Below are 57,671 nucleotides of genomic sequence, written 5' to 3' on the forward strand. Positions count from 1 at the left end.
CCAACTGAGCTATTCCCGCTTAATCTTCGTCTTTCAAACTGCTACTGCCTTGGCTGCCTTCACTCACCTTAGTCACTTACTTTTGCAAGCTTCCAAGAATTCGTTCAGTTGCCGCCTTGTCGCAATTCGAAATACTGCGATTGGGTGGTCTGTGCTTTGCAGCACTTTTCAAATTTTGGAGCGGGAAACGAGACTCGAACTCGCGACCCCGACCTTGGCAAGGTCGTGCTCTACCAACTGAGCTATTCCCGCGTACTACTTAATTTTTGCTTTCGTAATTTCGCATTTCTGCGTCGTTACGGGAGGCGCATTATACGAGAAATCTTTCCCTCTGCAACCCCCCTAAAAAAAATTTTTCGAATTTTTATCTCAAGTGCTGAAATTATCAGCAAGGCGTTCAATTTAGCGTCAAAATCACGCCGCCGCAAGTGGATTCCAGCGGTTACGTGACCAGGGAAAATTTTACAGCTTGATGAAGTGCTCCCGGTAGTAAGCCAGTTCCGCAACTGATTCGCGGATATCATCCATCGCCTGATGCGTCCCCTGCTTGGTAAAACCGTCGAGAATTTCCGGCTTCCAGCGGCGCGCCAGCTCTTTCAGCGTGCTGACATCGAGATAGCGGTAGTGGAAGTACGATTCCAGTTCCGGCATGTATTTGAAAAGGAAGCGGCGATCCTGACCGATGCTGTTACCGCAGATAGGCGATTTACCCGCAGGCACCCACTGTTTTAAAAATTCGAGCGTCGCCAGTTCTGCTTCACGATCGCCCATCGTGCTCGCTTTCACGCGCTCCACCAGCCCGCTGGCGGTATGAGTGCGCACGTTCCAGTCATCCATCAACGCCAGCTGTTCATCAGACTGATGTACTGCAATGGTCGGCCCTTCTGCCAGAATATTCAGGTTGGCATCGGTCACCAGCGTGGCAATCTCAATAATGCGATCACGCTCGGGATCCAGACCGGTCATCTCAAGATCGATCCAAATCAGGTTGTTTTCATTGGCACTCATGCTATTTTCCACCCATTCACAGTGACTATATTGATCCACAATTGCGTGTATCATAGATGTTTTGCCCATCAGGGGCGACCAGGAGTCTGTACGATTGAGTAAAAATAAACTCTCCAAAGGCCAGCAGCGCCGCGTGAACGCCAATCACCAGCGTCGTCTTAAAACGTCTAAGGAGAAGCCCGACTACGACGACAATCTGTTTGGCGAACCTGATGAAGGTATCGTCATCAGCCGCTTTGGTATGCACGCTGATGTGGAATCCGCCGATGGCGACGTTCACCGCTGCAATATTCGCCGCACCATCCGTTCACTGGTAACCGGCGACCGCGTAGTCTGGCGTCCGGGTAAACCGGCAGCGGAAGGCGTAAATGTCAAAGGGATCGTGGAAGCGGTGCATGAGCGCACCTCGGTGTTAACACGCCCGGATTTCTACGACGGCGTGAAACCCATCGCCGCCAACATCGACCAGATTGTCATTGTCTCCGCCATTTTGCCGGAGCTGTCGCTCAATATCATCGACCGTTACCTGGTGGCCTGCGAAACCTTGCAGATTGAGCCGATTATTGTGCTCAACAAGATAGACCTGTTGGACGACGAAGGCATGGCGTTCGTCAACGAACAGATGGATATCTACCGCAACATCGGTTATCGCGTATTGATGGTTTCCAGCCATACTCAGGATGGGCTGAAACCGCTGGAAGAGGCATTGACCGGACGCATCAGCATTTTTGCCGGGCAATCTGGCGTCGGCAAATCCAGCCTGCTGAACGCGTTGCTGGGGCTGCAAAAAGAGATCCTGACCAACGATGTCTCTGACAACTCAGGTCTGGGCCAGCACACCACTACTGCCGCTCGGTTGTATCACTTCCCGCACGGCGGCGATGTGATTGATTCTCCTGGGGTACGCGAATTCGGACTCTGGCATCTTGAGCCGGAACAAATCACTCACGGTTTTGTCGAATTCCATGACTACTTAGGTCTGTGCAAATACCGCGATTGTAAACACGATACCGATCCGGGCTGCGCTATCCGTGAAGCCGTTGACGAAGGGAAAATCGCGGAAACCCGTTTCGAAAACTATCACCGTATTCTGGAAAGCATGGCGCAGGTAAAAACGCGTAAAAACTTTTCTGATACGGATGACTGACAATTAAGCTAACCGTCGTTAGAATCGTCCCCTTTTTTTCAGGATCCGGCATGTACGCCGGATCAGGAACGACAAAACAATGGCCTGGAGGCTACTTTGTTAAATTCATTTAAACTTTCGCTACAGTACATTCTGCCGAAACTATGGCTTACTCGCCTGGCGGGTTGGGGCGCAAGCAAGCGAGCAGGATGGCTGACAAAACTGGTTATTGATCTGTTCGTTAAATACTACAAAGTCGACATGCAAGAGGCGCAGAAGCCGGATACTGCCAGCTACCGCACCTTTAACGAATTTTTTGTCCGTCCGCTGCGTGACGAAGTACGCCCAATCAATACCGATCCGAATGTACTGGTCATGCCTGCCGATGGCGTTATCAGCCAGTTAGGTAAAATCGAAGAAGATAAAATCCTGCAAGCCAAAGGCCACAATTACAGCCTCGAAGCCCTGCTGGCGGGCAACTATCTGATGGCGGATCTTTTCCGCAATGGTACGTTTGTGACCACTTACCTCTCCCCGCGTGACTATCACCGCGTACACATGCCGTGCAACGGTATTTTGCGTGAGATGATCTACGTACCGGGCGATCTCTTCTCCGTTAACCATCTCACTGCTCAGAACGTGCCGAATCTGTTTGCCCGTAACGAACGCGTGATCTGCCTGTTCGATACCGAATTTGGCCCGATGGCGCAGATTCTGGTCGGTGCGACGATTGTTGGCAGCATTGAGACGGTCTGGGCGGGTACCATTACGCCGCCGCGCGAAGGTATCATCAAGCGCTGGACCTGGCCTGCCGGGGAAAACGACGGTTCTGTGGCGCTGCTGAAAGGCCAGGAAATGGGTCGCTTTAAACTTGGCTCTACCGTTATCAACCTGTTTGCACCAGGTAAAGTGAATCTGATTGAGCAACTGGAAAGCCTGTCTGTCACGAAAATTGGCCAGCCGCTGGCAGTATCTACCGAAACCTTTGTTACGCCAGACGCTGAACCTGCCCCGCTTCCTGCTGAAGAGATCGAAGCAGAACACGACGCCAGCCCATTGGTTGACGATAAAAAAGACCAGGTCTAATCCATCAAAGGAAACGCTGACGTGCGCCTGATTATCACTTTTCTGATGGCCTGGTGCCTCAGTTGGGGGGCGTACGCCGCGACGGCCCCCGATAGCAAACAAATCACCCAGGAACTGGAGCAGGCAAAAGCGGCGAAACCCGTGCAGCCGGAAGTCGTAGAGGCGCTCCAGTCTGCCTTAAATGCGCTTGAGGAACGAAAAAGTTCCCTTGAGCGCATCAAGCAATACCAAGAAGTCATTGATAATTATCCGAAACTCTCTGCTACTCTGCGCGCACAATTAAACAACATGCGTGACGAGCCGCGCAGCGTGTCGCCGGGAATGTCTACCGACGCGCTGAATCAGGAAATTCTCCAGGTCAGCAGTCAGTTGCTGGATAAAAGCCGTCAGGCCCAGCAAGAGCAGGAACGCGCCCGCGAGATAGCGGATTCATTGAATCAACTGCCGCAACAGCAAACCGATGCCCGTCGTCAGTTAAATGAAATCGAGCGCCGCCTGGGAACGCTTACCGGCAATACCCCGCTTAATCAGGCACAAAATTTCGCGTTACAGTCTGACTCCGCACGCCTGAAAGCGCTCGTTGATGAACTGGAGCTGGCGCAGCTGTCTGCCAATAACCGCCAGGAATTAGCGCGCTTGCGCTCTGAGCTGGCGGAAAAAGAGAGCCAGCAGCTGGATGCGTATTTGCAGGCCTTACGTAATCAGTTGAACAGCCAACGCCAGCTTGAGGCGGAGCGGGCGCTGGAAAGCACCGAACTGCTGGCAGAAAGCAGTGCCGATTTACCGAAAGATATCGTCGCGCAATTCAAAATTAACCGCGAACTGTCGGCAGCGCTGAATCAGCAGGCGCAGCGAATGGATCTCGTCGCTTCGCAACAGCGTCAAGCTGCCAGCCAGACATTACAGGTCCGGCAGGCGCTGAATACCCTGCGCGAGCAGTCACAATGGCTGGGAGCGTCCAACCTGCTCGGCGAAGCGTTGCGAGCGCAGGTGGCACGACTGCCGGAAATGCCGAAACCGCAACAACTTGATACCGAAATGGCGCAGTTGCGCGTGCAACGGTTGCACTATGAGGATCTACTCAATAAACAACCGCAACTGCGACAAATCCTTCAGGCTGACGGTCAGCCGCTGACCGCCGAGCAAAACCGTATTCTCGAAGCACAACTGCGTACTCAGCGTGAGTTGCTGAACTCATTGTTGCAGGGTGGCGACACGCTACTGCTGGAACTGACCAAGCTGAAAGTCTCCAACGGGCAGCTAGAAGATGCGCTGAAAGAGGTGAACGAAGCGACGCACCGCTATCTGTTCTGGACCTCTGACGTGCGCCCGATGACCATCGCCTGGCCACTGGAGATCGCCCAGGATCTGCGTCGTCTCATTTCGCTGGACACCTTCAGTCAGTTAGGTAAAGCCAGCATCATGATGCTGACCAGCAAAGAGACGATTTTGCCGCTGTTTGGCGCGTTGATTCTGGTCGGTTGCAGTATCTACTCGCGCCGCTATTTCACCCGTTTTCTCGAACGTTCGGCGGCGAAAGTCGGCAAAGTGACTCAGGATCACTTCTGGCTGACGTTACGCACTCTTTTCTGGTCGATTCTCGTCGCGTCACCGCTGCCGGTGCTGTGGATGACTCTGGGTTACGGCTTGCGCGAGGCGTGGCCTTATCCGTTGGCGGTAGCGATTGGCGATGGCGTAACGGCCACCGTGCCGCTGCTGTGGGTAGTGATGATTTGCGCCACCTTTGCCCGCCCTAACGGCTTGTTTATTGCCCATTTTGGCTGGCCGCGCGAACGTGTTTCCCGCGGGATGCGCTACTACCTGATGAGCATCGGGCTTATTGTGCCGCTGATTATGGCGCTGATGATGTTCGATAATCTCGACGACCGCGAGTTTTCCGGTTCGCTGGGACGTCTTTGCTTCATCCTCATTTGCGGTGCACTGGCAGTGGTCACCCTCAGCCTGAAAAAGGCCGGGATTCCGCTGTATCTCAACAAAGAAGGCAGCGGCGACAACATTACCAACCATATGCTGTGGAACATGATGATTGGCGCGCCGTTGGTCGCTATTCTGGCAGCGGCAGTCGGTTACCTGGCAACGGCACAGGCACTGTTAGCAAGGCTTGAAACCTCGGTCGCCATCTGGTTCCTGCTGTTGGTGGTTTATCACGTTATCCGCCGCTGGATGCTAATCCAGCGACGCAGACTGGCGTTTGACCGGGCGAAGCATCGCCGGGCAGAGATGTTAGCGCAGCGAGCGCGTGGCGAAGAGGAAGCGCATCATCACAGTAGCCCGGAAGGGGCAATTGAAGTCGATGAAAGCGAAGTCGATCTCGATGCTATCAGTGCGCAATCCTTGCGGCTGGTGCGCTCAATTTTGATGTTGATCGCCTTGCTTTCGGTCATTGTGCTGTGGTCAGAAATCCATTCCGCTTTCGGCTTCCTCGAAAATATTTCGCTGTGGGATGTCACTTCCACGGTACAGGGCGTGGAAAGCCTGGAGCCGATCACCCTCGGCGCGGTGCTGATTGCCATTCTGGTGTTCATCATCACCACGCAACTGGTGCGCAATCTGCCCGCGCTGCTGGAACTGGCAATCTTGCAGCATCTCGATTTAACGCCGGGTACGGGCTACGCCATCACCACCATCACCAAATACCTGTTGATGCTGATTGGTGGGCTGGTCGGCTTCTCGATGATTGGTATTGAGTGGTCGAAATTGCAGTGGCTGGTCGCCGCGCTCGGTGTTGGTCTCGGTTTTGGTTTGCAGGAAATTTTCGCCAACTTTATCTCTGGCCTGATTATCCTGTTCGAAAAACCGATTCGCATTGGCGATACGGTAACGATCCGCGATCTTACCGGTAGCGTGACGAAAATTAACACCCGCGCCACCACCATCAGCGACTGGGACCGCAAAGAAATTATCGTGCCGAACAAGGCGTTTATTACTGAGCAGTTTATCAACTGGTCGCTCTCTGACTCGGTCACGCGCGTGGTGTTGACGATTCCGGCCCCTGCCGATGCTAACAGTGAAGAAGTGACGGAAATCTTGCTCACCGCTGCGCGCCGCTGCTCGCTGGTGATCGACAATCCGGCGCCGGAAGTCTTCCTGGTGGATCTACAGCAAGGGATCCAGATTTTCGAGCTGCGTATTTACGCCGCAGAAATGGGTCACCGCATGCCGCTGCGCCATGAAATCCATCAACTAATTCTGGCGGGCTTCCACGCCCACGGTATTGATATGCCATTCCCGCCCTTCCAGATGCGTCTGGAAAGCCTGAATGGTAAACAAACGGGGAGAACATTAACTTCTGCGGGTAAAGGTCGCCAGGCGGGAAGTTTGTAAGGTCTTTGTGGCCGGATGAACCCATCCGGCTCACAAACAAAACTGATAGCGCAGGAAAAACTGCCACAGCCAATAGCCGAAGATCGCAAGTGCGGTGACGTACATAAACCAGCCGCCTTTTTTTCGCCGCAGCGCGAACCAGAGAAAAGGGAAAAAGAGCGGCAACGTCAATATCACACCGACATCACGGGTATCGTCATTTTCCAGATACTCCAGCACATCGCAGATGTTTTTAACCCCGCCTTCATCAATCATCCACTCTTTGTCCAGCGTGGAAGTGATGAGTATCCAGAGGATCGCCACAACAAACCAGATGCAGCACAAGACAAACATGCGCGCACTCATGAGATAACCCGTAGTTTAATTTCGCTATAGCGCATACGAAATCCCACTCATTCCCTGTCATTACGCCCTATCGTCAGGCCGACGATAGGGCATCTGATTACTCAGCCACCCACTGCGGATTTTTTGCCACTCTGCTGCAATAATTCTGGTAAATCGCCATCGCTAACAGCGAGAAGAAGACAGGGCCGCCAACCATCCACAATGTGCTATCCCAGTCTCCGGCTTCAACCACTGGCTGGATAATGGTGAAAACGTTCGCAAACGTCACCACCAGTACCACCACCACTGTCGCGATCGTTGCCGACATGTGTGTTTTGAAAATCACAAATGGTCTGTCGAGATCCTGACGTGCTTTAAAGAATGGGAAAGCCAGCGCAAGGAACAGATAGGGAAGCGTCATGGAAACGTTCGCCATCAGCGTCAGCTTGTTAAAGAACGCTGATGCGGTACCACCGCCAAACGAAACCAGCAGGATGAAGACAGTAACCAGCCCGCACTGCATCCACATGGCGATAGACGGCATGCCCATGGCGTTCAGGCGCGTCATCGGTTCCGGCCATAACGCTTTCGGCGTACCCTGGATGATCGCTTTTAGTGGCGAGTAGCAAAGTGTAAAGAACGCGCCGGTGTAAGCCAGGAACATCGAAAGCCCGGTAATACGCGCAAACCATACGCCCAGCGACAATGACGCCTCAGGTGACAAATGCAGCACGTTACCCAGCGTCATCCCCAGGCTTTTCATCAGCACATAGGTAATATTGCCGAGGTTAACGGAACCATTACTTAATACCTGCTGCCAGTTAGTGCTGACGCCCCATAAAAATATCGCCAGTGAATAACCGATTGAAATAACAATAGCGGCAAAAACAATACCTTTGGCAAAGTTCTTTTCTGGGTTTTCTGTTTTATCTACCAGACCACCAACTGCTTCAATTCCGCCGTAAGCGAAAATGGCAAATACCACAAACGATAACATCGCCAGACCGGATTGATATCCTGGATTCGGCGATACCACGAAATTAATATCCTGTGCAAAATGGCCACCATTTAATAACAAAATGGCAATGCTCACTAACAGTAATACTAAATTAAGACACATTACTGCAATACCACCTACTGCAGTAATACGAGCAATTTTATTAATCCCTTTTGAAGCAACCACGGTAACCAGGATCATCCATGCCACCGCCAGCAGACCCACCACCTGCGTTGGCTCCAGGCCAGCAATGCGCCAGTGCTGAGTCATATCGGTACCGTAGAGGAACGTAGAAAATGGTACCCAGACTTTAGCTGAGGTACTCACCATCCAGATGATATAAGAGGAAAACCACATAAATGTGCCGATAAAGGCGAAACGTGGTCCGACACTATTATTCATCCAGGAATAGATGCCGCCTTCTTCTTTGCGATACGCCGCGCCCATCTCTGCCATCATTAAGGCAAATGGTATAAAAAATAATAATGCAGAAAATATATAAAAGGGAATCGCACTATACCCCATTAAATAATAAGCTGCCGGGCTATTGGCAAACCCAAATACTGAAGTAAAGATCATCAATATGAGCCCTATCAGACTCATCTTTTTTATCGTGTGAGGCATGAAATTATCCTTCGTGTTAGCACATGTATAAAACGCGCGCACTGAACTGCACTACCCATCGATTGACGGGCCGCAATAAAAAACCATACAGAATTGATACCTGGATGATAGCAAATATCCAGTCTTAAATTGTGGCCTTCAGCAGGAAAAATGAAAACATCTGCTACAGAATGGCGTTACAACGCCATTCTGTGCGGTTAATTAGATGATTTTTCAGAATTATGCCCGGTCAACGCTAAAGGCAATCACTTCCGCAAGCGTCTCCGCGCCCAGCGCCAACATCACCAGACGATCAACGCCCAGAGCCACGCCGGAGCAGTCAGGCATACCGACTTTCAGAGCTTCTATGAGGTTTTGGTCAATTGGATGCTGCGGTAAACCACGCGCCGCACGTTTGCGGTTATCCTGCTCAAAGCGTTGTTGCTGTTCACGGGCGTCCGTTAATTCGTGGAAACCATTCGCCAGCTCAATACCTTTGTAGTAAACCTCGAAGCGCTCTGCGACCCGATGATCTTCGGTACTGATTTGCGCCAGTGATGCCTGACTGGCAGGGAAATGATAAACAAAGGTCGGTTTTTCTTTACCAATGTTCGGTTCCACACCAAAGGTAAACAGCAACTGCAGCAGTGTATCGCGATCTTCTTCGGTATCGGCAACGTTGCTCAGATCCAGTTTCGCCGCCACTTCCCGCAGCTGCGTTTTATCAGCTGAGAGCGGATCAATTTCCAGATAACGTAAGAAGGCTTGCTGATAAGAAAGGCTTTCTGCAGCCGGACAATCCAGCACTTGCTGCAGAAGATCGTCAACTTCGTTCATCAACCGGTACATATCATAATGCGGCCGATACCACTCCAGCATCGTGAACTCAGGGTTGTGATAACGCCCCATCTCTTCATTACGGAAGCTGCGGCACAGCTGGAATACTGGGCCACAACCGGCAACCAGCAGGCGTTTCATGTGATATTCAGGGCTGGTCATTAACCAGAGATTCATCCCCTGAGAGTGTCCGGGGCCAACGAAACGTGTCTCAAACGGGACCAAATGAATATCGGTTACCGTCGCCTGGCTCATACAAGGCGTCTCCACCTCCAGCACTCCACGATCGGCAAAGAAACGACGGATCTCCGCCATAATCGCCGCGCGTTTTAATAAGTTAGGAATGGATGCGCTCGGCTGCCAGGATGCCGTTTCGCTCATAGTGAAATCTCCAGTTTTTAACAAGGGCACGAAGTCTACTCGCAACGCGACGGCGAGACAAATTTTACGCAGGAATCATTCAGCAAGGGGGGGTGACTAAAAAAACCACAATCTGATGGTTTAGTAATTAAATTAATCATCTTCAGTGATAATTTAGCCCCCTTGCGCACTAAAAAAATCGATCTCGTCAAATTTCAGACTTATCCATCAGACTATACTGTTGTACCTATAAAGGAGCAGTGGAATAGCGTTCGCAGACCGTAACTTTCAGGCACTTACCCTGAAGTACGTGGATGTGGGATAAAAACAATCTGGAGGAATGTCGTGCAAACCTTTCAAGCCGATCTTGCCATTGTAGGTGCCGGTGGCGCGGGATTACGTGCTGCAATTGCTGCCGCGCAGGCAAATCCGAATGCAAAAATCGCACTAATCTCAAAAGTATACCCAATGCGCAGCCATACCGTTGCTGCAGAAGGTGGCTCCGCCGCTGTCGCGCAGGATCATGACAGCTTCGATTATCACTTTAACGATACAGTAGCGGGTGGCGACTGGTTATGTGAGCAGGATGTTGTGGATTATTTCGTCCACCACTGCCCAACCGAAATGACCCAACTGGAACTGTGGGGATGCCCATGGAGCCGTCGCCCGGATGGTAGCGTGAACGTACGTCGCTTCGGCGGCATGAAAATCGAGCGTACCTGGTTCGCCGCAGATAAGACCGGCTTCCATATGCTTCACACTCTGTTCCAGACCTCTCTGCAATTCCCGCAGATCCAGCGTTTTGACGAACATTTCGTGCTGGATATTCTGGTTGATGATGGTCATGTTCGCGGCCTGGTGGCAATGAACATGATGGAAGGTACGCTGGTGCAGATCCGTGCTAACGCAGTGGTGATGGCAACCGGCGGCGCTGGCCGTGTTTATCGTTACAATACCAACGGCGGCATCGTTACTGGCGACGGTATGGGGATGGCGCTGAGCCACGGTGTTCCGCTGCGTGATATGGAGTTCGTTCAGTATCACCCAACCGGTCTGCCTGGCTCCGGTATCCTGATGACCGAAGGCTGCCGCGGTGAAGGCGGTATTCTGGTCAACAAAAATGGCTACCGTTATCTGCAAGATTACGGCATGGGCCCGGAAACTCCGCTGGGCGAGCCGAAAAACAAATATATGGAACTGGGTCCACGCGACAAAGTTTCTCAGGCCTTCTGGCACGAATGGCGTAAAGGCAACACCATCTCCACGCCGCGTGGCGATGTGGTTTACCTCGACCTGCGTCACCTGGGCGAGAAAAAACTGCACGAACGTCTGCCGTTCATCTGTGAACTGGCGAAAGCTTATGTTGGCGTCGATCCGGTTAAAGAACCGATTCCGGTACGTCCGACCGCGCACTACACCATGGGTGGTATCGAAACCGATCAGAACTGCGAAACCCGCATTAAGGGCCTGTTCGCCGTGGGCGAATGTTCCTCTGTAGGTCTGCACGGCGCAAACCGTCTGGGCTCCAACTCCCTGGCGGAACTGGTGGTCTTTGGTCGTCTGGCCGGTGAGCAAGCAATGGAGCGCGCATCTACTGCCGGTAATGGCAACGATGCCGCGATCAATGCCCAGGTTGCTGGCGTTGAACAGCGTCTGAAAGATCTGGTTAACCAGGACGGCGGCGAAAACTGGGCGAAGATCCGCGACGAAATGGGCCTGGCCATGGAAGAAGGCTGCGGTATCTACCGTACGCCGGAACTGATGCAGAAAACCATCGACAAGCTGGCGGAACTGCAGGAACGCTTCAAGCGCGTTCGCATCACCGACACTTCCAGCGTGTTCAACACCGACCTGCTTTACACCATTGAGTTGGGCCACGGTCTGAACGTTGCCGAATGTATGGCGCACTCCGCAATGGCACGTAAAGAGTCCCGCGGCGCGCACCAGCGTCTGGACGAAGGTTGCACTGAGCGTGACGACATCAACTTCCTCAAACACACCCTCGCCTTCCGCGATGCTGATGGCACTACTCGCCTGGAGTACAGCGACGTGAAAATTACTAAGCTGCCGCCGGCCAAACGCATGTACGGTGGCGAAGCGGATGCAGCCGATAAGGCGGAAGCAGCCAATAAGAAGGAGAAGGCGAATGGCTGAGATGAAAAACCTGAAAATTGAGGTGGTGCGTTATAACCCGGAAGTCGATACCGCACCGCATAGCGCATTCTATGAAGTGCCTTATGATGAAACCACCTCATTGCTGGATGCGCTGGGCTATATCAAAGACAACCTTGCGCCGGACCTGAGCTACCGCTGGTCCTGCCGTATGGCGATTTGTGGCTCCTGCGGCATGATGGTTAACAACGTGCCGAAACTGGCATGTAAAACCTTCCTGCGTGACTACACCAACGGCATGAAGGTTGAAGCGTTAGCTAACTTCCCGATTGAACGCGATCTGGTGGTCGATATGACCCACTTCATCGAAAGTCTGGAAGCGATCAAACCGTACATCATCGGCAACTCCCGCACCGCGGATCAGGGTACTAACATCCAGACCCCGGCGCAGATGGCGAAGTATCACCAGTTCTCCGGTTGCATCAACTGTGGTCTGTGCTATGCCGCATGCCCGCAGTTCGGCCTGAACCCAGAGTTCATCGGTCCGGCTGCCATTACGCTGGCACATCGTTATAACGAAGATAGCCGCGACCACGGTAAGAAGGAGCGTATGGCGCAGTTAAACAGCCAGAACGGCGTATGGAGCTGTACTTTCGTGGGCTACTGCTCCGAAGTCTGCCCGAAACACGTCGATCCGGCTGCGGCCATTCAGCAGGGCAAAGTAGAAAGTTCAAAAGACTTTCTTATCGCGACCCTGAAACCACGCTAAGGAGTGCAACATGACGACTAAACGTAAACCGTATGTACGGCCAATGACGTCCACCTGGTGGAAAAAATTGCCGTTTTATCGCTTTTACATGCTGCGCGAAGGCACAGCGGTTCCGGCTGTGTGGTTCAGCATTGAACTGATTTTCGGGCTGTTTGCCCTGAAAAATGGCCCGGAAACCTGGGCGGGATTCGTCGACTTTTTACAAAACCCGGTTATCGTGATCATTAACCTGATTACTCTGGCGGCAGCCCTGCTGCACACCAAAACCTGGTTTGAACTGGCACCGAAAGCGGCCAATATCATTGTAAAAGACGAAAAAATGGGACCAGAGCCAATTATCAAAAGTCTCTGGGCGGTAACCGTGGTTGCCACCATCGTAATCCTGTTTGTTGCCCTGTACTGGTAAGGAGCCTGAGATGATTAATCCAAATCCAAAGCGTTCTGACGAGCCGGTATTCTGGGGCCTCTTCGGGGCCGGTGGTATGTGGAGTGCGATCATTGCGCCGGTAATGATCCTGCTGGTTGGCATTCTGCTGCCGCTGGGTCTGTTCCCGGGTGACGCACTGAGCTACGAACGCGTTCTGGCGTTCGCGCAAAGCTTCATTGGTCGCGTATTCCTGTTCCTGATGATCGTCCTGCCGCTGTGGTGTGGTTTACACCGTATGCACCACGCGATGCACGATCTGAAAATTCACGTGCCTGCGGGCAAATGGGTTTTCTACGGTCTGGCTGCTATCCTGACAGTTGTCACGCTGATTGGTATCGTTACAATCTAACGTATCGCCAATGTAAATCCGGCCCGCCTATGGCGGGCCGTTTTGTATGGAAACCAGACCTTATGCTTAAAACGACGCTTTGCGCCTTACTGATTACCGTCTCTTGCTCCACTCTTGCCGCGCCCCACAGCGAACAACAAATCAACGATATTGTGCATCACACTATTACCCCACTTGTTGAGCAACAAAACATCCCCGGCATGGCCGTTGCAGTGATTTATCAGGGTAAGCCTTATTACTTTACCTGGGGCTACGCGGATGTGGCAAAAAAGCGGCCCGTCACGCAGCAAACGTTGTTTGAGTTAGGCTCGGTCAGTAAAACATTTACGGGCGTGCTTGGTGGCGACGCTATTGCTCGAGGGGAAATCAATCTAAACGATCCCGTCACAAAATACTGGCCTGAACTTACCGCTAAACAGTGGAATGGGATCACACTATTACATCTCGCAACCTACACCGCTGGCGGCCTGCCGTTACAGGTGCCGGATGAGGTGAAATCCTCAAGCGACTTGCTGCGCTTCTATCAAAACTGGCAGCCTGCATGGGCGCCAGGAACACAACGTCTGTATGCAAACTCCAGTATCGGTTTGTTCGGCGCACTGGCTGTGAAGCCGTCTGGTTTGAGCTTTGAACAGGCGATGCAAACTCGTGTTTTCCAGCCACTCAAACTCAACCATACGTGGATTAATGTGCCGCCCGCAGAAGAAAAGAACTACGCCTGGGGATATCGCGAAGGTAAGGCAGTGCATGTTTCGCCAGGGGCGCTGGATGCTGAAGCTTACGGTGTAAAATCGACGATTGAAGATATGGCCCGCTGGGTACGAAGCAATATGAATCCCCGTGATATCAACGACAAAACACTTCAGCAAGGGATACAACTGGCACAATCTCGCTACTGGCAAACCGGCGATATGTATCAGGGCCTGGGCTGGGAAATGCTGGACTGGCCGGTAAATCCTGACAGCATCATCAATGGCAGCGACAGTAAAATTGCGCTGGCGACAAGCCCAGTAAAAGCGATTACGCCCCCTGCTCCTGCTGTACGGTCATCATGGGTGCATAAAACAGGTGCGACCGGCGGATTTGGTAGCTATGTCGCGTTTATCCCAGAAAAAGAGCTGGGTATTGTGATGCTGGCTAACAAAAATTATCCTAATCCAGCGAGAGTTACAGCCGCCTGGCAGATTCTCAACGCTCTGCAGTAAAATTTCATCGGGTCCGAATTTTCGGACCTTTTCTTCGCATTTCCTTGCTGTCATCTACACTTAGAAAAAACCAGTAAGGAAACATCTATGCGCCTGCTCCCTCTCGTTGCCGCAGCGACAGCTGCATTTCTGGTGGTTGCCTGTAGTTCTCCCACACCACCGCGTGGCGTGACCGTGGTAAATAATTTCGATACCAAACGCTATCTGGGTACATGGTATGAGATTGCCCGTTTTGATCACCGTTTTGAACGCGGGCTGGAGAAAGTGACCGCGACGTATAGCCTGCGGGATGACGGCGGCCTGAATGTCATTAATAAAGGCTATAACCCAGACAGAGAGATGTGGCAGCAGAGTGAAGGAAAAGCCTACTTTACTGGAGATCCGCGTCGCGCAGCCCTGAAAGTGTCGTTCTTTGGGCCATTCTACGGCGGTTATAATGTCATCGCGCTCGACCGGGAGTACCGCCACGCGCTGGTTTGCGGCCCGGACCGCGACTACCTGTGGATACTCTCTCGCACGCCAACCATTTCTGACGAAGTTAAACAGGAGATGCTGGCAGTCGCAACCCGGGAAGGGTTTGATGTTAGTAAGTTTATTTGGGTACAGCAGCCCGGTAGTTAGTGAGTGCTGAGTTTCAGACCAATAATTCCCACCACAATTAACGCCAGACTCGCCAGGCGCATCGGGTTAGCGGACTCGCCGAGCAGCACAATGCCGGTGATAGCCGCGCCGACTGCGCCAATCCCCGTCCAGACAGCATAAGCCGTCCCTACAGGTAATGACTTCATCGCCCAGGCGAGCAGCGCCATACTGACAATCATCGCCGTCACGGTAATAACACTTGGCGTCAAACGACTAAAGCCGTGGGTATATTTCAGGCCAACAGCCCAGACGACTTCCAGCAACCCAGCAATAAATAAGATAATCCAGGACATATAAAACTCCGGAGAAATGGGGCCGTCCCCGGTGAAAAGAAGCGTTTGCAGGTCGTCCTGCAAAGCTGATGGTTGAACGGATATTTTGCCTGGTGGCAGGGGAATTTCAACTATTACCTTAGTGACTATCGCTGAAAAAATAAACGGCACGACAAACTTGTCGTACCGTTACAGATTGTTGACAAAGTGTCAGTTGTTTATACCGGATGCGGCGTTAACGCCTTATCCAACCTACAAAATCGTTCAAATTCAATATATTGCATGGACTATGTAGGTCTGATAAGCGTAGCGCATCAGGCAATTTTGCCTTTGTCATCAGTATCAACGGCACGACAAAACTGCCGTACCGTTATTGCTTATTGCTGCGCTTTCGTCGCTGCACCAGAAATCGCGTTACCGCCGTCGGAGATATCTTCACCAACGCCACGCGTGGTGTTGCAGGCAGTCAATACTGTTGAAAGCACCAGAACAGAAAAGATCGCTGCAATTGTCTTCTTCACCATAACGTCTTCCTTTTAGGTAATGTTATTTGTGTTTGCCTATAGCAAATTAATAATAGACAACATCACCAAAAATGACGGAAATCTGATGATTTTTCGGAAGTGAAGAATAAATTAGCTGGCAGCGCGGGAGATGGAATTACCGAGATGTTTGATGTCTTCGCCGAAACCGCGAGCGGTGTTACAGCCCGTGAGCAGCGTGCTGGCAAGCAAAACAAGAAGGATAAGGTGTTTCATCATCTCTGACCTGAAAAGTGATGGTGCAGCCAGCAGGCCGCACCACAACCGCATTACTTCACGCGAGATACGTATTCACCAGAGCGGGTATCCACTTTGATGACTTCGCCGATCTGTACGAACAGCGGAACTTTAACCACAGCGCCAGTAGACAGGGTAGCCGGTTTGCCGCCAGTACCTGCGGTATCACCTTTCAGACCCGGATCGGTATCAACGATTTCCAGTTCAACGAAGTTCGGCGGAGTAACGGAGATCGGCTGACCATTCCACAGAGTTACGATGCACTCTGCCTGATCCAGCAGCCATTTAGCGTTGTCGCCAATTGCTTTTGCATCAGCAGACAGCTGCTCGAAAGTTTCGTTGTTCATGAAGTGCCAGAACTCACCGTCGTTGTACAGGTAAGTCAGGTTCATATCGACAACATCAGCGCCTTCAGCGGAATCGGTAGATTTGAAAGTTTTTTCTACGCGAGTGCCAGTCAGCAGACGACGCAGTTTAACGCGAGCGAATGCCTGACCTTTACCTGGTTTCACGAATTCGCTGGCTTCAACCGCGTAAGGTTCGCCATCTAACATGATTTTAAGACCAGCACGAAAATCGTTGCTATAGTACGTTGCCATAAGGCCCTCTGAAATTTGTTAATTGGTAGCTAAGCCACAAAATGGCGCATATTGTAACCCTAAATACCCCATCCAGAGAAGATTGGTTAGCGCAACTTGCCGATGTTGTGACCGATCCTGATGAACTTCTGCGTCTTTTGAATATAGACGCGGACGAAAAACTGTTGGCCGGACGCAGCGCCAAAAAGCTGTTTGCCCTGCGCGTGCCCCGCTCATTTATCGATCGCATGGAGAAAGGCAATCCAGACGATCCACTTTTGCGTCAGGTACTTACCTCGCAAGATGAGTTTGTCGTCGCGCCCGGATTCTCCACCGACCCGCTGGAAGAACAACACAGCGTAGTGCCTGGTTTGTTGCATAAATACCACAACCGGGCGCTATTGCTGGTCAAAGGCGGCTGCGCGGTAAATTGCCGCTATTGCTTCCGTCGCCACTTCCCGTATGCCGAAAATCAGGGCAACAAGCGAAACTGGAAGACGGCACTTGAGTATGTTGCGGCGCATCCGGAACTGGACGAAATTATTTTCTCCGGCGGCGATCCGCTGATGGCGAAAGATCACGAACTGGACTGGTTATTAACGCAACTGGAAGCCATCCCACATATCAAACGTCTGCGTATCCACAGCCGTCTGCCGATTGTGATCCCGGCACGCATCACAGAGGCGCTGGTTGAACGCTTTGCCCGTTCTACGCTGCAAATCTTGCTGGTGAATCACATCAACCACGCCAATGAGGTAGATGAAACGTTCCGTCAGGCGATGGCTAAATTGCGCCGTGTGGGCGTTACTTTGTTGAACCAGAGCGTTCTGTTACGTGGCGTGAATGACAACGCGCAAACGCTGGCAAACCTGAGTAATGCGTTGTTCGATGCGGGCGTGATGCCCTATTACCTGCATGTGCTCGATAAAGTACAGGGCGCGGCGCATTTTATGGTGAGTGATGATGAAGCACGGCAGATCATGCGTGAGTTGCTGACACTGGTGTCGGGATATCTCGTGCCGAAACTGGCGCGTGAGATTGGTGGCGAACCGAGCAAAACGCCGCTGGATCTCCAGCTACGTCAGCAATAACTGATTAACAGGGAAGTTAAACAGAAAATTGCCTGATGCGCTTCGCTTATCAGGCCTACATCGTGCATTGAAACTCAATGAACTGTAGGCCGGATAAGGCGTTTACGCCGCATCCGGCAAGAGCAACGAACACGAGTACAGCGATCTCTCATTAAACAGGGAAGTTTAATCTTTGCCCGTTGCATAACCATTAATTATTCATATGTATTGCTATTTTTATTATTTATATAGCTGACATCAATAATTAACCTTTCTTTTCTGTTTATATAGAGTGAGCACTGCTATTTATGTTATTTTAACAACGATTATTACCAAGCCCATTTATCTGGCTTATAAATTGAAATTAATTATTTTATTGAGAAATGGTTAGGGAGAACCTACATGGCCATAAGCATCAAGGGTGTTAATACCGGTGTTATTCGCAAGAGTAATAATTTCATTGCACTGGCGCTGAAAATAAAAGAGCCTCGCAATAAAGAATCGTTGTTCTTCATGTCTGTAATGGAACTGCGTGACATGCTGATTGCGCTGGAAAGTCGTCTGCATCAAAAGCATAAACTGGATGCTGATGCACGCCTTCAGTATGAGCAAGCTCGCGATAAAGTCATTAAGAAAATGGCAGAAAACATCCCGGAAATTCTGGTTGATGAGCTTAAAAATGCCGATATTAATCGCCGGGTTAACACGCTGGAACTTACCGATAATCAGGGCGAAAATCTTAATTTCGCATTAACGCTACATGATGGCAGCAAATGCGAATTAGTGGTCAATGAGTTGCAGATTGAAATGCTGGCGCGAGCAATCATTCATGCAATTAATAATGCAGAAATGCGTGAACTGGCGTTACGTATTACATCGTTGTTAGATTTCCTGCCGTTATATGATGTCGACTGCCAGGATGATGGTAATCTGGAATATGACACCTATTCCCAACCAGAATGGAAACATAATCTGTTTAGTCATTATCTGGCCGTACTTTATCGCTTTAAAGATGAAGGTGGCAAAGAGCAATTTAGTGGTGCAGTAGTAAAAACGCGTGAAGCGACTGCGGGTAAAGAAGTTGAGGCTATTACACGCCGGATGCTTGATTTCAGTCCTCGACTGAAAAAGCTCGCTGGAGTGCCGTGTCAGGTCTACGTTCGTACTGTGGCAGCCAATAACGCCCAACCACTAACCCAGGATCAATGCCTACGCGCACTGCATCACCTACGCGTTCAATCCATCAGCAAAACTGCACCACAGGCGAAATAATCCCATCTTTGCTAATGCGAGGCTGGAGCCATCCAGCCTGAAATGACTGATAACGTGATCGTTGATCATGCCGGATGCGGCGTAAACGCCTTATCCGGCCTACAAATTCTCAAGCATTCAATCAGTTGCAATGCCTGATGTAGGCCTGATAAGCGAAGCGCATCAGGCAATTATACGTTTGTCACCCAGCCTCTGGATCCCATCAGTTCGGGCACTTATATACCTGACCGATAATCTGGCTGTCAGTCGGGACAAAGCTGGACAACATGCCCTGCGACGGGCTGCTGATACCATAAATCACGTTACCGCCCATTGCTGCCGCCTGGTTGCGCAGATCGTTTGCCGCACCACGCATAGAACCGCCCTCTTCACCGTGTTGTCCGGAAAGCCAGTTACTTTGCTTACCAGTAGCAGTACCTATCAGCTGGCACTCTGCACCTGGTTGCTCGTCCACGATGCGAACGCTCTGTCCGGCAGCGCTCAATTCGTTGCTGGAGCTACAACCCGCCATCAGTAGCGCGGCACCGACAATCCCTGCTAAGTATTTTACGTGCATGTTATTCCCCATAATCAATGAGCTGGACGCAACTCGCGTCGTCCGTGTCTGAATCTTATACTAGAAAGATGACCAAAAGAAAAACCCCCAGACATTTCTGCCCGGGGGTTTCTTTATTTCTGCGAGGTGCAGGGCAATTACATCATGCCGCCCATGCCACCCATGCCGCCCATACCGCCAGCAGCACCTAAGTCAGCTGCATCGTTTTTCGGCAGGTCGGTAACCATGCACTCGGTGGTGATCATCAGGCCAGCCACAGAAGCTGCGTACTGCAGAGCAGAACGAGTTACTTTGGTTGGATCCAGGATACCCATGTCGATCATGTTGCCGTATTCTTCGGTTGCTGCGTTGTAGCCGTAGTTGCCGTCGCCAGCTTTAACGGTGTTAGCAACAACAGACGGTTCTTCACCGCAGTTCAGTACGATCTGACGCAGCGGAGCTTCCATTGCACGCAGTGCAACTTTGATACCCACGTTCTGCTCTTCGTTCTGACCACGCAGGTCAGCCAGTTTAGACGCTACGCGGATCAGCGCAACACCACCACCAGCAACCACGCCTTCTTCTACCGCAGCACGGGTCGCGTGCAGGGCGTCTTCAACGCGTGCTTTTTTCTCTTTCATTTCAACTTCGGTAGCAGCACCAACTTTGATAACTGCAACGCCGCCTGCCAGTTTCGCTACGCGCTCCTGCAGTTTTTCACGGTCGTAGTCAGAAGTTGCTTCTTCAATCTGCTGACGGATCTGAGCAACACGGCCCTGAATTGCAGCTTCTTCACCCACGCCATCGATGATGGTGGTGGTGTCTTTGTTGATCACAACACGTTTAGCCTGACCCAGGTCTTCCAGGGTTGCTTTTTCCAGCTCCATACCAATCTCTTCAGAGATTACGGTACCGCCAGTCAGGGTTGCGATATCCTGCAGCATAGCTTTACGGCGATCGCCGAAGCCCGGAGCTTTAACCGCAGCGACTTTCACAATGCCACGCATGGTGTTAACAACCAGAGTTGCCAGCGCTTCGCCTTCAACATCTTCAGCGATGATCAGCAGCGGTTTGCCTGCTTTTGCAACGGCTTCCAGAACCGGCAGCATTTCGCGGATGTTGGAGATTTTCTTGTCAGCCAGCAGGATGAACGGGCTTTCCAGTTCTACTGCACCAGTTTCCGGCTTGTTGATGAAGTAAGGAGACAGGTAGCCACGGTCGAACTGCATACCTTCAACCACGTCCAGTTCGTCCTGCAGACCAGTACCGTCTTCAACGGTGATAACGCCTTCTTTACCGACTTTGTCCATCGCTTCAGCGATCAGTTTACCTACGGTTTCGTCGGAGTTAGCGGAGATAGTACCAACCTGAGCAATCGCTTTAGAGTCGGAGCACGGTACGGACAGCGCTTTCAGTTCTTCAACTGCAGCAGTAACGGCTTTGTCGATACCACGTTTCAGGTCCATCGGGTTCATGCCCGCGGCAACAGCTTTCAGGCCTTCAGTAATGATAGCCTGAGCCAGTACGGTTGCGGTGGTGGTACCGTCGCCTGCAGTGTCGTTCGCTTTAGAGGCAACTTCTTTCACCATCTGCGCACCCATGTTTTCGAACTTGTCTTCCAGTTCGATTTCACGAGCCACGGAAACACCATCTTTGGTGATGGTCGGTGCACCGAAAGATTTATCCAGAACTACGTTACGGCCTTTCGGACCGAGGGTAACTTTCACTGCATCTGCCAGTACGTTTACGCCGCGCAGCATTTTCACACGAGCGTCGTTACCGAATTTTACGTCTTTAGCTGCCATTATCTTTATTCCTTAAATTCGTATGTTCAGTGTCGTGCGCGGATTACGCTTCAACAATTGCCAGAATGTCGCTTTCGGACATGATCAACACTTCTTCATTGTCGATCTTCTCAGACTTCACACCGTAGCCATCATTGAAAATTACGATGTCGCCAACTTTCACGTCCAGCGGCTTCACTTCACCATTTTCAAGGATGCGGCCATTGCCAACAGCCAGCACTTCGCCACGGGTAGATTTAGCCGCTGCAGAGCCGGTCAGAACGATGCCGCCAGCAGATTTAGTTTCAACTTCTTTACGCTTGACGATCACGCGATCATGCAATGGACGAATATTCATTGATAACTCTCCTTTGAGAAAGTCCGTATCTGTTATGGGTGACGCCGGACCTTACGTGGTTTCCCGGCTGGTGACCAGTGAAATGGGGATGGGCTTCTCCCCCTTCAAGGGGGCAAATGAAAAAAAATTCTGATCAGTACAAAATCGGGTAAAAATCCTGATTCACATCACATTTCATCGCAATTTATCCATCGCCGCCATACGCGAATCTGATTGTGCTACCATCGAGATCCTGCGCAGTTGCCCAAATTTTGGGCACAATTGGACATTAACCCATGAGTGGACTCAAACAAGAACTGGGACTGGCCCAGGGGATCGGCCTGTTATCAACCTCATTATTAGGCACGGGCGTGTTTGCCGTTCCCGCATTAGCAGCCCTGCTAGCGGGCAATACCAGCCTGTGGGCGTGGCCCGTTTTGATTATCTTAGTGTTCCCGATTGCAATCGTCTTTGCGCTGCTGGGTCGCCACTATCCCAGTGCGGGCGGCGTCGCGCACTTCGTTGGCATAGCGTTTGGCTCGCGGCTTGAGCGAGTCACTGGCTGGCTATTTTTATCGGTCATTCCCGTGGGCCTGCCCGCTGCACTACAAATTGCCGCCGGCTTTGGCCAGGCAATGTTTGGCTGGCATAGTTGGCAACTGTTGTTGGCAGAACTTGGTACGCTGGCGCTGGTGTGGTACATCGGCACTCGCGGAGCCAGTTCCAGTGCCAATCTACAAACGGTGATTGCCGGGCTTATCGTCGCGCTGATTGTCGCTATCTGGTGGGCGGGCGATATCAAACCTGCGAATATCCCCTTCCCGGCACCTGGTAATATAGAACTTTCCGGGTTGTTTGCTGCGTTATCGGTGATGTTCTGGTGTTTTGTCGGTCTGGAGGCATTTGCCCATCTCGCCTCGGAATTTAAAAATCCAGAGCGTGATTTTCCCCGCGCTCTGATGATTGGTCTGTTGCTGGCAGGATTAGTCTATTGGGGCTGTACGGTTGTCGTCTTACACTTCGACGCCTACGGTGAAAAAATGGCGGCGGCAGCATCGCTTCCAAAAATTGTGGTGCAGCTGTTCGGTGTAGGAGCGTTGTGGATTGCCTGCGTGATTGGCTATCTGGCCTGCTTTGCCAGTCTCAACATTTATATACAGAGCTTCGCCCGATTAGTCTGGTCGCAGGCGCAACACAATCCTGACCACTGCCTGGCACGCCTCTCTTCTCGTCATATCCCGACTAATGCCCTTAATGCCGTACTCGGCTGTTGCGTGGTGAGCACGTTGGCGATCCATATGTTAGAGATCAATCTGGACGCACTTATCATCTATGCCAATGGCATCTTTATTATGATTTACCTGTTATGCATGATGGCAGGCTGTAAATTATTGCAAGGACGTTATCGACTACTGGCGGTAATTGGCGGGCTGTTATGCCTTCTGTTACTGGCGATGGTCGGCTGGAAAAGTTTATATGCCCTGATCATGCTGGCGGGGTTATGGCTATTTCTGCCAAAACGAAAAACGCCGGAAAATGGCATAACCACATAATCCGGCGTTTCGTCATTAATCCTGGCGATCGTCTTTATGATCAAGGCGGTCGCGGTCATCATCCTTTCGCTGGTACTCACCATCAAAAGTATTACCGCCACCAGTCCCGGCGCTAAATCCGCCGCCCGGCATACGGGAAAAGCGCAAATGCGGCATCAACTTCACTGTCAGATGCTTTTGCACTGGCGGTAATAAAAGAAGAAGACCGAGGAAATCGGTGAAAAAGCCCGGTAATAAAAGCAGCAAACCGGCAATGATCAACGAAACACTTTTAATCATTTCCGCCGCTGGGTTTTCTCCCGCCGCCATTTTTTGTTGCATCAGCACAAAATTCTTAAAGCCCTGATTACGTACCAGTGACATACCAATAACTGAGGTGAATATAACCAGCACGAGGGTCAGCAATACCCCCAGGACATGAGCAACCTGAATAAAGATTGAAATCTCAATATAGACATAAAGGAAAACGGCAATTAAAGGTAACCAGCGCAAAGGTTTCTCCTGTAATAGCAACCAGTTAAATCTGGTCGCCTGAATGGGTTGCGAATCGCGTTTAGCTTATATTGTGGTCATTAGCAAAATTTCAAGATGTTTGCGCAACTATTTTTGGTAGTAATCCCAAAGCGGTGATCTATTTCACAAATTAATAATTAAGGGGTAAAAACCGACACTTAAAGTGATCCAGATTACGGTAGAAATCCTCAAGCAGCATATGATCCCAGGTATTCGGCCGATGCAGGGGATAATCGTCGGTCGAAAAACATTCGAAACCACATATATTCTGTGTGTTTACAGCAAATCATTGGCAGCTTGAAAAAGAAGGTTCACATGTCAAACAACATTCGTATCGAAGAAGATCTGTTGGGTACCAGGGAAGTTCCAGCTGATGCCTACTATGGTGTTCACACTCTGAGAGCGATTGAAAACTTCTATATCAGCAACAACAAAATCAGCGATATTCCTGAATTTGTTCGCGGTATGGTAATGGTTAAAAAAGCCGCAGCTATGGCAAACAAAGAGCTGCAAACCATTCCTAAAAGTGTAGCGAATGCAATCATTGCCGCATGTGATGAAGTCCTGAACAACGGAAAATGCATGGATCAGTTCCCGGTAGACGTCTACCAGGGCGGCGCAGGTACTTCCGTAAACATGAACACCAACGAAGTGCTGGCCAATATCGGTCTGGAACTGATGGGTCACCAGAAAGGTGAATATCAGTACCTGAACCCGAACGACCACGTTAACAAATGTCAGTCCACTAACGACGCCTACCCGACCGGTTTCCGCATCGCGGTTTACTCTTCTCTGATTAAACTGGTAGATGCTATTAACCAACTGCGTGAAGGCTTTGAACGTAAAGCTGTCGAATTCCAGGACATCCTGAAAATGGGTCGTACCCAGCTGCAGGACGCAGTACCGATGACCCTCGGTCAGGAATTCCGCGCTTTCAGCATCCTGCTGAAAGAAGAAGTGAAAAACATCGAACGTACCGCTGAACTGCTGCTGGAAGTTAACCTCGGCGCAACTGCAATCGGTACTGGCCTGAACACGCCGAAAGAGTACTCTCCGCTGGCAGTGAAAAAACTGGCTGAAGTCACTGGCTTCCCATGCGTACCTGCTGAAGACCTGATCGAAGCGACCTCTGACTGCGGCGCTTACGTTATGGTTCATGGCGCGCTGAAACGCATGGCTGTGAAGATGTCCAAAATCTGTAACGACCTGCGCTTGCTCTCTTCTGGCCCACGTGCCGGCCTGAACGAGATCAACCTGCCGGAACTGCAGGCGGGCTCTTCCATCATGCCAGCTAAAGTAAACCCAGTTGTTCCGGAAGTGGTTAACCAGGTTTGCTTCAAAGTCATCGGTAACGACATCACTGTTACCATGGCAGCAGAAGCGGGTCAGCTGCAGCTGAACGTTATGGAGCCGGTCATTGGCCAGGCCATGTTTGAATCCGTTCACATTCTGACCAACGCTTGCTACAACCTGCTGGAAAAATGCGTTAACGGCATCACTGCTAACAAAGAAGTGTGCGAAGGTTACGTTTACAACTCTATCGGTATCGTCACTTACCTGAACCCATTCATCGGCCACCACAACGGTGACATCGTGGGTAAAATCTGTGCCGAAACCGGTAAGAGTGTACGTGAAGTCGTTCTGGAGCGCGGTCTGTTGACTGAAGCAGAACTAGACGATATTTTCTCCGTACAGAACCTGATGCATCCGGCTTACAAAGCAAAACGCTATACTGATGAAAGCGAACAGTAATCGTACAGGGTAGTACAAATAAAAGAGGCACGTCAGACGACGTGCCTTTTTTCTTGTGAGCAGTAACTTAAAAACAACAACCTGATATCAACTTGTTAAAAAACAAGGAAGGCTAATATGCTAGTTGTAGAACTCATCATCGTTTTGCTGGCGATCTTCTTGGGCGCCAGATTAGGGGGAATTGGTATTGGTTTTGCAGGTGGACTGGGGGTGCTGGTTCTTGCCGCTATCGGCGTCAAGCCTGGTAACATCCCATTCGATGTCATTTCCATTATCATGGCGGTTATCGCTGCTATTTCTGCTATGCAGGTTGCTGGCGGTCTGGACTATCTGGTTCACCAGACAGAAAAGCTGCTGCGCCGTAACCCGAAATACATCACGATCCTTGCACCGATCGTAACCTATTTCCTGACCATCTTTGCTGGTACCGGCAACATCTCTCTGGCAACACTGCCAGTTATCGCTGAAGTTGCGAAGGAACAAGGCGTTAAACCTTGCCGTCCGCTGTCTACTGCAGTGGTATCCGCGCAGATTGCGATCACCGCATCGCCAATCTCTGCGGCGGTGGTTTACATGTCTTCCGTGATGGAAGGTCATGGCATCAGCTACCTGCATCTGCTCTCTGTGGTCATCCCGTCTACCCTGCTGGCAGTTCTGGTGATGTCCTTCCTGGTAACCATGCTTTTCAACTCAAAACTGTCTGACGATCCGATTTATCGCAAGCGTCTGGAAGAAGGTCTGGTTGAACTGCGCGGTGAGAAGCAGATTGAAATCAAATCCGGTGCAAAAACGTCCGTCTGGCTGTTCCTGCTGGGCGTAGTTGGCGTGGTAATCTATGCGATTATCAACAGCCCGAGCATGGGCCTGGTTGAAAAACCGCTGATGAACACCACTAACGCTATCCTGATTATCATGTTGAGCGTTGCAACCCTGACCACTGTTCTTTGCAAAGTGGACACCGACAACATCCTCAACTCCAGCACCTTCAAAGCAGGTATGAGCGCCTGTATTTGTATCCTGGGTGTTGCATGGCTGGGCGATACTTTCGTTTCCAACAACATCGACTGGATCAAAGATACCGCTGGTGAAGTCATTCAGGGCCATCCGTGGCTGCTGGCTGTTATCTTCTTCTTTGCTTCTGCTCTGCTGTACTCTCAGGCTGCAACTGCAAAAGCACTGATGCCGATGGCTCTGGCGCTGAACGTTTCTCCACTGACCGCTGTAGCTTCTTTCGCAGCCGTGTCTGGTCTGTTCATTCTGCCGACCTACCCGACGCTGGTTGCTGCGGTACAGATGGATGACACGGGTACCACTCGTATCGGTAAATTCGTCTTCAACCATCCGTTCTTTATCCCAGGTACTCTGGGTGTTGCCCTGGCCGTTTGCTTCGGCTTCTTGCTGGGCAGCGTGATGCTGTAATGACAAATCGCGGGGCGTTCACGCCCCGCTTTCTTTCCCGCCGACTAACATCCTTTCCCCGTCCGTTGTATAGTGACCTCTCTCTTGCGGTTCCATCTGTTCTTGCGAGGTGTTTATGCTTGATGAAAAAAGTTCGAATACCGCGTCCGTCGTGGTGTTGTGCACCGCGCCGGATGAAGCGACGGCCCAGGAATTAGCCGCCAAAGTGTTGGCGGAAAAACTGGCGGCCTGCGCAACCTTGATTCCTGGCGCTACCTCTCTCTATTACTGGGAAGGTAAACTGGAACAGGAATACGAAGTGCAGATGATTTTAAAAACCACCGTATCTCACCAGCAGGCACTGCTGGAATGCCTGAAGTCTCATCATCCGTATCAAACCCCGGAGCTTCTGGTTTTACCTGTTACACACGGAGACACAGATTACCTCTCATGGCTCAACGCATCTTTACGCTGATCCTGCTACTTTGCAGCACTTCCGTTTTTGCCGGATTATTCGACGCGCCGGGGCGCTCACAATTTGTCCCCGCGGATCAAGCCTTTGCTTTTGATTTTCAGCAAAACCAACATGAGCTTAATCTGAGCTGGCAGATCAAAGACGGTTACTATCTTTACCGTAAACAGATCCGCATTACGCCGGAACAAGCGAAAATTGCCGACGTGCAGCTGCCCCAGGGCGTCTGGCATGAAGATGAGTTTTACGGCAAAAGCGAGATTTACCGCGAGCGGCTGACGCTTCCTGTGACCATCAACCAGGCAAGTGCTGGTGCGACATTGACTGTCACCTACCAGGGCTGTGCTGACGCCGGTTTTTGTTATCCGCCAGAAACCAAAACCGTTCCGTTAAGCGAAGTGGTCACTAACAACGCAACGCCACCGTCTGCATCAGTTCCGCAGCAAGAGCAGCCCGTCGCGCAATTGCCCTTTTCCGCGCTCTGGGCGTTGTTGATTGGTATCGGTATCGCCTTCACGCCATGTGTACTGCCGATGTACCCTCTAATTTCCGGTATCGTGCTGGGTGGTAAACAGCGGCTATCCACCGCCAGAGCATTGTTGCTGACTTTTATTTATGTGCAGGGGATGGCGCTCACCTACACGGCGCTGGGTCTGGTGGTTGCCGCCGCAGGGTTACAGTTCCAGGCAGCGCTACAGCATCCTTACGTGCTTATCGGCCTCGCTATCGTCTTTACCTTGCTGGCAATGTCGATGTTTGGCTTGTTTACCCTGCAACTCCCCTCTTCGCTGCAAACGCGCCTCACGCTAATGAGCAATCGCCAACAAGGTGGCTCGCCCGGCGGTGTGTTTGTTATGGGGGCGATTGCCGGGCTGATCTGTTCACCATGCACCACCGCACCGCTTAGCGCGATTCTGCTGTATATCGCCCAAAGCGGAAACATGTGGCTGGGCGGCGGCACGCTTTATCTCTATGCACTGGGCATGGGCCTGCCGCTGATGCTAATTACCGTCTTTGGTAACCGCCTGCTGCCGAAAAGCGGCCCGTGGATGGAACAGGTCAAAACCGCATTTGGTTTTGTGATCCTCGCACTGCCGGTCTTCCTGCTGGAGCGTGTGATTGGTGATGTCTGGGGATTACGCTTGTGGTCGGCGCTGGGTGTCGCGTTCTTTGGCTGGGCCTTTATCACCAGCTTACAGGCCAAACGCGGCTGGATGCGTATTGTGCAAATTATCCTGCTGGCGGCAGCATTGGTTAGCGTGCGCCCACTCCAGGATTGGGCATTTGGCGCGACGCATACCGCGCAAACTCAGGCGCATCTCAACTTTACACAAATCAAAACGGTAGATGAGTTAAATCAGGCACTCGCTGAAGCCAAAGGCAAACCGGTGATGTTAGATCTCTATGCCGACTGGTGCGTCGCCTGTAAAGAGTTTGAGAAATACACCTTCAGCGACCCGCAGGTGCAAAAAGCGTTAGCAGACACGGTCTTACTTCAGGCCAACGTCACAGCCAACGACGCACAAGATGTGGCGCTGTTAAAGCATCTTAATGTCCTTGGCTTACCGACAATTCTCTTTTTTGACGGACAAGGCCAGGAGCATCCACAAGCGCGCGTCACGGGCTTTATGGATGCAGAAACCTTCAGCGCACATTTGCGCGATCGCCAACCGTGAACGACACTTCAGTGGGAAAGACGGAGGAAAATAGCGTGCAACGTGAAGATGTACTGGGAGAAGCCCTGAAATTATTAGAATTACAAGGGATTGCCAACACCACGCTGGAGATGGTTGCTGAACGTGTGGATTATCCACTGGACGAGCTGCGCCGCTTCTGGTCAGACAAAGAGGCGATCCTCTACGATGCCCTGCGCTATCTTAGCCAACAGATAGATGTCTGGCGTCGTCAGCTGATGCTGGACGAAACGCAAACCGCCGAACAAAAGCTGCTGGCGCGTTATCAGGCGCTATCGGAGTGCGTTAAAAACAACCGCTATCCGGGCTGTCTGTTTATCGCTGCCTGTACGTTTTATCCCGATCCTGGCCACCCTATTCATCAATTGGCCGATCAGCAAAAAAGCGCGGCCTACGACTTTACCCACGAACTGTTAACCACGCTGGAAGTGGACGATCCGGCGATGGTAGCAAAGCAGATGGAACTGGTGCTGGAAGGTTGTTTAAGCCGAATGCTGGTGAATCGTAGCCAGGCGGATGTCGATACCGCACATCGGCTGGCGGAAGATATCCTGCGCTTCGCTCGCTGCCGCCAGGGTGGCGCACTGACCTGACAGAAACACAGAAAAGAAGCGATTTGCCGCAATCTTAAGCAGTTGAATCGCTTTTACTGAAATTAGGTTGACGAGATGTGCAGATTACGGTTTAATGCGCCCCGTTGCCCGGATAGCTCAGTCGGTAGAGCAGGGGATTGAAAATCCCCGTGTCCTTGGTTCGATTCCGAGTCCGGGCACCAAATTCATATAAACGGACCTCCACGGAGGTCCGTTTTTCGTTTCAGGACGCGACAATTTTACCGTTCTTCCTCCAAATCACTCCCACCAAACTCAACCAAATTCTCCCCACATCACCAGCATTTTGCGGGTATCCCCCTGTTTGAGAAAATTTGTCCCGGAGCTATGACACTGACTGACGCAAAATGTCGTGCGACCCCGTAATGCTGTTGAACGTCAAATGACGTCATCAGGAGCGTAACGCATCCATAAACAGAACGCCGACAGATGAGATTTCCTGGATGCGAACAAAGAGAAATGTATCAGTCCGTTTGATCATGCAAAGACTAACAGTCCATTAAAATAGTAAGCGTTCCAGGCAATTTTCCGGGGATTATTTTCTGAACGTTTTCTTTGGCAAAGATCATCAATCCTGGTGGTAAGGCAAATTACTTCTGATTCTCATTAAAGTCATTTCGTAAGGCGATGTAATCAAGAGGTTTACGGCTGGTAAAAATAACGTCTCACATTCACCGGTAATATGTAAACACATCCATCTATAGATGGTAAAAATAGGTTATGGCAATTATCATTGCACCATTCCCTTTTCGAATGAGTTTTTATTATGCAACAACCTGTAGTTCGCGTTGGCGAGTGGCTTGTTACTCCGTCCATAAACCAAATTAGTCGCAATGGGCGTCAACTTACCCTTGAGCCGAGACTAATCGATCTTCTGGTTTTCTTTGCTCAACACAGTGGCGAAGTACTTAGCAGAGATGAACTTATCGATAATGTCTGGAAGAGAAGTATTGTTACCAATCACGTTGTAACGCAGAGTATCTCAGAACTGCGTAAGTCATTAAAAGATAATGATGAAGATAGTCTTGTCTATATCGCTACTGTACCAAAGCGCGGTTATAAATTAATGGTGCCGGTTATCTGGTACAGCGAAGAGGAGGGAGAAGAAATAATGCAATCTTCGCCTCCCCCTATACCAGAGGCGATTCCTGACACAGATTCCCCTTCCCACAGTCTTAACATTCAAAACACCGCAACGCCACCTGAACAATCCCCAGTTAAAAGCAAACGATTCACTACCTTTTGGGTATGGTTTTTTTTCCTGTTGTCGTTAGGTATCTGTGTAGCACTGGTGGCGTTTTCCAGTCTTGAAACGCGTCTTCCTATGAGTAAATCGCGTATTTTGCTCAATCCACGCGATATTGACATTAATATGGTGAATAAGAGTTGTAACAGCTGGACTTCCCCGTATCAGCTCTCTTACGCGATAGGCGTGGGTGATTTGGTGGCTACGTCACTTAATACCTTCTCCACTTTTATGGTTCATGACAAAATCAACTACAACATTGATGAACCGAGCAGTTCCGGTAAAACATTATCTATTGCGTTTGTTAATCAGCGCCAATACCGCGCTCAACAGTGCTTTATGTCGGTGAAATTGGTAGACAATGCAGATGGTTCGACCATGCTGGATAAACGTTATGTCATCACTAACGGTAATCAGCTGGCGATTCAAAATGATTTACTGGAGAGTTTGTCAAAAGCGTTAAATCAACCGTGGCCACAACGAATGCAGGAGATGCTCCAACAAATTTTGCCTCATCGTGGTGCGTTATTAACTAATTTTTATCAGGCACATGATTATTTAATGCATGGTGATGATAAATCATTGAACCGTGCCAGTGAGTTATTAGGTGAGATTGTTCAATCATCTCCCGAATTTACCTACGCGAGAGCAGAGAAAGCATTAGTTGATATAGTACGTCATTCTCAGCATCCTTTAGATGAAAAACAATTAGCAGCACTGAACACAGAAATTGATAACATTGCTACACTGCCAGGAATGAATAATCTGGCCATTCTCTATCAAATAAAAGCGGTCAGTGCTCTGACAAAAGGGAAAACAGACGAATCTTATCAGGCGATAAATACTGGCATTGACCTTGAAATGTCCTGGCTAAATTATGTGTTGCTTGGCAAAGTTTATGAGATGAAGGGGATGAACCGAGAAGCTGCTGATGCATATCTCACCGCCTTTAATTTACGCCCGGGAGCAAACACCCTTTACTGGATTGAAAATGGCATATTCCAGACTTCTGTTTCTTATGTTGTTCCTTATCTCGACAAATTTCTCGCGTCAGAATAAACAAATCCTGGGTTGATTCATTCGCGGGGATTTTTAGCGTTAAACGCTTGTATATTTATTGACGCAACATGTTGCAGCAATTTATTTGCTGCATAATTTTTTATTACATAAATTTAACCAGCAACTTTCTCGTAATTCATTGTAAATATTGAATGTTTATCTTTTCATGATATCAACTTGCGATTCTGATCTGTTAATGAAGAGCTAAAATCCTCACTGACATAAACTTTTGTATTATTTCACCTAATCTTTAGGATTAATCTTTTTTTTTGAGTAGTCTTGTCGCCAGTTTGGTCTGGTCAGTAAATAGTTATACATCATGACCCGGACTCCAAATTCTAAAATGAAATTAGGAGAAGAGCATGAGTTCTGCCAAGAAGATTGGGCTATTTGCCTGTACCGGTGTTGTTGCCGGTAATATGATGGGGAGCGGTATTGCATTATTACCTGCGAACCTTGCAAGTATCGGTGGTATTGCTATCTGGGGTTGGATCATCTCTATTATTGGTGCAATGTCGCTGGCTTATGTATATGCCCGACTGGCAACAAAGAACCCGCAACAAGGTGGCCCAATTGCTTATGCTGGAGAAATTTCCCCTGCATTTGGTTTTCAGACAGGTGTTCTTTATTACCATGCTAACTGGATTGGTAACCTGGCGATTGGTATTACCGCTGTATCTTATCTTTCCACCTTCTTCCCAGTATTAAATGATCCTGTTCCGGCGGGTATCGCTTGTATTGCTATCGTCTGGGTATTTACCTTTGTAAATATGCTCGGCGGTACCTGGGTAAGCCGTTTAACCACTATTGGCCTGGTGCTGGTTCTTATTCCTGTGGTTATGACTGCTATTGTTGGCTGGCATTGGTTTGATGCTGCAACTTATGCAGCTAACTGGAATACTGCGGGTACCACTGATGGTCATGCGATCATTAAAAGTATTCTGCTCTGCCTGTGGGCCTTCGTGGGTGTTGAATCCGCAGCTGTAAGTACTGGTATGGTTAAAAACCCGAAACGTACCGTTCCACTGGCAACCATGCTGGGTACTGGTTTAGCAGGTATTGTTTACATTGCTGCGACTCAGGTGCTTTCCGGTATGTATCCGTCTTCTGTAATGGCAGCTTCCGGTGCTCCGTTTGCAATCAGTGCTTCAACTATCCTCGGTAACTGGGCTGCGCCGCTGGTTTCTGCATTCACCGCCTTTGCGTGCCTGACTTCTCTGGGCTCCTGGATGATGCTGGTAGGCCAGGCAGGTGTACGTGCCGCTAACGACGGTAACTTCCCGAAAATTTATGGTGAAGTCGACAGCAACGGTATTCCGAAAAAAGGTCTGCTGCTGGCTGCAGTGAAAATGACTGCCCTGATGATCCTCATCACTCTGATGAACTCTGCCGGTGGTAAAGCATCTGACCTGTTCGGTGAACTGACCGGTATCGCAGTACTGCTGACTATGCTGCCGTACTTCTACTCTTGCGTTGACCTGATTCGTTTTGAAGGCGTTAACATCCGCAACTTTGTCAGCCTTATCTGCTCTGTACTGGGTTGCGTGTTCTGCTTCATCGCTCTGATGGGCGCAAGCTCCTTCGAGCTGGCAGGTACCTTCATCGTCAGCCTGATTATCCTGATGTTCTACGCTCGCAAAATGCACGAGCGCCAGAGCCACTCGATGGATAACCACACAGCATCTAACGCACATTAATTAAAAGTATTTTCCGAGGCTCCTCCTTTCATTTTGTCCCATGTGTTGGGAGGGGCCTTTTTTACCTGGAGATATGACTATGAACGTTATTGCAATATTGAATCACATGGGGGTTTATTTTAAAGAAGAACCCATCCGTGAACTTCATCGCGCGCTTGAACGTCTGAACTTCCAGATTGTTTACCCGAACGACCGTGACGACTTATTAAAACTGATCGAAAACAATGCGCGTCTGTGCGGCGTTATTTTTGACTGGGATAAATATAATCTCGAGTTGTGCGAAGAAATTAGCAAAATGAACGAGAACCTGCCGTTGTACGCGTTCGCTAATACATATTCCACACTCGATGTAAGCCTGAACGATCTGCGTTTACAGATTAGCTTCTTTGAATATGCGCTGGGTGCTGCTGATGATATTGCTAACAAGATCAAGCAGACCACTGACGAATATATCAACACTATTCTGCCTCCGCTGACCAAAGCGCTGTTTAAATATGTTCGTGAAGGTAAATATACTTTCTGTACTCCTGGTCACATGGGCGGTACTGCATTCCAGAAAAGCCCGGTAGGTAGCCTGTTCTATGATTTCTTTGGTCCGAACACCATGAAATCTGATATTTCCATTTCAGTATCTGAACTGGGTTCCCTGCTGGATCACAGCGGTCCACACAAAGAAGCAGAACAGTATATCGCTCGCGTCTTTAACGCAGACCGCAGCTACATGGTGACCAACGGTACTTCCACTGCGAACAAAATTGTTGGTATGTACTCTGCTCCGGCAGGCAGCACCATTCTGATTGACCGTAACTGCCACAAATCGCTGACCCATCTGATGATGATGAGCGATGTTACGCCAATCTATTTCCGCCCGACCCGTAACGCTTACGGTATTCTTGGCGGTATCCCACAGAGTGAATTCCAGCACGCAACCATTGCTAAGCGCGTTAAAGAAACACCAAACGCAACCTGGCCGGTACATGCCGTAATTACCAACTCTACCTATGATGGTCTGCTGTACAACACCGACTTCATCAAGAAAACGCTGGATGTGAAATCCATCCACTTTGACTCCGCGTGGGTGCCTTACACCAACTTCTCACCGATTTACGAAGGTAAATGCGGTATGAGCGGTGGCCGTGTCGAAGGGAAAGTGATTTACGAAACCCAGTCCACTCACAAACTGCTGGCGGCGTTCTCTCAGGCTTCCATGATCCACGTTAAAGGTGACGTAAACGAAGAAACCTTTAACGAAGCCTACATGATGCACACCACCACTTCTCCGCACTACGGTATCGTGGCTTCCACTGAAACTGCTGCGGCGATGATGAAAGGTAATGCCGGTAAACGCCTGATCGACGGTTCCATTGAACGTGCGATCAAGTTCCGTAAAGAGATCAAACGTCTGAGAACAGAATCTGATGGCTGGTTCTTTGATGTATGGCAGCCGGATCATATCGATACTACTGAATGCTGGCCGCTGCGTTCTGACAGCACCTGGCACGGCTTCAAAAACATCGATAACGAGCACATGTATCTTGACCCGATCAAAGTCACTCTGCTGACTCCGGGGATGGAAAAAGACGGCACCATGAGCGACTTTGGTATTCCGGCCAGCATCGTGGCGAAATACCTCGACGAACATGGCATCGTTGTTGAGAAGACCGGTCCGTATAACCTGCTGTTCCTGTTCAGCATCGGTATTGATAAGACCAAAGCACTGAGCCTGCTGCGTGCTCTGACTGACTTCAAACGTGCGTTCGACCTGAACCTGCGTGTGAAAAACATGCTGCCGTCTCTGTATCGTGAAGATCCTGAATTCTATGAAAACATGCGTATTCAGGAACTGGCACAGAATATCCACAAACTGATTGTTCACCACAATCTGCCGGATCTGATGTATCGCGCATTTGAAGTGCTGCCGACTATGGTAATGACTCCGTATGCTGCGTTCCAGAAAGAGCTGCACGGTATGACCGAAGAAGTTTACCTCGACGAAATGGTAGGTCGTATTAACGCCAATATGATCCTTCCGTATCCGCCGGGAGTTCCTCTGGTAATGCCGGGTGAAATGATCACCGAAGAAAGCCGTCCGGTTCTGGAGTTCCTGCAGATGCTGTGTGAAATCGGCGCTCACTATCCGGGCTTTGAAACCGATATTCACGGTGCATACCGTCAGGCTGATGGCCGCTATACCGTTAAGGTATTGAAAGAAGAAGGCAAAAAATAATTAGCTAGTACAAGGGAAGTGGCTTGCCACTTCCCTTTTTTGCTCATAAGGAGAACACATGAAAACACCCTCACAGCCGCGCGCGATATACTATATCGTGGCGATCCAGATCTGGGAGTACTTCAGTTTTTACGGCATGCGTGCCTTACTCATTCTCTATCTCACCCATCAGCTTGGTTTTGATGATAACCATGCCATCAGCCTGTTCAGCGCATACGCTTCTTTGGTTTACGTTACCCCTATTCTCGGCGGCTGGCTTGCCGACCGCCTGCTCGGCAACCGCACTGCAGTGATTGCCGGCGCGCTGTTAATGACCCTTGGCCATGTGGTGCTGGGCATTGATACAAATTCAACCTTTAGCCTGTATCTGGCGCTGGCAATCATTATTTGTGGCTACGGTTTATTCAAATCAAACATCAGCTGTTTGCTTGGCGAGCTCTACGACGAGAACGATCATCGACGTGATGGCGGTTTTTCGCTGCTGTATGCCGCGGGCAATATCGGTTCTATCGCAGCCCCCATCGCCTGCGGCCTGGCTGCTCAGTGGTATGGATGGCATGTTGGCTTTGCCCTTGCGGGTGGCGGCATGTTTATCGGTTTGTTGATTTTCTTAAGTGGTCATCGTCATTTCCAGTCCACGCGTAGTATGGATAAAAAAGCGCTCACTCGCGTCAAATTTGCCTTACCGGTATGGAGCTGGTTAGTGGTGATGCTCTGTTTAGCCCCAGTATTTTTTACCCTGCTGCTGGAGAACGACTGGTCCGGATATTTGCTGGCAATTGTTTGCCTTATTGCTGCACAAATCATTGCCCGCATGATGATCAAATTCCCCGAACACCGCCGTGCTCTTTGGCAAATTGTATTGTTGATGTTTGTCGGGACGTTGTTCTGGGTACTGGCACAACAGGGCGGCAGTACCATCAGCTTGTTTATCGATCGCTTTGTGAATCGTCAGGCATTCAATATTGAAGTACCTACAGCACTATTCCAGTCGGTGAATGCAATTGCGGTGATGCTCGCTGGGGTTGTTCTGGCCTGGCTGGCGTCGCCAGAAAGCCGCGGCAATTCAACATTGCGCGTCTGGCTGAAGTTTGCCTTTGGCTTACTGCTGATGGCTTGTGGCTTTATGTTGTTGGCATTTGATGCCCGACATGCAGCGGCTGACGGTCAAGCGTCAATGGGCGTGATGATATCCGGGCTGGCGCTAATGGGCTTTGCCGAACTCTTTATTGACCCGGTGGCGATTGCGCAAATCACGCGTCTGAAAATGTCTGGCGTATTAACCGGTATTTATATGCTGGCAACAGGCGCGGTCGCCAACTGGCTGGCAGGCGTCGTGGCACAGCAGACGACAGAGACGCAAATTAGCGGTATGGCAATTGCAGCTTACCAGCGATTCTTTTCTCAGATGGGAGAGTGGACGTTGGCTTGTGTCGCGATCATCGTCGTATTGGCCTTTGCTACCCGTTTTCTGTTTAGCACGCCGACGAATATGATACAGGAAAGCAACGATTAACTGCTGTAAAAACAATTAGTTATGAATAAATTGCCTTTCAGTTAATCACTCTGGCAAATCCAGATTAATAAGATATTTAAACCATTTTTATGGTGATTTATTAGTGATATCAACTTGAGGTAAGCGTTGGTTTAGATAAGATAAACTGAGTTATTAATAGTCGAGGCAGATAATACAGTGTACCGATCTGTCTCTTTATCTACGCTAAATTGAAAGCTGGATTAAGAGGAACCAAAATGTCTGAACAAGAAACACAGGGAGCCAATGAGGCTATTGATTTTAACGATGAAATGAGAAATCGTCGCGAAAAACTGGCAGCACTGCGTCAGCAAGGTGTGGCGTTTCCCAATGATTTTCGCCGCAACCATACCTCTGACCAGTTGCACGAAGAGTTTGATGCGAAGGATAACCAGGAACTGGAATCCTTAAACATTGAAGTCTCGGTTGCTGGCCGAATGATGACCCGTCGTATCATGGGGAAAGCCTCCTTTGTAACATTGCAGGATGTAGGTGGCCGTATTCAACTGTACGTTGCACGAGATAGCCTGCCAGAAGGTGTTTATAACGATCAGTTTAAAAAATGGGACCTGGGTGACATTATCGGTGCCCGCGGTACGCTGTTTAAGACGCAAACGGGTGAGCTTTCCATTCACTGTACTGAGTTACGCCTGCTGACTAAAGCACTACGTCCTTTACCAGATAAATTCCATGGTCTGCAGGATCAGGAAGTCCGTTATCGTCAACGTTATCTGGACCTCATCGCTAACGATAAATCCCGTCAAACGTTTGTTGTCCGTTCAAAAATTCTGGCCGCTATCCGCCAGTTCATGGTCGCGCGCGGCTTTATGGAAGTAGAAACCCCGATGATGCAGGTAATTCCAGGTGGGGCATCTGCTCGCCCGTTTATTACCCATCATAATGCTCTGGATTTAGATATGTATCTGCGTATCGCGCCGGAGCTGTATCTGAAACGTCTGGTTGTAGGTGGTTTTGAACGGGTATTCGAAATCAACCGTAACTTCCGTAATGAAGGTATTTCTGTTCGTCATAATCCTGAGTTCACGATGATGGAACTCTACATGGCGTATGCGGATTACCACGATTTGATTGAACTGACAGAGTCACTGTTCCGCACCCTGGCACAAGAGGTACTGGGTACCACTAAAGTCACTTATGGCGAGCATGTGTTTGATTTCGGCAAACCGTTTGAAAAACTCACCATGCGCGAAGCAATCAAAAAATATCGTCCAGAAACTGAGATGGCCGACCTGGATAATTTTGATGCCGCTAAAGCATTAGCTGAATCTATCGGTATTACAGTAGAGAAAAGCTGGGGGCTGGGACGTATTGTCACCGAAATCTTTGATGAAGTTGCAGAAGCACATCTGATTCAGCCAACCTTTATTACTGAGTATCCGGCAGAAGTGTCACCGCTGGCGCGCCGTAATGATGTTAACCCGGAAATCACCGACCGTTTTGAATTCTTCATCGGTGGTCGTGAAATCGGTAATGGTTTTAGCGAATTAAACGATGCAGAAGATCAGGCTGAACGTTTCCAGGAACAGGTTAACGCCAAAGCTGCAGGTGACGACGAAGCGATGTTCTACGACGAAGATTACGTGACTGCGCTGGAGTATGGTCTACCGCCAACCGCAGGTCTGGGAATTGGTATCGACCGAATGATTATGCTGTTTACTAACAGTCATACTATTCGCGACGTTATTCTCTTCCCGGCGATGCGTCCACAGAAATAAGTTTCACTTTAATGAACGAAGCAGCCAGGCGACTGCTTCGTTCGTCGTTCCGCAAATCAATTTTTGAGGAGAGACGCTTCGTTTCAAGATAACCAGCGGATCCACTCAACCACAACTCCTAAAAGAGAGAAAAAAGTAATGCCACAGGCAGACTCATTGGCCAGGTTATTCCTACCAGGAATGCACTAAGTAAACGAATATGTGTTTTCTCATGTGAGATAAACCAGATAATGACAAAGGATATGTTCACACCAATCACATAAAAAATTAATATTTTAGAGAATAGTGTCATTTTTTATGTTCTTCTTATCCTTCCTGGCTACTTGTAAAACTGACGGAAATAGTCATCAACTATCATAATGTTGAGGTCAAAATCAATATCTGGCAAGTCTAAGCATTTGATCCTGATTAAATCTTCAATTTCACTTGCGGCTAATGATGTCGTTATTGCGAAAGAATTCTCATTCAATTGTCGTGGTATTCCATATTCATCAGCCACTATAGAGGAGAAGTTCATATCATGCATCAATGATCTTAACCTTAAGAAAACTGAGGAATAAGATGATGGATAATCAAAAGAAACGACATAAGTATTGAACTTTTTCTTACCTTCCATAATAAGACTCCTATCAATATTAAATGCCCTGGGGATGCAAAGTTTATTAACCCCGATTGATGATTCTCATATAGGAGATATTCTTTTTTTTTTGCTCACTAAAGGGGATGACTTGGGACAAGAAAACGCTCTCTCTGACCATTCTTTGTGCATCCCCCGACCTTTCAGATACTCCCCCGCATCACATTACGCAGAGCATGAAAAATATCGTTACCCCATCAACTGCGAATATCATCATACTCACGCGTTTTATCAAATTCGTGTTTCGCAAATGGGCACAGTGGGATAATTTTTCGTTTTTCCCGGCGCATTTTTTCCACGACTTTCGCAACCAACTGTTTACCAATCCCTTGCCCTTTCAGGCTTTCATCAACATCGGTATGTTCGATAATCGCTAAATTCTCTCCAGTCGGCACAAAGACAATTTCAGCGATTTGCTTACCCTGCTCGTCATTGATGTAAAATTTATTGTGGCCTTCACGTATTTCCATTTTCCCCTCGCTTATTTATGACGGTATTTCAGCGCGCCGCTCGGGCACGTATCAATCACTTTCACTACAGTGGCGACGTCCACTTCATCCGGCATGATCCACGGCTTACGCTTGAGATTAAATAACTTGCCGTTGCCACGTACGCAATTGCCAGAATGCTGACATATTGCAGTGTTGAACCAGACATCGATCTTTTCGCCGGTATAGCAGCGATAACCACCGTCCAGTAGATCCTGATCCATGACCTTCCCTCTCTCATCAGTATGGTTTTCGCAATAAGCATAGCCCGGAATCTTCATACAGCACCGGCAGTTTCAGTTTCCAGAGCCTCTCCCCCTATATAGCCAATTATTCTTACTCCCTTTGAATTACCTGCCTCATCAGAGATAATGCTTAAGAAATTTGTCACACAAGGAAGCTGATGAGACATTCATTGCCCTACCGCAAGTTACGCAAACGTCCGATGAAATTGAGTACCACAGTGATCTTAATGGTCAGCGCGGTGCTGTTCTCGGTGCTGTTGGTGGTGCATCTGATTTACTTCTCGCAAATCAGTGATATGACGCGAGACGGACTGGCCAACAAGGCACTGGCGGTGGCGCGTACCCTTGCCGATTCGCCGGAAATCCGTCAGGGCTTGCAGAAAAAACCGCAGGAGAGCGGGATCCAGGCCATCGCGGAAGCCGTGCGCAAACGTAACGATCTGCTGTTTATTGTCGTTACCGATATGCAAAGTCTTCGCTACTCGCATCCTGAAGCCCAACGTATTGGTCAGCCATTTAAAGGTGATGACATCCTTAAAGCGCTGAATGGCGAAGAAAATGTCGCTATCAATCGCGGTTTTCTGGCGCAGGCTTTACGCGTATTTACCCCCATCTATGATGAGAATAATAAACAGATTGGCGTGGTGGCGATCGGCCTTGAGTTAAGCCGCGTGACCCAACAGATCAATGACAGTCGCTGGAGCATTATCTGGTCGGTGTTATTTGGCATGCTGGTCGGCCTCATCGGAACCTGCATTCTGGTTAAGGTGCTGAAAAAAATCCTTTTCGGCCTGGAACCCTACGAAATATCCACACTGTTTGAGCAACGCCAGGCCATGTTGCAGTCTATCAAAGAAGGCGTCGTTGCCGTGGACGATCGCGGCGAAGTCACGCTGATCAACGATGCCGCACAAGAATTGCTGAATTACCGTAAGTCGCAGGACGATGAGAAACTATCGACGCTAAGCCACTCGTGGTCACAGGTAGTAGATGTCTCGGAAGTGTTACGCGACGGTACGCCGCGCCGCGACGAAGAGATTACCGTCAAAGATCGGCTATTACTGATCAACACCGTTCCGGTGCGCAGTAATGGCGTTATCATCGGTGCCATTTCAACCTTCAGGGATAAAACTGAAGTACGTAAACTGATGCAGCGACTGGATGGTCTGGTCAACTATGCTGACGCACTTCGTGAACGATCCCACGAATTTATGAATAAATTGCACGTGATTCTCGGATTATTGCATCTGAAGAGTTATAAGCAGTTGGAAGATTACATTCTCAAAACAGCCAATAACTATCAGGAAGAGATTGGCTCTCTGTTGGGCAAGATCAAATCGCCGGTTATCGCTGGTTTTTTAATCAGCAAGATTAACCGCGCGACCGATTTAGGCCATACGCTGATTTTAAACAGCGAAAGCCAGTTACCCGACAGCGGCAGTGAAGACCAGGTCGCGACGCTGATTACCACGTTGGGAAATCTGATAGAAAACGCGCTGGAGGCATTAGGGCCGGAACCCGGAGGCGAAATTAGCGTAACATTGCACTACCGTCACGGCTGGCTGCACTGTGAAGTTAACGATGATGGACCGGGGATCGCACCCGACAAAATCGATCACATTTTTGACAAAGGTGTCTCGACAAAAGGAAGCGAACGAGGCGTCGGTTTAGCTCTTGTCAAACAACAGGTAGAAAATCTCGACGGCAGTATCGCCGTAGAATCGGAACCCGGGATTTTCACACAATTTTTTGTCCAGATACCCTGGGACGGGGAGAAGTCGAGCAAATGATCAATGTATTAATTATCGATGACGACGCAATGGTGGCGGAGCTGAATCGCCGATACGTGGCGCAGATCCCAGGCTTTCAATGCTGCGGAACGGCCTCGACACTGGAAAAAGCCAAAGAGATAATTTTCAACAGCGACACGTCTATTGACCTGATATTGCTCGATATCTATATGCAGAAGGAGAACGGGCTCGATTTACTTCCGGTACTGCATAACGCTCGCTGCAAAAGCGATGTGATAGTCATCTCTTCCGCCGCCGATGCCGCGACGATTAAAGATTCGCTGCATTACGGCGTTGTTGATTACCTGATAAAACCCTTCCAGGCATCACGCTTTGAAGAGGCACTCACCGGCTGGCGACAAAAGAAAATGGCACTGGAAAAACATCAGTATTATGACCAGGCCGAGCTGGATCAGCTAATCCACGGCAGCAGCTCCAACGAGCAGGATCCTCGTCGCTTGCCAAAAGGCTTAACGCCGCAGACGTTACGCACGCTGTGCCAGTGGATTGACGCGCATCAGGACTATGAGTTTTCAACCGACGAGTTGGCCAACGAGGTGAACATCTCGCGCGTTTCCTGCCGCAAGTACCTGATCTGGCTGGTCAACTGCCACATCTTATTTACCAGCATCCATTATGGCGTCACAGGTCGTCCGGTTTACCGTTACCGTATTCAAGCGGAACATTACTCATTACTGAAACAATATTGCCAATAACGCACCATTGGTTATCCGCAAGTAACAATTATTGCAGTAATGCAAAAGAGCACTGGCACAAGTTACATCGTCCATCAGTAAAACTTGTGCCAGATCAAATATAATTATCCCCTTCTCATTTCATCGATTTAATATTCTTTAGGATAAATAGTGTTTTTAATTTCAAAACGCTAACAAAAGTTAATTAACTATTATGTCACCCGCATTATGTGTATTTTTACCCATAAATGGGTAGATCAGAATAATCTACAACCGCCATTAGAACAAAAAATATACCAATAAATATCAATAAGATAGTAGAAAACAAACTATTAACATCTGCGCAGCACAAACTATAACCCCATCGCCAGAGAGTATTTTTCTCTGAAAAAGTCGCTTATCACAGTGTATTAATTTATTGCTGCCTGAATCAGCCAATATTCACTGTGAAGTAATTACTCAGGCCAGTAACGACCAAAAGGATATTAGTCAGGCTCTGAAAAAAGTTCATACAAACAGAACGAGACTGCGTTCTATTCAGTAGAAATTTAAATGGGATTATCGCGAGGGTTCACAAATGTTATTTACTATCCAACTTATCATAATATTGATATGTCTGTTCTATGGCGCCAGAAAGGGCGGTATCGCGCTAGGTTTATTAGGCGGTATCGGCCTCGTCATTCTGGTGTTCGTCTTCCATCTTCAGCCAGGTAAACCACCGGTTGATGTTATGCTGGTTATCATCGCGGTGGTGGCGGCATCGGCCACGTTGCAAGCCTCGGGCGGCCTTGACGTCATGCTGCAAATTGCCGAGAAACTGCTGCGCCGCAATCCGAAATATGTCTCCATTGTCGCGCCGTTTGTTACCTGTACGCTGACCATTCTTTGCGGTACAGGTCACGTGGTTTACACCATCCTGCCAATCATCTACGACGTGGCAATTAAGAACAATATCCGTCCGGAACGTCCGATGGCGGCAAGTTCTATCGGTGCACAGATGGGGATTATCGCCAGTCCGGTGTCGGTTGCGGTAGTATCACTGGTCGCAATGCTGGGTAACGTTACCTTTGATGGTCGTCACCTTGAGTTCCTCGACCTGCTGGCAATCACCATTCCATCGACGTTACTCGGTATCCTGGCGATCGGTATTTTCAGTTGGTTCCGCGGTAAAGATCTGGATAAAGACGAAGAGTTCCAGAAATTCATCTCTGTTCCAGAAAACCGTGAGTACGTTTACGGTGACACCGCGACGCTGCTGGATAAAAAACTGCCGAAAAGCAACTGGCTGGCAATGTGGATCTTCCTCGGGGCAATTGCCGTGGTCGCACTTCTCGGTGCTGATTCGGACCTGCGTCCGTCCTTCGGCGGCAAACCGCTGTCGATGGTGCTGGTTATTCAAATGTTTATGCTGCTAACCGGCGCACTGATTATTATCCTGACCAAAACCAATCCCGCGTCTATCTCAAAAAACGAAGTCTTCCGTTCCGGTATGATCGCCATCGTGGCGGTGTACGGTATCGCATGGATGGCAGAAACCATGTTCGGTGCGCATATGTCTGAAATTCAGGGCGTACTGGGCGAAATGGTGAAAGAGTATCCGTGGGCCTATGCCATTGTTCTGCTGCTGGTTTCCAAGTTTGTAAACTCCCAGGCCGCGGCGCTGGCGGCGATTGTTCCTGTCGCACTGGCGATTGGCGTTGACCCGGCTTACATCGTGGCTTCAGCACCGGCTTGCTACGGTTATTACATCCTGCCGACCTATCCGAGCGATCTGGCAGCGATTCAGTTTGACCGTTCCGGCACCACCCACATCGGTCGCTTCGTCATCAACCACAGCTTTATTCTGCCAGGGTTGATTGGCGTGAGCGTATCTTGCGTCTTTGGCTGGATCTTCGCCGCGATGTACGGGTTCTTATAAATGCACTTTGCGTGCCGCCCGTCGCTGTGCGGCACGCCATTTTCGTATAACAAATACAGAGTTACAGGCTGGAAGCTATGTCAAACAAACCATTTATCTACCAGGCGCCTTTCCCGATGGGGAAAGACAACACCGAATACTATCTGCTCACTTCCGATTACGTTAGCGTTGCCGAATTCAATGGCGAAACCATCCTGAAAGTGGAACCAGAAGCCCTGACCCTGCTGGCGCAGCAAGCCTTCCACGACGCCTCTTTCATGCTCCGCCCGGCACACCAGAAACAGGTTGCTTCTATTCTTCACGACCCAGAAGCCAGCGAGAACGATAAATACGTGGCGCTGCAATTCTTGAGAAACTCCGAAATCGCTGCTAAAGGCGTGCTACCGACCTGCCAGGATACCGGCACCGCGATCATTGTTGGTAAAAAAGGTCAGCGCGTATGGACCGGTGGCGGTGATGAAGAAGCGCTGTCGAAAGGCGTGTACAACACCTATATCGAAGATAACCTGCGCTACTCGCAAAACGCGGCGCTGGACATGTACAAAGAGGTCAACACCGGCACTAACCTGCCTGCGCAAATCGACCTGTACGCGGTAGATGGCGATGAATATAAATTCCTCTGCGTCGCCAAAGGCGGCGGTTCTGCCAACAAAACGTATCTCTACCAGGAAACCAAAGCCCTGCTGACTCCGGGTAAACTGAAAAACTTCCTCGTCGAGAAAATGCGCACCCTCGGTACCGCAGCCTGCCCGCCGTACCATATCGCGTTTGTGATTGGCGGCACTTCTGCGGAAACCAACCTGAAAACTGTCAAGTTAGCAAGCGCTCACTATTACGATGAACTGCCGACCGAAGGGAACGAACACGGTCAGGCGTTCCGCGATGTCCAGCTGGAACAGGAACTGCTGGAAGAAGCTCAGAAACTCGGCCTCGGCGCGCAATTTGGCGGTAAATATTTTGCTCACGATATCCGCGTAATCCGCCTGCCGCGTCACGGCGCTTCCTGCCCGGTCGGTATGGGCGTTTCCTGTTCCGCTGACCGTAACATCAAAGCGAAAATTAACCGCGAAGGTATCTGGATCGAAAAACTGGAACACAACCCAGGCCAGTACATTCCGGAAGAACTGCGCCAGGCGGGTGAAGGCGAAGCGGTGAAAGTTGACCTTAACCGCCCGATGAAAGAGATTCTCGCCCAGCTTTCGCAATATCCGGTTTCCACTCGTTTGTCGCTCACCGGCACCATTATCGTGGGTCGCGATATTGCGCACGCCAAGCTGAAAGAGCTGATTGACGCCGGTAAAGAACTGCCGCAGTACATCAAAGATCACCCGATCTACTACGCGGGTCCGGCGAAAACCCCTGCCGGTTATCCATCAGGTTCACTTGGCCCAACCACCGCAGGTCGTATGGACTCCTACGTGGATCTGCTGCAATCCCACGGCGGCAGCATGATCATGCTGGCGAAAGGTAACCGCAGTCAGCAGGTTACCGACGCGTGTCATAAACACGGCGGCTTCTACCTCGGTAGCATCGGTGGTCCGGCGGCGGTACTGGCGCAGCAGAGCATCAAGCATCTGGAATGTGTCGCTTATCCGGAGCTGGGTATGGAAGCTATCTGGAAAATCGAAGTAGAAGATTTCCCGGCGTTTATCCTGGTCGATGACAAAGGCAACGACTTCTTCCAGCAGATCGTCAACAAACAGTGCGCGAACTGCACTAAGTAACCTCTTCGGCCCAGCGCCTGGCAGCATGCTGCCAGGTGATCCCCCTGGGCCACCTCTTTTGCGATTGTAATTTCACGCTTGCTGGTGAATAGTCAGTATTTTCCCTGACTTGCGAACTCACCATGATCCGCACACTTAAGCCGTTAATTCTTAACACCGGCGCACTGGCGCTAACGTTAATCCTGATTTATACCGGCATTTCGGCCCATGACAAACTCACCTGGCTGATGGAAGTGACACCGGTGATTATCGTCGTGCCGCTACTGCTTGCCACCGCCAGACGTTACCCGTTAACGCCGCTGCTCTATACGCTCATCTTCTTTCACGCCATCATCCTGATGGTCGGCGGGCAGTACACCTATGCGAAAGTCCCCATCGGTTTTGACGTGCAGGAATGGTTAGGGTTGAGCCGTAATCCGTATGACAAGCTGGGGCATTTTTTCCAGGGGCTGGTGCCTGCACTGGTGGCACGAGAAATTCTCGTGCGCGGGATGTACGTGCGCGGACGTAAAATGGTGGCGTTCCTGGTCTGCTGCGTAGCGCTGGCGATAAGCGCCATGTATGAGTTGATCGAGTGGTGGGCGGCACTGGCGATGGGCCAGGGAGCGGATGATTTTCTCGGTACGCAGGGCGACCAGTGGGACACGCAATCCGATATGTTCTGTGCGTTGCTTGGCGCATTAACGACAGTGATATTGCTCGCTCGTCTTCACTGCCGCCAGTTACGGCGCTATGGCTTAATCACCAGAGCGCCGGACGCTATTACACCTTAGAGGTGCAACCAGCCAGGTAGCCAGTCGCCGTGAGCGGTAATCAGGTCGTCAACCAGGGCATAAATTTCGTCAATGCCCAGCACGGCGGCGGTGTGCGGGTCCATCATTGCGGCGTGGTAAACACGGTCACGATTTTCGGTGAGAATGGCTTCAGTCAGCAGCGTCTGTACGTTGATGTTGGTTTGCATCAGGGCGGCCAGATGCGAAGGTAGCGTACCGACTTTGGTCGGCTGAATGCCATTAGCATCAACCAGACAGGCTACTTCCACGCAACATCCTTGTGGCAGGTTATCAATCAAACCATCGTTACGGACGTTGCCGTAAATCACACTCGGCTCACCGGTCCAGATAGCGTTCATGATTGTGCTGGCATATTCCCGCGACGGTTTAATATCAATCCGGGAGGCGTTCTTATACTCCTCCAGCTCTTTATGCCAGTTCGCCAACTGTTCAACACAGCGTTTCGGGTACTCATCCAGCGGCACTTTATAACGCTCAATCAAATCCTCACGACCTGGCTTAATAAACCACGGCGTGTATTCGGCAAAATGTTCTGACGACTCCGTGACGAAGTAGCCCAGCTTTTTGAACATTTCATAGCGCACAATATTCTGGCAGCGAGTATTACCATGAATATTCGGTTTCGGTGCCTGGCCTGCGTCATACGCTGCCAGCAGTTCCGGGTAGAGATTCACGTAACTGCCGTCTGCGGTTTTGCGCTCCAGCTCCAGGTAGAACGCCATATGGTTGATACCTGCGCAACGATAACGCAGCGTGGACGGATCGATATTCAGGTCGCGGGCCAGCTCTTCCGCCGTTCCCTGCACCGAATGGCACAGCCCCACCTGTTTGATATGCGGATAGCGGGCATACATCGCCCAGGTATTCATCGCCATCGGGTTAACGTAATTGAGCATGGTGGCATCGGGGCAAACTTCCGTCATGTCCTCGCAAATCTGCCACAAGTGCGGAATGGTACGTAGCGCACGCATAATGCCGCCCGGCCCCAGCGTATCGGCAATGGTTTGTTCCAGACCGTGGCGCTTACAGACCTCAAAATCAGTCACTGTGCAGGGTTCATAACCGCCAATCTGAAACGCCACCACCACAAAATCGGCGCCCTGTAAGGCTTCTTTCTGTTCGCTGTGGCAGGTGATTTTGCCGCTGGCCCCTGCTGAATCCATCAGCTTGCGCACCACAATGTGCGACTCTTCCAGCCGTGTGGGATCAATGTCCATCAGAGCGATATGCGCCGTTTTCAGCGCCTCACGCTGAAACACATCACCAAGAATATTTTTAACGAAAATTGTCGAACCAGCGCCGATAAATGTAATTTTGGGTGCAGACATCATTCAGATCTCCAGGCTTGCTTGAATGTCTTCATCATGGCAGGCGATACCACAGAAAACTTCCGGCTTCCCCGTCGAGCATTCCCATAAACTCAGATCCTGAGTGAAGCATCAGTAAATCTGAGTTTATGGGAATAAATTAACTGAAAAGCAGAGATTTCGGCCTCCTTATGCTAGGACGGTCCCCGCGTCCCTCTGGGAAGAGGGTGAAAACCGTGCTCCCATTCGCAGTCATCCTCCCCCACTCATGTCATAATTCTGATAATCCAGGAAAGAGAGCCATCCATGAATACTGATAACTTTATGTGCAGCAGCGATGAAAAGCAGACCCGCAGCCCGCTATCACTGTACTCAGAATATCAGCGAATGGAGATTGAGTTTCGCGCACCGCATATCATGCCCACCAGCCACTGGCATGGTCAGGTCGAAGTGAATGTGCCTTTCGATGGCGATGTGGAATATCTGATCAACAATGAAAAAGTGAAGATCAATCAGGGGCATATCACGCTGTTCTGGGCCTGTACGCCACATCAGCTAACAGATACCGGAACCTGTCAGAGCATGGCAATTTTTAATTTACCGATGCATCTGTTTCTCTCCTGGCCGCTGGATAAAGACCTTATAAACCACGTCACTCACGGTATGGTGATCAAATCACTGGCGACACAGCAGCTTAGTCCGTTTGAAGTGCGTCGCTGGCAGCAGGAACTCAACAGCCCAAACGAGCAAATTCGCCAACTTGCTATTGATGAAATTGGCCTGATGCTCAAGCGATTTAGTCTCTCTGGCTGGGAGCCAGTTCTGGTCAATAAAACCTCGCCTACGCACAAAAACAGCGTCTCGCGTCATGCACAGTTTTATGTCAGCCAGATGTTGGGCTTTATTGCAGAAAACTATGATCAAGCGCTAACCATTAACGACGTGGCCGAGCACGTCAAACTTAACGCCAACTATGCGATGGGGATCTTCCAGCGGGTCATGCAATTGACGATGAAACAGTACATTACGGCGATGCGCATCAACCACGTTCGCGCGTTACTGAGCGATACCGATAAAAGTATTCTCGATATTGCCCTGACAGCAGGCTTTCGTTCGAGCAGCCGCTTTTACAGCACGTTCGGCAAATATGTCGGCATGTCGCCGCAAAAATACCGCAAACTTAGCCAACAACACCGCCAGACGCTTCCCGGATAAAGATGATATCAGTATCAGCCAAAAAAATAGTTTAGCTGTCGATAATAAGCAGTGAAAACAACTTTAGAAATCAATGTAATTGTTTGTTTATAAAAATAAAAAAAACAAAAGCGACTGTTTTTTACTCGCTTTACAGCCTGAAATACCCAGAAGATACTTGCCCGCAACGAAGATTCCTTCATAACCGGGTAAGCAATGATGAAAGTATTAATTGTTGAAAGCGAGTTTCTCCATCAGGACACCTGGGTCGGTAACGCCGTTGAGCGTCTGGCGAATGCCTTAAGCCAGCAAAATGTCACTGTCATTAAATCAACCTCATTTGATGACGGCTTTGCCATTCTCTCTTCAAATGAGGCCATTGATTGTCTGATGTTCAGCTATCAAATGGAACATCCGGACGAACATCAAAACGTCAGAGAATTGATCGGTAAGCTTCACGAACGCCAGCAAAATGTGCCGGTATTCCTGTTAGGCGATCGGGAAAAAGCCCTCGCCGCAATGGATCGCGACCTGCTGGAGCTTGTCGATGAATTCGCCTGGATTCTGGAAGATACCGCCGACTTTATCGCCGGACGCGCCGTTGCCGCGATGACCCGCTACCGCCAGCAACTGTTGCCGCCACTGTTCAGCGCGCTGATGAAATATAGCGACATCCACGAGTATTCCTGGGCTGCACCGGGCCACCAGGGCGGCGTTGGCTTCACCAAAACGCCAGCCGGACGTTTCTACCATGACTATTATGGTGAAAATCTGTTCCGTACCGACATGGGTATCGAAAGAACTTCCCTCGGTTCTTTACTTGACCATACTGGCGCATTTGGCGAAAGTGAAAAATATGCCGCGCGCGTATTTGGCGCCGATCGTTCCTGGTCAGTCGTCGTCGGGACTTCCGGCTCTAACCGCACTATCATGCAGGCTTGCATGACCGATAACGATGTGGTGGTCGTTGACCGTAACTGCCACAAATCCATCGAACAAGGCTTAATGCTGACTGGCGCGAAACCGGTCTACATGGTGCCAAGCCGCAACCGCTACGGCATTATCGGGCCAATCTACCCGCAGGAAATGCAGCCTGAAACTTTACAGAAGAAAATCAGCGAAAGCCCGCTGACCAAAGATAAAGTTGGGCAAAAACCCTCTTACTGCGTGGTCACCAACTGCACCTACGACGGCGTATGCTACAACGCCAAAGAAGCGCAGGATCTGCTGGAAAAAACCTCCGATCGTCTGCACTTCGACGAAGCCTGGTACGGTTATGCGCGCTTTAATCCGATCTATGCCGATCACTATGCCATGCGCGGTGAACCTGGCGATCATAACGGCCCAACCGTGTTCGCTACCCACTCCACTCACAAACTGCTGAATGCGCTGTCGCAGGCGTCTTACATTCATGTGCGCGAAGGCCGTGGCGCGATCAACTTCTCCCGCTTTAATCAGGCCTACATGATGCATGCCACCACTTCCCCGTTGTATGCCATCTGCGCATCCAACGACGTGGCGGTGTCGATGATGGACGGCAACAGCGGCCTGTCACTGACGCAGGAAGTGATCGACGAAGCGGTTGATTTCCGTCAGGCGATGGCGCGGCTGTATAAAGAGTTCACCGCTGACGGTAGCTGGTTCTTCAAACCGTGGAATAAAGAAGTGGTTACCGACCCGGAAACTGGCAAAACCTATGACTTTGCCGACGCGCCGAGCAAACTGCTGACCACCGTTCAGGACTGCTGGGTAATGCATCCAGGCGAAAGCTGGCACGGCTTCAAAGATATTCCGGATAACTGGAGTATGCTCGACCCGATTAAAGTCAGCATCCTCGCACCGGGGATGGGAGAAGACGGCGAACTGGAAGAGACTGGCGTACCTGCCGCACTGGTCACCGCCTGGCTTGGTCGTCACGGCATTGTGCCAACCCGCACCACTGACTTCCAGATTATGTTCCTGTTCTCTATGGGCGTAACCCGTGGGAAATGGGGAACTCTGGTTAACACACTTTGCTCTTTCAAACGCCACTACGACGCTAATACACCGCTGGCGCAGGTGATGCCGGAACTTGCTGAACAATATCCTGACACTTACGCGAATATGGGTATTCACGATCTGGGTGACAAAATGTTTGCCTGGCTGAAAGAAAACAACCCAGGCGCACGGTTGAACGAAGCCTATTCTGGCCTGCCGGTGGCTGAAATCACCCCGCGTGAAGCCTACAACGCGATTGTCGATAACAACGTCGAACTGGTATCCATTGAAAACCTGCCGGGACGTATTGCGGCGAACTCTGTCATCCCGTATCCGCCAGGAATCCCAATGCTGCTCTCTGGTGAAAACTTCGGCGATAAAAACAGTCCGCAGGTAAGCTATTTACGCTCACTACAATCCTGGGATCATCATTTCCCTGGTTTCGAACACGAAACTGAAGGTACCGAAATTATTGACGGTATTTACCATGTGATGTGTGTGAAAGCGTAACCACTATTCCGCTGAAGGCGTAATTGTTTTAATAACATTACGCCGCCTGGCCTGAGGCCTTTTGAGTATGGCAACGTTTTCATAAAAATTGCTGCAAACAAAAATGCCATACTTTTTGCGCGGTCCCACCCCGCGCTTTTTTTTGCCTGTTATTTACACTTTTTCAGCATGTAAAATTTTTTGTACATGAGAAATTACTATAAAAATTTGTAATATTAGTAAAACACGTTATTTTTATGCATGTTTTGATTCGTCATACAATTATATAACCATTTCCCCGTATCGCTCTTCCTGGCGAAAACGGGTCTTTTATTTGCATTCAGGAGTACATGTATGAGGATTTGCAGCGACCAACCTTGTATTGTTTTATTGACTGAAAAAGATGTCTGGTTAAGGGTGAATGGGAAAGAACCTATAAGCCTGAAGGCTAACCACATGGCGTTATTAAGTTGTGAAAATAATATTATTGATGTCTCCTCACTTAATAACACTTTGGTTGCGCATATTAGTCATAACATCATCAAAGATTACCTCCGTTTTCTGAATAAAGATCTCTCAAAAATACCCGTCTGGCAACGAAGCGCCACACCAGTCCTGGCCTTACCATGCCTGACACTGGACCTCTTTCGCGTCGCTGCTCAACATAGCATGATGCCCGCTGAAACAGAGTCAGAAAAAGAACGCACTCGTGCATTATTATTCACTGTGCTGTCACGCTTTCTCGACAGTAAAAAATTCCTTTCTCTTATGATGTATATGTTACGTAATTGTGTAAGTGATAGCGTTTATCAAATAATTGAAAGCGATATTCATAAAGACTGGAATCTTAGTATGGTAGCCAGCTGTTTATGTCTAAGCCCAAGCCTGTTAAAGAAAAAACTGAAAAGTGAAAACACCAGTTATAGCCAAATAATCACCACCTGCCGTATGCGTTATGCCGTAAATGAATTAATGATGGACGGCAAAAATATCTCACAGGTATCACAATCCTGCGGCTACAACAGCACTTCCTATTTTATATCTGTATTTAAAGACTTCTATGGTATGACGCCTCTCCATTATGTTAGTCAGCACAGAGAACGTTCTGTCGCCTGATTTATAACCTGAACGAAGAGCTATATTAATAACAGCATCAGCGATAACCCGGTTGAGGATAATTCAACGCGCGAGTGTAGGCGTATGATATGACGTAATTTATTGTCACGAAGCTCGCCTTCGCAGGAGTTTAATTATGTCTTCGGATGCTGACGCTCACAAAGTGGGCTTAATCCCCGTCACCCTGATGGTGTCGGGGAATATTATGGGGTCAGGGGTTTTTCTGTTACCTGCAAACCTGGCCTCGACAGGCGGGATAGCCATATATGGTTGGTTGGTGACGATTATCGGTGCGCTGGCTTTGTCGATGGTCTACGCCAAAATGTCTTTCCTTGATCCCAGCCCTGGCGGTTCATATGCCTACGCGCGCCGCTGCTTTGGCCCTTTCCTCGGGTATCAAACAAACGTTCTCTACTGGCTGGCCTGCTGGATCGGCAATATTGCCATGGTGGTCATTGGCGTGGGGTATTTAAGCTACTTCTTCCCTATCCTCAAAGATCCGTTGGTATTAACCATCACCTGCGTGGTGGTGCTGTGGATCTTCGTTCTGCTTAATATCGTCGGTCCAAAAATGATCACCCGCGTACAGGCTGTCGCCACTGTGCTGGCGCTGATCCCCATTGTCGGGATTGCAGTATTCGGCTGGTTCTGGTTCCACAGTGAAACGTATATGGCAGCCTGGAACGTGAGTGGGCAGGGTACTTTCGGTGCGATTCAAAGTACCTTAAACGTCACGTTGTGGTCGTTTATCGGGGTAGAAAGTGCTTCCGTTGCGGCGGGCGTAGTGAAAAACCCGAAACGCAACGTGCCTATCGCCACCATTGGCGGGGTGTTGATTGCCGCCGTCTGCTATGTGCTCTCGACCACTGCAATTATGGGGATGATCCCTAATGCCGCGCTGCGCGTTTCCGCCTCACCTTTTGGCGATGCAGCGCGGATGGCGCTAGGTGATACCGCTGGGGCCATTGTCTCCTTCTGCGCAGCGGCAGGTTGCTTAGGCTCGCTGGGCGGCTGGACACTACTGGCCGGGCAAACGGCGAAAGCAGCTGCCGATGACGGCCTGTTCCCCCCCATTTTTGCCCGCGTTAACAAAGCGGGAACCCCGGTTGCCGGGTTGATTATCGTTGGTATTCTGATGACTATCTTCCAGTTCAGTAGCATCTCGCCAAACGCCACCAAAGAGTTTGGTCTGGTGTCTTCCGTATCGGTAATCTTTACCCTCGTGCCTTATCTTTACACCTGTGCCGCTTTACTGCTTTTAGGTCACGGTCACTTTGGCAAAGCGCGCCCGGCGTACCTGACCATCACAACTATCGCCTTCCTTTACTGTATCTGGGCGGTGGTCGGTTCTGGCGCACAAGAGGTCATGTGGTCATTCGTCACTCTCATGGTGATCACAGCCATGTATGCGCTGAACTACAACCGGATGCATAAAAACCCCTATCCTTTAGATGCACCGATCAGTAAAGATTAAGTCCCCCTTAATCCCGCACACGCATAAGCCAACCTTAAGAACTTAAGGTTGGCTTAACTTTGCTTTGCGAACATATGCGCACTTTGTTCGATGGAAACACCGTGATGTTGAAGCGCCTTCTAAAAAGACCCTCTTTGAATTTACTCGCCTGGCTATTGCTGGCTGCTTTTTATATCTCTATCTGCCTGAATATTGCCTTTTTTAAACAAGTGTTGCAGGCGTTACCGCTGGATTCACTGCATAACGTACTGGTTTTCTTATCAATGCCAGTCGTCGCGTTTAGTGTGATGAATATTGTTCTGACACTAGGCTCTTTCTTATGGCTTAATCGCCCGCTGGCATGCCTGTTTATTCTGGTCGGCGCGTCGGCGCAATATTTCATCATGACCTATGGCATCGTCATCGACCGCTCGATGATTGCCAATATTATTGATACCACTCCGGCAGAAAGTTATGCGCTGATGACACCACAAATGTTATTAACGCTGGGGTTAAGCGGCGTACTTGCGGCGCTGATAGCCTGCTGGATCAAAATTAAACCCGCCAACTCACGCCTGCGCAGCGTTCTTTTCCGTGGGGCTAATATCCTGATTTCTGTGCTGCTGATTCTGCTGGTTGCCGCGCTGTTTTATAAAGACTACGCCTCGCTGTTTCGCAACAACAAAGAGCTGGTGAAGTCCTTAAGCCCGTCTAACAGCATTGTCGCCAGCTGGTCATGGTATTCCCACCAGCGACTGGCAAATCTGCCGCTGGTGCGCATTGGTGAGGATGCTCACCGCGCCCCGTCAATGCAAAATGAGAAACGTAAAAATCTGACCATTTTGATCGTCGGTGAAACTTCGCGGGCGGAGAACTTCTCGCTCAACGGTTACCCGCGTGAAACTAACCCACGGCTGGCGAAAGATAACGTGGTCTATTTCCCCAATACCGCGTCTTGCGGCACAGCAACGGCAGTTTCAGTGCCATGCATGTTCTCGGATATGCCGCGTGAGCATTACAAGGAAGAACTGGCGCAGCATCAGGAAGGTGTTCTGGATATCATCCAACGGGCGGGCATTAATGTACTGTGGAATGATAACGATGGCGGCTGTAAAGGCGTCTGCGACCGCGTGCCTCACCAGAACGTCACTGCGCTGAACTTGCCTGGTCAGTGCATCAACGGCGAATGCTATGACGAGGTGCTGTTCCACGGGCTGGAAGAGTACATCAATAATCTGCAAGGTGATGGCGTGATTGTCTTACACACCATCGGCAGCCACGGTCCGACCTATTACAACCGGTATCCGCCGCAGTTCAGGAAATTTACCCCCACTTGCGACACCAACGAGATCCAAACCTGCTCGAAAGAACAACTGGTGAACACTTACGACAACACACTGGTCTACGTCGACTATATTGTTGATAAAGCGATTAATCTGCTGAAAGAACATCAGGATAAATTTACCACCAGCCTGGTTTATCTTTCTGATCACGGTGAATCGTTAGGTGAAAATGGCATCTATCTGCACGGCCTGCCATATGCCATCGCCCCGGATAGCCAAAAACAGGTGCCAATGCTGCTGTGGCTGTCAGAGGATTATCAAAAGCGGTATCAGGTTGACCAGAACTGCCTGCAAAAACAGGCGCAAACGCAGCACTATTCACAAGACAATTTATTCTCAACGCTGTTGGGATTAACCGGTGTTGAGACGAAGTATTACCAGGCCGCGGATGATATTCTGCAAACTTGCAGGAGAGTGAGTGAATGAAAATTCTGATTGTTGAAGATGATACGCTGTTATTGCAGGGCCTGATTCTGGCGGCACAAACGGAAGGCTACGCCTGCGACGGCGTCACGACCGCGCGGATGGCGGAACAAAGCCTTGAAGCCGGTCATTACAGCCTGGTGGTACTGGATTTAGGGTTACCCGACGAAGATGGACTGCATTTTCTCGCCCGTATCCGGCAGAAAAAATACACCCTGCCGGTGCTGATCCTCACCGCCCGCGACACTCTGACCGACAAAATCGCCGGGCTGGATGTCGGGGCTGACGACTATCTGGTGAAGCCTTTTGCGCTGGAAGAGTTACACGCCCGCATCCGCGCCCTGCTGCGACGCCATAATAATCAGGGCGAAAGTGAGCTGATTGTTGGCAACCTGACGCTGAATATGGGGCGCCGTCAGGTATGGATGGGCGGTGAAGAACTGATTTTGACGCCGAAAGAATATGCTCTGCTGTCGCGGTTGATGCTCAAAGCAGGCAGTCCGGTACATCGGGAAATTCTCTACAACGACATCTATAACTGGGATAACGAACCCTCGACCAACACCCTGGAAGTGCATATCCACAACCTGCGCGATAAAGTGGGTAAGTCGCGCATCCGTACCGTACGCGGTTTTGGCTATATGCTGGTCGTAAATGAGGAGAACTAATTGAATCTGATGCGTTTTTTGCGTCGTCCAATATCGCTACGTCAGCGGCTAATATTGACCATCGGGGCCATTCTGCTGGTGTTTGAGCTGATCAGCGTCTT

51 protein-coding genes and 2 tRNA genes (1 of these 53 running past the window's edge) are annotated in these 57,671 nt (G+C 49.9%); 35 read left to right on the plus strand and 18 right to left on the minus strand.

Annotated elements, in window-relative coordinates; genetic code table 11:
* Positions 1-176 precede the first annotated feature (176 nt).
* Together FEK47_RS22280 and orn are read right to left on the minus strand one after the other, a co-directional pair.
* Positions 177-252 (minus strand) — tRNA-Gly (locus FEK47_RS22280).
* A 210-nt stretch (positions 253-462) separates the two neighbouring features.
* Positions 463-1,008: an oligoribonuclease gene (orn, locus tag FEK47_RS22285; RefSeq protein WP_064525781.1), complete on the minus strand. Its 546-nt coding sequence runs from the start codon at positions 1,006-1,008 to the stop codon at positions 463-465.
* Positions 1,009-1,102: 94 nt separating this feature from the next.
* Here orn and rsgA point away from each other — a divergent pair, with 94 nt between their 5' ends.
* The 3 genes from rsgA (at position 1,103) to mscM (ending at position 6,565) form a co-directional block, all read left to right on the plus strand.
* Positions 1,103-2,155, plus strand: a complete 1,053-nt coding sequence (gene rsgA / locus FEK47_RS22290) for a small ribosomal subunit biogenesis GTPase RsgA (protein ID WP_130205979.1) — start codon at positions 1,103-1,105, stop codon at positions 2,153-2,155.
* A 96-nt stretch (positions 2,156-2,251) separates the two neighbouring features.
* Positions 2,252-3,220, plus strand: a complete 969-nt coding sequence (asd, locus tag FEK47_RS22295; RefSeq protein ID WP_135486760.1) for an archaetidylserine decarboxylase — start codon at positions 2,252-2,254, stop codon at positions 3,218-3,220.
* A 21-nt stretch (positions 3,221-3,241) separates the two neighbouring features.
* Positions 3,242-6,565, plus strand: a complete 3,324-nt coding sequence (mscM, locus tag FEK47_RS22300) for a miniconductance mechanosensitive channel MscM (protein ID WP_135486761.1) — start codon at positions 3,242-3,244, stop codon at positions 6,563-6,565.
* Positions 6,566-6,595: 30 nt separating this feature from the next.
* On the opposite strand, the gene FEK47_RS22305 is transcribed toward mscM, so the two are convergent.
* The 3 genes from FEK47_RS22305 to epmA all read right to left on the minus strand — a co-directional run bounded on the left by FEK47_RS22305 (position 6,596) and on the right by epmA (position 9,707).
* Positions 6,596-6,910: a YjeO family protein gene (locus tag FEK47_RS22305; RefSeq protein ID WP_138183376.1), complete on the minus strand. Its 315-nt coding sequence runs from the start codon at positions 6,908-6,910 to the stop codon at positions 6,596-6,598.
* 97 nt (positions 6,911-7,007) lie between these two features.
* Positions 7,008-8,510 (minus strand): glutamate/gamma-aminobutyrate family transporter YjeM, encoded by a 1,503-nt coding sequence (gene yjeM / locus FEK47_RS22310; RefSeq protein ID WP_130258495.1) that lies wholly within the window; start codon positions 8,508-8,510, stop codon positions 7,008-7,010.
* A 219-nt stretch (positions 8,511-8,729) separates the two neighbouring features.
* A complete protein-coding gene (gene epmA, locus FEK47_RS22315) occupies positions 8,730-9,707 on the minus strand; it encodes an elongation factor P--(R)-beta-lysine ligase (protein ID WP_000004771.1) in 978 nt (325 codons plus the stop codon).
* Between the two features lie 324 nt (positions 9,708-10,031).
* Here epmA and frdA point away from each other — a divergent pair, with 324 nt between their 5' ends.
* The 6 genes from frdA (at position 10,032) to blc (ending at position 15,169) form a co-directional block, all read left to right on the plus strand.
* Positions 10,032-11,840 (plus strand): fumarate reductase (quinol) flavoprotein subunit, encoded by a 1,809-nt coding sequence (gene frdA / locus FEK47_RS22320; RefSeq protein ID WP_130205969.1) that lies wholly within the window; start codon positions 10,032-10,034, stop codon positions 11,838-11,840.
* Positions 11,833-12,567 (plus strand): fumarate reductase iron-sulfur protein, encoded by a 735-nt coding sequence (gene frdB, locus FEK47_RS22325; protein WP_064525766.1) that lies wholly within the window; start codon positions 11,833-11,835, stop codon positions 12,565-12,567. Before frdA ends, frdB begins: the two co-directional genes overlap by 8 nt.
* Positions 12,568-12,577: 10 nt before the next feature.
* A complete protein-coding gene (gene frdC / locus FEK47_RS22330; protein WP_001568431.1) occupies positions 12,578-12,973 on the plus strand; it encodes a fumarate reductase subunit FrdC in 396 nt (131 codons plus the stop codon).
* A 10-nt stretch (positions 12,974-12,983) separates the two neighbouring features.
* Complete coding sequence (frdD, locus tag FEK47_RS22335; protein ID WP_001299198.1) at positions 12,984-13,343, plus strand: fumarate reductase subunit FrdD; 360 nt, start codon at positions 12,984-12,986, stop codon at positions 13,341-13,343.
* A 62-nt stretch (positions 13,344-13,405) separates the two neighbouring features.
* A complete protein-coding gene (locus FEK47_RS22340) occupies positions 13,406-14,548 on the plus strand; it encodes a BlaEC family class C beta-lactamase (RefSeq protein WP_135486762.1) in 1,143 nt (380 codons plus the stop codon).
* 87 nt (positions 14,549-14,635) lie between these two features.
* Positions 14,636-15,169: a lipocalin Blc gene (gene blc / locus FEK47_RS22345; RefSeq protein ID WP_130205963.1), complete on the plus strand. Its 534-nt coding sequence runs from the start codon at positions 14,636-14,638 to the stop codon at positions 15,167-15,169.
* Here blc and sugE read toward each other — a convergent pair.
* From sugE to efp, 4 genes are all read right to left on the minus strand, one after another.
* Entirely contained in the window at positions 15,166-15,483 is a 318-nt protein-coding gene (gene sugE / locus FEK47_RS22350) for a quaternary ammonium compound efflux SMR transporter SugE (RefSeq protein ID WP_130205961.1), read from the minus strand. The genes blc and sugE overlap by 4 nt on opposite strands.
* A gap of 356 nt (positions 15,484-15,839) precedes the next feature.
* Positions 15,840-15,986: a lipoprotein toxin entericidin B gene (ecnB, locus tag FEK47_RS22360; RefSeq protein WP_000239596.1), complete on the minus strand. Its 147-nt coding sequence runs from the start codon at positions 15,984-15,986 to the stop codon at positions 15,840-15,842.
* A gap of 111 nt (positions 15,987-16,097) precedes the next feature.
* A complete protein-coding gene (gene ecnA / locus FEK47_RS22365) occupies positions 16,098-16,223 on the minus strand; it encodes a lipoprotein antitoxin entericidin A (RefSeq protein ID WP_135486764.1) in 126 nt (41 codons plus the stop codon).
* 50 nt (positions 16,224-16,273) lie between these two features.
* On the minus strand, positions 16,274-16,840 hold the full coding sequence (efp, locus tag FEK47_RS22370; protein WP_000257278.1) for an elongation factor P: 567 nt from the start codon (positions 16,838-16,840) through the stop codon (positions 16,274-16,276).
* Positions 16,841-16,881: 41 nt separating this feature from the next.
* Here efp and epmB point away from each other — a divergent pair, with 41 nt between their 5' ends.
* Complete coding sequence (gene epmB / locus FEK47_RS22375) at positions 16,882-17,910, plus strand: EF-P beta-lysylation protein EpmB (RefSeq protein ID WP_130221786.1); 1,029 nt, start codon at positions 16,882-16,884, stop codon at positions 17,908-17,910.
* Positions 17,911-18,291: 381 nt separating this feature from the next.
* A complete protein-coding gene (locus FEK47_RS22380) occupies positions 18,292-19,161 on the plus strand; it encodes a YjeJ family protein (protein ID WP_138183377.1) in 870 nt (289 codons plus the stop codon).
* 202 nt (positions 19,162-19,363) lie between these two features.
* Here FEK47_RS22380 and FEK47_RS22385 read toward each other — a convergent pair whose 3' ends face one another.
* From FEK47_RS22385 to FEK47_RS22395, 3 genes are all read right to left on the minus strand, one after another.
* On the minus strand, positions 19,364-19,717 hold the full coding sequence (locus FEK47_RS22385) for a DUF4156 domain-containing protein (protein ID WP_000558209.1): 354 nt from the start codon (positions 19,715-19,717) through the stop codon (positions 19,364-19,366).
* 137 nt (positions 19,718-19,854) lie between these two features.
* Positions 19,855-21,501: a chaperonin GroEL gene (groL, locus tag FEK47_RS22390; protein WP_000729132.1), complete on the minus strand. Its 1,647-nt coding sequence runs from the start codon at positions 21,499-21,501 to the stop codon at positions 19,855-19,857.
* Between the two features lie 43 nt (positions 21,502-21,544).
* Positions 21,545-21,838 (minus strand): co-chaperone GroES, encoded by a 294-nt coding sequence (locus tag FEK47_RS22395; protein WP_001026276.1) that lies wholly within the window; start codon positions 21,836-21,838, stop codon positions 21,545-21,547.
* Between the two features lie 275 nt (positions 21,839-22,113).
* Between FEK47_RS22395 and yjeH the strand changes: the two genes are divergently transcribed.
* Complete coding sequence (gene yjeH, locus FEK47_RS22400; protein ID WP_135486765.1) at positions 22,114-23,370, plus strand: L-methionine/branched-chain amino acid transporter; 1,257 nt, start codon at positions 22,114-22,116, stop codon at positions 23,368-23,370.
* A 15-nt stretch (positions 23,371-23,385) separates the two neighbouring features.
* On the opposite strand, the gene FEK47_RS22405 is transcribed toward yjeH, so the two are convergent.
* Positions 23,386-23,862, minus strand: a complete 477-nt coding sequence (locus FEK47_RS22405) for an FxsA family protein (RefSeq protein ID WP_135385148.1) — start codon at positions 23,860-23,862, stop codon at positions 23,386-23,388.
* Between the two features lie 336 nt (positions 23,863-24,198).
* On the opposite strand from FEK47_RS22405, the gene aspA reads away from it, so the two are divergent.
* From aspA to lysS, 11 genes are all read left to right on the plus strand, one after another.
* Positions 24,199-25,635, plus strand: a complete 1,437-nt coding sequence (gene aspA / locus FEK47_RS22410) for an aspartate ammonia-lyase (RefSeq protein WP_130205949.1) — start codon at positions 24,199-24,201, stop codon at positions 25,633-25,635.
* 117 nt (positions 25,636-25,752) lie between these two features.
* Positions 25,753-27,054, plus strand: coding sequence for an anaerobic C4-dicarboxylate transporter DcuA (dcuA, locus tag FEK47_RS22415; RefSeq protein WP_130216753.1), 1,302 nt, complete (start codon positions 25,753-25,755; stop codon positions 27,052-27,054).
* 115 nt (positions 27,055-27,169) lie between these two features.
* Positions 27,170-27,508 carry a divalent cation tolerance protein CutA gene (gene cutA / locus FEK47_RS22420; protein WP_064525746.1) on the plus strand — a complete coding sequence of 113 codons (339 nt, stop codon included), beginning with the start codon at positions 27,170-27,172 and terminating at the stop codon, positions 27,506-27,508.
* The gene (dsbD, locus tag FEK47_RS22425) at positions 27,484-29,181 is read left to right on the plus strand and encodes a protein-disulfide reductase DsbD (RefSeq protein ID WP_135486766.1); all 1,698 of its coding nucleotides are present in this window, start codon (positions 27,484-27,486) and stop codon (positions 29,179-29,181) included. The genes cutA and dsbD overlap by 25 nt, the downstream gene beginning before the upstream one ends.
* A gap of 35 nt (positions 29,182-29,216) precedes the next feature.
* Positions 29,217-29,792 carry a transcriptional regulator gene (locus FEK47_RS22430; protein WP_135486767.1) on the plus strand — a complete coding sequence of 192 codons (576 nt, stop codon included), beginning with the start codon at positions 29,217-29,219 and terminating at the stop codon, positions 29,790-29,792.
* Positions 29,793-29,898: 106 nt separating this feature from the next.
* Positions 29,899-29,974: transfer RNA gene (locus FEK47_RS22435), tRNA-Phe, on the plus strand.
* Positions 29,975-30,576: 602 nt separating this feature from the next.
* Positions 30,577-32,115, plus strand: coding sequence for a lysine decarboxylation/transport transcriptional activator CadC (cadC, locus tag FEK47_RS22440; protein WP_130216757.1), 1,539 nt, complete (start codon positions 30,577-30,579; stop codon positions 32,113-32,115).
* Positions 32,116-32,477: 362 nt separating this feature from the next.
* Entirely contained in the window at positions 32,478-33,812 is a 1,335-nt protein-coding gene (gene cadB, locus FEK47_RS22445) for a cadaverine/lysine antiporter (protein ID WP_130216759.1), read from the plus strand.
* Positions 33,813-33,891: 79 nt separating this feature from the next.
* Positions 33,892-36,039, plus strand: a complete 2,148-nt coding sequence (gene cadA, locus FEK47_RS22450) for a lysine decarboxylase CadA (protein ID WP_130216761.1) — start codon at positions 33,892-33,894, stop codon at positions 36,037-36,039.
* 58 nt (positions 36,040-36,097) lie between these two features.
* Positions 36,098-37,555 carry a dipeptide/tripeptide permease DtpC gene (gene dtpC / locus FEK47_RS22455; protein WP_135486768.1) on the plus strand — a complete coding sequence of 486 codons (1,458 nt, stop codon included), beginning with the start codon at positions 36,098-36,100 and terminating at the stop codon, positions 37,553-37,555.
* Positions 37,556-37,791: 236 nt separating this feature from the next.
* A complete protein-coding gene (lysS, locus tag FEK47_RS22460) occupies positions 37,792-39,309 on the plus strand; it encodes a lysine--tRNA ligase (RefSeq protein WP_135486769.1) in 1,518 nt (505 codons plus the stop codon).
* Between the two features lie 118 nt (positions 39,310-39,427).
* Here lysS and ghoT read toward each other — a convergent pair whose 3' ends face one another.
* The 4 genes from ghoT to yjdI all read right to left on the minus strand — a co-directional run bounded on the left by ghoT (position 39,428) and on the right by yjdI (position 40,658).
* Positions 39,428-39,601 (minus strand): type V toxin-antitoxin system toxin GhoT, encoded by a 174-nt coding sequence (ghoT, locus tag FEK47_RS22465; protein ID WP_064525730.1) that lies wholly within the window; start codon positions 39,599-39,601, stop codon positions 39,428-39,430.
* A gap of 27 nt (positions 39,602-39,628) precedes the next feature.
* Positions 39,629-39,925 carry a type V toxin-antitoxin system endoribonuclease antitoxin GhoS gene (gene ghoS / locus FEK47_RS22470; RefSeq protein WP_130205929.1) on the minus strand — a complete coding sequence of 99 codons (297 nt, stop codon included), beginning with the start codon at positions 39,923-39,925 and terminating at the stop codon, positions 39,629-39,631.
* Between the two features lie 218 nt (positions 39,926-40,143).
* On the minus strand, positions 40,144-40,416 hold the full coding sequence (locus tag FEK47_RS22475) for a GNAT family N-acetyltransferase (RefSeq protein WP_000405647.1): 273 nt from the start codon (positions 40,414-40,416) through the stop codon (positions 40,144-40,146).
* A gap of 11 nt (positions 40,417-40,427) precedes the next feature.
* The gene (gene yjdI / locus FEK47_RS22480; protein ID WP_130216765.1) at positions 40,428-40,658 is read right to left on the minus strand and encodes a 4Fe-4S mono-cluster protein YjdI; all 231 of its coding nucleotides are present in this window, start codon (positions 40,656-40,658) and stop codon (positions 40,428-40,430) included.
* Between the two features lie 179 nt (positions 40,659-40,837).
* On the opposite strand from yjdI, the gene FEK47_RS22485 reads away from it, so the two are divergent.
* The 5 genes from FEK47_RS22485 to FEK47_RS22505 all read left to right on the plus strand — a co-directional run bounded on the left by FEK47_RS22485 (position 40,838) and on the right by FEK47_RS22505 (position 47,579).
* Positions 40,838-42,469 carry a sensor histidine kinase gene (locus FEK47_RS22485; RefSeq protein WP_130221792.1) on the plus strand — a complete coding sequence of 544 codons (1,632 nt, stop codon included), beginning with the start codon at positions 40,838-40,840 and terminating at the stop codon, positions 42,467-42,469.
* The gene (gene dcuR, locus FEK47_RS22490; protein ID WP_073511157.1) at positions 42,466-43,185 is read left to right on the plus strand and encodes a two-component system response regulator DcuR; all 720 of its coding nucleotides are present in this window, start codon (positions 42,466-42,468) and stop codon (positions 43,183-43,185) included. Before FEK47_RS22485 ends, dcuR begins: the two co-directional genes overlap by 4 nt.
* Before the next feature lie 556 nt (positions 43,186-43,741).
* A complete protein-coding gene (gene dcuB, locus FEK47_RS22495; RefSeq protein ID WP_000899528.1) occupies positions 43,742-45,082 on the plus strand; it encodes an anaerobic C4-dicarboxylate transporter DcuB in 1,341 nt (446 codons plus the stop codon).
* Between the two features lie 77 nt (positions 45,083-45,159).
* A complete protein-coding gene (gene fumB / locus FEK47_RS22500) occupies positions 45,160-46,806 on the plus strand; it encodes a class I fumarate hydratase (protein WP_138183378.1) in 1,647 nt (548 codons plus the stop codon).
* A gap of 122 nt (positions 46,807-46,928) precedes the next feature.
* The gene (locus tag FEK47_RS22505; RefSeq protein WP_135486770.1) at positions 46,929-47,579 is read left to right on the plus strand and encodes a DUF2238 domain-containing protein; all 651 of its coding nucleotides are present in this window, start codon (positions 46,929-46,931) and stop codon (positions 47,577-47,579) included.
* On the opposite strand, the gene melA is transcribed toward FEK47_RS22505, so the two are convergent.
* Positions 47,576-48,931 (minus strand): alpha-galactosidase, encoded by a 1,356-nt coding sequence (melA, locus tag FEK47_RS22510; RefSeq protein WP_135486771.1) that lies wholly within the window; start codon positions 48,929-48,931, stop codon positions 47,576-47,578. The two genes, FEK47_RS22505 and melA, sit on opposite strands and share 4 nt — an antisense overlap.
* 282 nt (positions 48,932-49,213) lie before the next feature.
* On the opposite strand from melA, the gene melR reads away from it, so the two are divergent.
* The 7 genes from melR to pmrB form a co-directional block, all read left to right on the plus strand.
* Entirely contained in the window at positions 49,214-50,122 is a 909-nt protein-coding gene (melR, locus tag FEK47_RS22515; protein WP_130258485.1) for a transcriptional regulator MelR, read from the plus strand.
* Between the two features lie 198 nt (positions 50,123-50,320).
* A complete protein-coding gene (adiA, locus tag FEK47_RS22520; protein WP_135486778.1) occupies positions 50,321-52,588 on the plus strand; it encodes an arginine decarboxylase in 2,268 nt (755 codons plus the stop codon).
* A 333-nt stretch (positions 52,589-52,921) separates the two neighbouring features.
* On the plus strand, positions 52,922-53,683 hold the full coding sequence (gene adiY / locus FEK47_RS22525; RefSeq protein ID WP_130221796.1) for a DNA-binding transcriptional activator AdiY: 762 nt from the start codon (positions 52,922-52,924) through the stop codon (positions 53,681-53,683).
* A 136-nt stretch (positions 53,684-53,819) separates the two neighbouring features.
* Positions 53,820-55,157 carry an arginine/agmatine antiporter gene (gene adiC / locus FEK47_RS22530; protein ID WP_130216777.1) on the plus strand — a complete coding sequence of 446 codons (1,338 nt, stop codon included), beginning with the start codon at positions 53,820-53,822 and terminating at the stop codon, positions 55,155-55,157.
* 104 nt (positions 55,158-55,261) lie between these two features.
* On the plus strand, positions 55,262-56,905 hold the full coding sequence (gene eptA, locus FEK47_RS22535) for a phosphoethanolamine transferase EptA (protein ID WP_135486772.1): 1,644 nt from the start codon (positions 55,262-55,264) through the stop codon (positions 56,903-56,905).
* Positions 56,902-57,570: a two-component system response regulator BasR gene (gene basR / locus FEK47_RS22540; RefSeq protein ID WP_064525700.1), complete on the plus strand. Its 669-nt coding sequence runs from the start codon at positions 56,902-56,904 to the stop codon at positions 57,568-57,570. Before eptA ends, basR begins: the two co-directional genes overlap by 4 nt.
* Positions 57,571-57,671 carry the start of a two-component system sensor histidine kinase PmrB gene (gene pmrB / locus FEK47_RS22545; protein ID WP_167854648.1) on the plus strand. The gene runs 1,000 nt beyond the window's last position, so only the first 101 of its 1,101 coding nucleotides appear in the window; its start codon is at positions 57,571-57,573; the stop codon falls past the right edge of the window.

This window comes from Escherichia sp. E3659 (assembly GCF_005781135.1).
Lineage (GTDB): Bacteria > Pseudomonadota > Gammaproteobacteria > Enterobacterales > Enterobacteriaceae > Escherichia.

Excerpts from the sequence above, each read along its gene's own strand:
- epmA (WP_000004771.1), bottom strand. The coding sequence starts at position 9,707 with ATGAGCGAAACGGCATCCTGGCAGCCGAGCGCATCCATTCCTAACTTA.
- yjeM (WP_130258495.1), bottom strand. The coding sequence starts at position 8,510 with ATGCCTCACACGATAAAAAAGATGAGTCTGATAGGGCTCATATTGATG.
- FEK47_RS22340 (WP_135486762.1), top strand. The coding sequence starts at position 13,406 with ATGCTTAAAACGACGCTTTGCGCCTTACTGATTACCGTCTCTTGCTCC.
- fumB (WP_138183378.1), top strand. The coding sequence starts at position 45,160 with ATGTCAAACAAACCATTTATCTACCAGGCGCCTTTCCCGATGGGGAAA.
- frdB (WP_064525766.1), top strand. The coding sequence starts at position 11,833 with ATGGCTGAGATGAAAAACCTGAAAATTGAGGTGGTGCGTTATAACCCG.
- aspA (WP_130205949.1), top strand. The coding sequence starts at position 24,199 with ATGTCAAACAACATTCGTATCGAAGAAGATCTGTTGGGTACCAGGGAA.
- melR (WP_130258485.1), top strand. The coding sequence starts at position 49,214 with ATGAATACTGATAACTTTATGTGCAGCAGCGATGAAAAGCAGACCCGC.
- eptA (WP_135486772.1), top strand. The coding sequence starts at position 55,262 with ATGTTGAAGCGCCTTCTAAAAAGACCCTCTTTGAATTTACTCGCCTGG.
- FEK47_RS22505 (WP_135486770.1), top strand. The coding sequence starts at position 46,929 with ATGATCCGCACACTTAAGCCGTTAATTCTTAACACCGGCGCACTGGCG.
- adiC (WP_130216777.1), top strand. The coding sequence starts at position 53,820 with ATGTCTTCGGATGCTGACGCTCACAAAGTGGGCTTAATCCCCGTCACC.
- FEK47_RS22395 (WP_001026276.1), bottom strand. The coding sequence starts at position 21,838 with ATGAATATTCGTCCATTGCATGATCGCGTGATCGTCAAGCGTAAAGAA.
- ecnB (WP_000239596.1), bottom strand. The coding sequence starts at position 15,986 with ATGGTGAAGAAGACAATTGCAGCGATCTTTTCTGTTCTGGTGCTTTCA.
- frdC (WP_001568431.1), top strand. The coding sequence starts at position 12,578 with ATGACGACTAAACGTAAACCGTATGTACGGCCAATGACGTCCACCTGG.
- FEK47_RS22385 (WP_000558209.1), bottom strand. The coding sequence starts at position 19,717 with ATGCACGTAAAATACTTAGCAGGGATTGTCGGTGCCGCGCTACTGATG.
- ghoS (WP_130205929.1), bottom strand. The coding sequence starts at position 39,925 with ATGGAAGGTAAGAAAAAGTTCAATACTTATGTCGTTTCTTTTGATTAT.
- cadB (WP_130216759.1), top strand. The coding sequence starts at position 32,478 with ATGAGTTCTGCCAAGAAGATTGGGCTATTTGCCTGTACCGGTGTTGTT.
- dcuR (WP_073511157.1), top strand. The coding sequence starts at position 42,466 with ATGATCAATGTATTAATTATCGATGACGACGCAATGGTGGCGGAGCTG.
- orn (WP_064525781.1), bottom strand. The coding sequence starts at position 1,008 with ATGAGTGCCAATGAAAACAACCTGATTTGGATCGATCTTGAGATGACC.
- adiY (WP_130221796.1), top strand. The coding sequence starts at position 52,922 with ATGAGGATTTGCAGCGACCAACCTTGTATTGTTTTATTGACTGAAAAA.
- FEK47_RS22305 (WP_138183376.1), bottom strand. The coding sequence starts at position 6,910 with ATGAGTGCGCGCATGTTTGTCTTGTGCTGCATCTGGTTTGTTGTGGCG.
- lysS (WP_135486769.1), top strand. The coding sequence starts at position 37,792 with ATGTCTGAACAAGAAACACAGGGAGCCAATGAGGCTATTGATTTTAAC.
- dtpC (WP_135486768.1), top strand. The coding sequence starts at position 36,098 with ATGAAAACACCCTCACAGCCGCGCGCGATATACTATATCGTGGCGATC.
- adiA (WP_135486778.1), top strand. The coding sequence starts at position 50,321 with ATGAAAGTATTAATTGTTGAAAGCGAGTTTCTCCATCAGGACACCTGG.
- basR (WP_064525700.1), top strand. The coding sequence starts at position 56,902 with ATGAAAATTCTGATTGTTGAAGATGATACGCTGTTATTGCAGGGCCTG.
- ecnA (WP_135486764.1), bottom strand. The coding sequence starts at position 16,223 with ATGATGAAACACCTTATCCTTCTTGTTTTGCTTGCCAGCACGCTGCTC.
- dcuA (WP_130216753.1), top strand. The coding sequence starts at position 25,753 with ATGCTAGTTGTAGAACTCATCATCGTTTTGCTGGCGATCTTCTTGGGC.
- melA (WP_135486771.1), bottom strand. The coding sequence starts at position 48,931 with ATGATGTCTGCACCCAAAATTACATTTATCGGCGCTGGTTCGACAATT.
- frdD (WP_001299198.1), top strand. The coding sequence starts at position 12,984 with ATGATTAATCCAAATCCAAAGCGTTCTGACGAGCCGGTATTCTGGGGC.
- cadA (WP_130216761.1), top strand. The coding sequence starts at position 33,892 with ATGAACGTTATTGCAATATTGAATCACATGGGGGTTTATTTTAAAGAA.
- FEK47_RS22485 (WP_130221792.1), top strand. The coding sequence starts at position 40,838 with ATGAGACATTCATTGCCCTACCGCAAGTTACGCAAACGTCCGATGAAA.
- yjdI (WP_130216765.1), bottom strand. The coding sequence starts at position 40,658 with ATGGATCAGGATCTACTGGACGGTGGTTATCGCTGCTATACCGGCGAA.
- dcuB (WP_000899528.1), top strand. The coding sequence starts at position 43,742 with ATGTTATTTACTATCCAACTTATCATAATATTGATATGTCTGTTCTAT.
- FEK47_RS22380 (WP_138183377.1), top strand. The coding sequence starts at position 18,292 with ATGGCCATAAGCATCAAGGGTGTTAATACCGGTGTTATTCGCAAGAGT.
- efp (WP_000257278.1), bottom strand. The coding sequence starts at position 16,840 with ATGGCAACGTACTATAGCAACGATTTTCGTGCTGGTCTTAAAATCATG.
- FEK47_RS22475 (WP_000405647.1), bottom strand. The coding sequence starts at position 40,416 with ATGGAAATACGTGAAGGCCACAATAAATTTTACATCAATGACGAGCAG.
- ghoT (WP_064525730.1), bottom strand. The coding sequence starts at position 39,601 with ATGACACTATTCTCTAAAATATTAATTTTTTATGTGATTGGTGTGAAC.
- yjeH (WP_135486765.1), top strand. The coding sequence starts at position 22,114 with ATGAGTGGACTCAAACAAGAACTGGGACTGGCCCAGGGGATCGGCCTG.
- groL (WP_000729132.1), bottom strand. The coding sequence starts at position 21,501 with ATGGCAGCTAAAGACGTAAAATTCGGTAACGACGCTCGTGTGAAAATG.
- blc (WP_130205963.1), top strand. The coding sequence starts at position 14,636 with ATGCGCCTGCTCCCTCTCGTTGCCGCAGCGACAGCTGCATTTCTGGTG.
- dsbD (WP_135486766.1), top strand. The coding sequence starts at position 27,484 with ATGGCTCAACGCATCTTTACGCTGATCCTGCTACTTTGCAGCACTTCC.
- cutA (WP_064525746.1), top strand. The coding sequence starts at position 27,170 with ATGCTTGATGAAAAAAGTTCGAATACCGCGTCCGTCGTGGTGTTGTGC.
- sugE (WP_130205961.1), bottom strand. The coding sequence starts at position 15,483 with ATGTCCTGGATTATCTTATTTATTGCTGGGTTGCTGGAAGTCGTCTGG.
- cadC (WP_130216757.1), top strand. The coding sequence starts at position 30,577 with ATGCAACAACCTGTAGTTCGCGTTGGCGAGTGGCTTGTTACTCCGTCC.
- epmB (WP_130221786.1), top strand. The coding sequence starts at position 16,882 with ATGGCGCATATTGTAACCCTAAATACCCCATCCAGAGAAGATTGGTTA.